The sequence below is a fragment of the Streptomyces sp. NPDC101118 genome (genome assembly GCF_044759445.1).
Lineage (GTDB): Bacteria > Actinomycetota > Actinomycetes > Streptomycetales > Streptomycetaceae > Streptomyces.
In genome coordinates this window covers 1-56,861 of the sequence record NZ_JBIVZG010000017.1, presented here as the reverse complement: position 1 = coordinate 56,861, position 56,861 = coordinate 1, and the positions used below count along the sequence as shown (strand labels likewise).

Genomic DNA, 56,861 nt, shown 5'->3' with positions numbered 1-56,861 from the left:
GAGCTGGCGGGTCGACTCCCAGCTCCAGCCGTTGAGCTTCGCGGGGCGGCAGAGGGTGAGGACCGCGAGGTGGTCCGCCACGTCCAGGCGGATGCGCTCCTCACCCTCGGCGATCTCCGTGCCGATCGTGTCGATCACGCCGTTTCCCCTTTGACGACATCAAGTTGATGGTCCGTCAGATTAGGAGGAAGTGTGGCGTGCGTGAAGGGCCGGCCGGTCCCCGGCGGTCAGCGGGCGAAGACCTCGAAGGGGACGGCCGGCCGGCCGCCGAAACGCTCCGCCGCGCGCTGGGCGTTCTCCGTGAGGAACGTGCGGCAGTAGGTCTCGGGGTCCTCGTCCGTGAGCACCTCGATGTAGGCGCGGTGCTCCAGCAGGGACTTGACGGACCGTTCGAGGCCGGGCGTCGCGTCGGCCGCGTGCGTGGGGGACGAGGAGCCGGCGATGGCGACCCAGCGAACGCCGTTCCAGGGTTCCAGGCCCTGCTCGGTGAGTTCGGGGAAGATCCAGCGGTTGCCGGCGTCGGCGGCCGCGTCGAGGGTGGCGCGGCCCACGGCCCGGTGGTCGGGGGTGTTCCAGGCGACGCCGCCCCAGGTGTCGCGGTGGTTGAGGGTGATGACGAGTTCGGGACGGTGGCGGCGGATCGCGGCGGCGATGTCGCGGCGCAGGCCGAGTCCGTACTCGATGACGCCGTCGCGGTGGTCGAGGAACTCGACGGTGGACACGCCCACGACGGCGGCGCTGGCGCGCTGCTCCGCCTCGCGCAGGGGGGCGCAGGTGGCGGGGTCCAGGGTGTCGATGCCGGCTTCGCCGCGGGTGGCGAGGACGTACGCGACCTCACGGCCGCCGTCGGTCCAGTCGGCGATGGCGGCGGCGCACCCGTACTCGAGGTCGTCGGGGTGCGCGACCACGGCGAGGGCGCGCTGCCAGTCGGTGGGCATGGGCTTCAGCTGCTCGGTCATGATCCGCACAATAGGACAGTCGTTCGTCTGATTCCCGTACCCAGGAGACGAGTTGGAGATTTCCCTGCCGGGCGGACCCGTGGTGGTCCCGCTGTCCGACGCCTCGGGCCTGTTCGAATCGTCCACCCTCGTCCGTACGCTCTTCCCGGGGGCGACGGAGGACGACTGGGAGCGGGCCGCGGCGGCCGATCCCGACGCCTTCGGGCCGGACGGGACCTGGCGGCTCGAGTTCCGCTGCTTCGCGGTCCGGCGCCCCGACGGCGGGGTGACGATGGTCGACGCCGGCGTCGGGCCCGCGGACGCGCCGGCCGCCGACTGGGCACCGGTGCCGGGCCGGCTGCCGGAACTCATGGCGCGGGCGGGCATCGCCCGGACGGACGTGGACACGGTGGTGCTGACCCACCTGCACGGGGACCACGTGGGGTGGGCGGTGGGGCCGGACGGCGAGCCGTACTTCACCGAGGCCGCGTACCTGGTCCAGCAGGACGAGACCGCACCCCTCGCGCCCGATGCGCCCGCGCTGACACGGGTGGTGGCGCCGCTGCGGCGGGCGGGCGTGCTGCGGGAGGTGGCGGGACGTCACCGTATAGGTTCACATGTGACATTGCTCCCCACCCCCGGGCACACCCCCGGCCACCAGTCCGTGCTGGTCGAGGGCGCCGGCCGGGACCTGGTGCTGACGGGCGACGTGCTGGTGCACGCCGTGCAGTGGGTGAGCCCGGAGGTGCCGTACGTGTACGAGAGCGACCCGGTACCGGCCCGCGCCTCGCGCGAGGCGCTGCTGGCGCTGGCCAGGGAGCGGGGCGCCCTGCTCGGCACCCCGCACCTGACCCGCCCGTTCTTCGAGCCGTAGCGGGCGGCGCTCCCGGCGTCCTCCCGGACCCGCCGGCGCCCTCCCAGGTCCCCCGGCGCCCCGGCCCTCAGACCTCGTCGCGCACGAGCGCCAGCAGCCGGTCCAGGACCCGCGGGCCGCCAGCGCGGACGCCGTCGTGCTCGAACTCGTCCGTCACCCAGGTCCGCAGCCCCCGGATCGACCTGGCGGTGTCCAGCGAGTGCGCGGTGTCGACGTACATGTCGTCGTGGTAGACGGCCGCGGCGACCGGCACCCGGTTCGCGGCCAGCCGCGCCCGGTCGTACAGCGGCCCCCAGCCGGTGCGCGCCGCGAGCAGGCCGGCCGTCTCGCGCAGCGGGGCGAGCGCGGGGTCGGTCTCGAAGAGCCAGGGGTGCACGGTCTCGCCGGTGAACAGCAGCGGTTCGTCGCCGGCGAGGGTCTTCTCCGCGTCGAAGCGCGGGAATTCGGCGCGGACCCGCTCGGCGGCCCAGTCGGTGGCCCGGCCCGGTTCCTGCGCGTAGATCGCCTCGTGGAGCAGGGCGTACAGCGGGTGTCCGGCGTACGAGAGCGCCGCCTGCACGCCCTCCAGGAAGGCGTCCGACAGCTCGTGCCCGGACGGCGTACGGACGAAGGCGCCCTCCAGCAGGTAGTGGAGCTGGTGGCTGCCGTCGGCGGCGCCGAGCATCAGGCCGAGGGACTGGAAGGCCTCGGGCGTGAGCCGGAATCCGCCGGGCAGCACCGGACGGCGCTCGGCGAGGTGCGCGGCGATGCGGCGGGCCCGCTCGACGTCCATCGGGTAGCGCTCGTAGTGGGCGAGGTTCTTGCGGGTGATGCGGGGGTACGCGGCGCGGTACACCTCGTCGGCGGTGGCGTCGAGGGAGGGCAGGCCGCCGGTGACGAGGGCGGTGTGGATGCCCTCGGGCGCTGTGGACAGGTAGTGGGTGGTGCAGAAGCCGCCGAAGCTCTGGCCGAGTACGGTCCAGGGCGCGCCGCCGGTGAGTCCGGGGCGGATGGCCTCGCAGTCGCGGACGATCGAGTCGGCGCGGAAGTGGGCCAGGTAGTCGGCCTGTTGGGCCGGGGTGCCGCGGAGGGGCAGGGTCTGCCGGTTGGCGGGGGTGGAGCGTCCGGTGCCGCGCTGGTCGAGGAGGAGGACGCGGTACTCCTGCGTCGCACGGCCGAGCCAGGCCTGCCGGCCGGTGAACCGCCGGGCGCCGAAACCGGGGCCGCCCTCCAGGTAGAGCAGCCAGGGCAGGCCGGCCGGGTCCTTCCCGGCCGCCGTCACCTCGCGGGCGAAGAGCTCGATGCTCTCGCCGCGCGGGTCGTCGTGGTCGAGGGGGACGGTGAACTGGTGGTCGGTCAGGACCACGCCCGGCTGTCGGTAGCGGTGCATGAGGGGTTCCTTGGGTGGGCGGGTTGCGGTGGGTGTGGGGGTGGGGCGGACGGTGGGGTGAGGTGTGACATTGCGCGAGGGGCTGTGCGGGCCCCTGGGCGGGAGGGAGGCTGCGGGCGGCGGCGGGCCGGCGGGACAGGGGGCCGGCGGGACCGGGGCGCACCCCGCCGCCCCGCCGGCCGCCACCGCGTCAGAACTGCACGACGGAGCGGAGGACTTCGCCGCGCTCCATGCGCGCGAAGGCCTCCTCGACCTCGTCGAGGGCGATGGTCTCCGAGACGAACGCGTCGAGGTCGAGCCGCCCCTGGAGGTAGAGGTCGATGAGGACGGGGAAGTCGCGTTCCGGCAGGCAGTCGCCGTACCAGGAGGACTTGAGCGCGCCGCCGCGCCCGAAGACGTCGAGCAGCGGCAGTTCGAGCTTCATCTCCGGGGTGGGTACGCCGACCAGCACCACGGTGCCGGCGAGGTCCCGGGCGTAGAACGCCTGCCGGTAGGTTTCCGGCCGGCCGACCGCGTCGATGACCACGTCGGCGCCGTTGCCGTCGGTGAGGGCCTGGACGGCCTTGACGACGTCGTCGGTGCGGCCGTTGATCGTGTGGGTGGCGCCGAGCGTGCGCGCGAGGTCGAGCTTGCGGTCGTCCAGGTCCACGGCGATGATCTTCGCCGCGCCGGCCAGGCGCGCGCCGGCGATGGCGGCGTTGCCCACTCCCCCGCACCCGATGACGGCGACGGAGTCGCCGCGGCCGACGTTCCCGGTGTTGAGCGCGGCGCCGAGACCGGCCATCACGCCACAGCCGAGGAGGCCGGCGGCGGCCGGGGAGGCGGCCGGGTCGACCTTGGTGCACTGGCCGGCCGCGACGAGGGTCTTCTCCGCGAAGGCGCCGATGCCGAGCGCCGGCGAGAGCGGGGTGCCGTCCTCGAGGGTCATGGGCTGGGAGGCGTTGTGCGTGGCGAAGCAGTACCAGGGGCGGCCGCGCCGGCAGGCCCGGCAGCTTCCGCACACCGCACGCCAGTTGAGGATCACGAAGTCGCCGGGCGCGACGTCGGTGACGCCGGGTCCGACGGCCTCCACGACCCCGGCCGCCTCGTGGCCGAGCAGGAAGGGGAACTCGTCGTTGATGCCGCCCTCACGGTAGTGGAGGTCGGTGTGGCACACGCCGCAGGCCTTGACCTGTACGAGCGCCTCGCCGGGCCCGGGGTCGGGGACCAGGATCGTGGCCGTCTCCACCGGTGCGCCCTTGCCGCGCGCGATGACACCTCGTACGTGATGCGTCACAGTACAACCACCTTTGTCAGCTTCGACCAGGACTTTCGAACGTATCAGCCGCCCCGGGCCCGGAGGATCCCCCTACCCGCCCCGGTCCGGATTCCACCGGTCCCGTCCGGGCGTGTTGGATGACGGGATGGCACGCCGCAAGAAGACCCCCCGCCCGCCGTTCCCGCTGCCGCGCGGCATCGTCCTCCTGTCGACCCCGCACGGATGGCGGCACAGCGTCTCGACCGTCGACGGCGGCATGGCCTGTGGCCGCCTCGCGGACGTTCCGGCGGACGCGCCTGCCGCCACCGCTCGCGACGCGGCGGCCGACCTGGTCACGTCCCTGGCGCGTGACTTCCACGGCACGGAGGTCACGGTGGTCTGGCACCCGCCGACCGCTCCCGACTCGTGGACCGCCGACGTCGTCCCGGTGGGGTGACCCGGCGGTGCCGGGGCGGCGGGGTCAGGGGGCTTCGGTGGGGCGCTGGTGGCCGCAGTGGACTTCGGTGCCCGACGCGTCGTGGACGCCTGCCAGGTGGCCGACGTTGGAGAAGACGCTGACTCCCTGGGCGTGGACCGTGACCTCGAAGGGGGCGACGGTGGCCGGGTCGGCCAGTTCGGTGTCCGAGCTGACGGTGAAGCGCTCGCCGGGGTTCAGCCAGTAGTCCTCGCCGAGCGGTTCGACCCACAGGGTGAGCGGGGCGCCCGTGTCGTTGTTCACCGTGATCTTCTGCATGCCCGCAGCGTACGGCGGCCCCTGGGGCCCCGTCAGAGGAGGCCCTGGTCGCGGGCGTAGAGGGCGGCCTGGGTGCGGTCGCGGAGCGAGAGGCGGGTGAGGATGCGGGAGACGTGGTTCTTCACCGTGCCCTCGCTGAGGCGGAGGCGCGAGGCGATCTCGCGGTTGGTCGCGCCGGCGGCGACCAGGCGCAGGACGTCGGCCTCGCGGGCGGTGAGCGGTCCGGTGGCCGGAGCCTCGGCCGCCGGGCGGTCGAGGGCGGCGGCGAGGCGGGCGGTGGCCGCCGGGTCGAGCGGGGTGAGCCCGGCGTGGGCCAGCCGCACCGCGTCGGCGAGTTCCGCCGGGGGGAGGTCCTTGAGGAGGTACCCGCTCGCCCCGGCGCGCAGGGCCCGTACCACGTACTCCTCGTCGTCGAAGGTGGTCAGCATGACCACCCGGCAGTCCGGCGCGCGGCGGCGCAGTTCGGCGAGGGTCTCGACGCCGTCCGGGCCGGGCATGCGGACGTCCATGAGGACCACGTCCGGGGTGAGGGTGACGGCCTGGGCCAGGGCCTCCCGGCCGTCGGCGGCCGTGCCGACGACCTCCATGCCGGGCTGGATGCCGAGCAGGGAGGCGATGCCGTCGCGGATGAGCCGCTGGTCGTCGACGACGAGCACCCGGACCGGCCCGGCCGTCACGGCGCGGCCTGCCGCGGAAGGGCGCCGTCCGGCCGGCGCAGGGGCCCGTCCGGCCGGGGCAGGGTCCCGTCCGGCCGGGGCAGCGTGACGGTGAGCCGGGTGCCGGTGCCCGCCGCGCCGGCGATGTCCACGCTGCCGCCCGCGAGTTCGACCCGCTCGCGCATGGCCCGCAGTCCGAAGCCCTCGGGCGCGCCGCCGATCCCCCGCCCGTCGTCGGTGACGGTCAGCCGGGCGGGTGCGGCGTCGAGGTCGACGGTGACCTCGATGCGGCGGGCGGAGGCGTGGCGGCGGGCGTTCGTGATGCCCTCCTGGGCGGCCCGGTAGAAAGCGGTGAGGGCGGCGGTGCCGTACGCCGTCTCCTCGCCCGCCATGTGAAGTGTCACATCGTCATGGTGCCCGACCAGCGCGTCCAGGGCGGCCCGCAGGCGGAACGGTTCGGCACGGAGGGCGCGCACGGAGGTCCGTACGTCGGCCAGCGCCTGCCGGGCCGAGCGGTGGGCGTCCTCCACGGCCCGCCGCGAGGCCTCCGCGTCCCGCTCGCTGAAGGCGCGGGCCTTCTCCAGCTGCACGACAACGGCTGTGAGGTGGTGGCCGAGGCCGTCGTGGACGTCGCGCGCGACGCGGGTGCGCTCGGCGGCTGCGGAGAGTTCGGCCACCTGACGGTACGACTCCTCCAGGCGGGCCCGCAGCCGCCGTTCGGCCACGGCCCCCGACGCCATGGCCAGGGTCAGGACGAGCCCGAGGCCCAGCATCAGCAGGTCGGACACGGCCTCCGGGTCGGCGTACCAGCGCGGGGTGGTGAACGGGACCAGGGCCAGGCACGCGGCGGCGAGGCCGGTGGCCCAGGCCCGGCCGAGTGCGAAGTACGCGGTGAACGGCACCAGGACGAACAGGACCCGGGACAGCCCGGAGCCGTCGGCCGCGGCCACCAGGGCGATGAGGGCCGCGCGCAGCGCCAGGAGGGCCACGGTGGCCGGGACGGGGGTCCGCCCCGGCCTGAGGCGGGCCTCGCCGAGGTCGAGGGCGAGGAGCGCGGCGAGGCCGGCGGTGAAGAGGAGGGGGCGGGTGGCCCCGCGACCGGTGTCGCCGAGGCCGGCGGCCGCCGCGTACCAGCCGGCGGCCAGCACGGCGGCGTACAGCAGGGGCGGGATCCAGGGAGCGGGCCGGGAAGGGTGCACCCGCCTCACGGTAGTGGGCATGTCAGGCGGACGGGCGGGGCTCCGGCCAGACGGCGACGGAGAGTCGGACGAGCGAGGCGGCGGCGAGGACGTGCAGCAGGCCCGTCCAGGGCGTGTCGGGCAGTGAGGAGGCGAGGGCGAGCAGGGTGAGGCACACGGTGTAGCCCCAGGCGGCCGACCGCGGGAACACCCCGCTGCGGGCCATGGAGACCCCGAACAGCACGGTGCCGGCGATGAACACGGCGGCCCCGGCGAGCACCGCGGCGCGGGTCGGGGCGGGCAGCTCGGCCGGGTGCAGGAAGTACACGACGAGGTTCAGGGCGAAGGCGACGCCGGTGAACAGGCCGAGACCGACGAGGTTCACGGCGTGCGCGAGGGCGCCGAAGCGGCCGGAGGCCGCGCTCTGGTGGGCGTGGAACGCGGTCACGGCGGGCACGCCGAAGGCCGCCCCGAGCCCGAGGACGATGCTGGTGGCGGCGGTCTCCCCGGTGAACGCCTCGACGGCCCCGGGCACACCGAGGCCGAGCGCGAGCAACACCCCGCTCACGGCGCCGAACCGCTGGAGTGCGGGGGCGGGTACGGGACGCGCCGCGGGCACGACGCCTGCGCCGGTGGCTTCCGACGCGCGGCCCGGCCTGGGCATGGCGGGTGGCATGGGCACGGCGGGTGGCATGGGCACGGCGGGCGAGTGAGGCACGGCGGACGGGTCGGGCGCGGGGGTGCTGGGAGTGTTCATGGGACGGCGCTCCAAGGCGTCGGGGGCCTGCTGTTGCGGACACGCCCGACCGTAGGAAGCGGCCGCCCGCCGCCCACAGTGCCGGTCGGCCGGATCCCGAGCCGAAGGTCACGGGTCGCACGGCCAAGCGTCATGTGCCGGTCGGACGCGGTGGCGCGCACCGGCTCCGATCGGCCGGACCGGATGCCGTGCCTCCGGAGCCGGCCCGCGCCCCCGCGGACCCGCCTCGCCCGCCGGGGCCGAACGGCCTTGCCGTGTGGCCCCGCTCCACGACCGGCCGGACGGTGAGGGGAACACCCCGACGCCCGCCCGCAGACCAGGCAGGTCGCCCATGCCGTCGTACGAGGCGGAGACCAGCTGCCTCTTCTGCGAGTCGCCGCGCTCGAACCACAGCGAGCCCGGCCGGCCGGAGCTGAAGTGGTTCACCCCGCGGCGGAACGGCGCGGAGGTCGCGCGCCGGGAGACGGACGTGGGGCAGACCCGGAGCCCGGACGTCACGCGGCTGCTCCTGGGGCAGGCGACGGCCGAGGTCGTGGCCGGCGGAACGACGGCGGTCCGGAGGACGTCGTCGGCACGCTGCGGCCGGACGACACGCACGTGGGCGGCCTCAAGTTCGTCCGCTTCGACGACGCGGGGGGCTCGCCACGGGCTGAGCCACCGGGTCCGGCGCCACGGCAACCCTGACGCCCTGCTCCGGTCGGCGGCGCGGCCGGGCCTGGCCGTGTCCGGCCTGGAAGCGACGCCCGCAGCGAGGAGCGGTCCCGAGGCCGGAGGGCACGGGGTGGCCCCCGTCCCTCCCCGGCGCGCTGGGCCGTTCGGCCCTCCCCGCGTCACCCGTCCCGGGTGTCCCAGGGGTCCCATGGGACGACACGGGACGTCCCACACGGCGATCTGGCTTGTCCGGAACCCGTCTTGATCTCTAGCGTGCTGACGCGTTGGTGGGCTGTCCGGACACGGGGGTGTCGGACATCCCGCTCAAGCCACGGCGGATCACCCGTACGCCTCGCACCGGGTGAGCCGCCGTCCGCTCTTCCACGGAACGGAATCGCACATGCTGCCGACGCTGCGACCCCTGCTGCGCCGCCGGACGGTGCTCACGGGAGCCCTCTCGCTGGGGGCGCTGGCCGCCCTCGGGACGCCGGGAAGGGCCTGGGCGGCGGACGCCCCGGAGATCACGGACTGTGACTCCTGGGGCGCCCGGCAACCGACCAGCCCCGTCCGGGTACTGCCCACCTCGCCCGAGAAGATCGTCGTCCACCACACCGCGACCCCCAACGTCGCCGACTACTCGCAGAAACGCTCCCTCGTCCTGGCCCGGGCCATCCAGAACTACCAGATGGACACCAACGGCTGGATCGACACCGGCCAGCACTTCACCGTCAGCCGCGGCGGCTTCGTCACCGAGGGCCGGCACGAGAGCCTGAACTCCCTCCTCGGCGGGTCCGAGACCGTCGAGGCCGCCCACTGCACCGGCCAGAACCGGGTCGCCATCGGCATCGAGAACGAGGGCACCTACAGCACCGTCGAGCCCCGCACCGAGCAGTACGAGAGCCTGGTCGCCCTCTGCACGTACATCTGCCGCCAGTACGGCGTCGACGCCTACCAGATCTACGGCCACCGGGACTTCAACGCCACCGCCTGCCCCGGCGACCGTCTCTACGCCCTGCTGCCCAAGCTCCGCTCCGACGTGGCCGCACGGGTCGGCGGCGACCCGGTGGGCCCCATGTGGACGGTGCTCCGCCCGGGCGACACGGGCGAACGCGTCCGCATCCTCCAGCACCTGCTCCTCCAGCACGGCGCCCAGGTCCCCGTCGACGGCAGCTTCGGCCCGGCCACGGAATCCGCGCTGCGGGCCTTCCAGACGCGCAGCGAAACGGTCCTGGACGGCGTCGCCGGCGCCCAGACGTGGAACCAGCTCAGCACCCCGGTCTCGCAGGGTGCCGCCGGCCAGGCCGTACGGGCCATGCAGGGCAGACTCCACTCGCTCGGCTACGACACCCCCGTCGACGGCCTCTTCGGCCCCGGCACCAGGTCCCGCGTCGCCGCCTTCCAGAAGGCCCGCAGACTGCCCGCCGACGGCTCCGTCGACGCCCGCACCTGGAGCCGCCTCCTGGCCTGAGCCCGCCCCTGCTCCCTACGCCGCTCCGTCCACCGCCCCACCGACGACCGACCCGCCGACGACCGGTCCTGCCGGCCCACCGGCCACCGACCCGCCGACGACCGCCGTGGAGTTCCCGCCCCCGCCCTCGAACTGGGTGCGGTGGAGTTCCGCGTACCGGCCGCCGGCGGCCAGGAGGTCCTCGTGGCGGCCGCGTTCCACGATGCGGCCGTCCTCGACGACGAGGATCTGGTCGGCGGCGCGGACGGTGGACAGGCGGTGGGCGATGACCACGGCCGTGCGGCCTTCCAGCGCCTCGGCGAGGGCCTCCTGCACGGCCGCCTCCGAGGTGGAGTCCAGGTGTGCGGTGGCCTCGTCGAGGATGACCACGCGCTGCCGGGCCAGGAGGAGGCGGGCGATGGTGAGGCGCTGGCGTTCGCCGCCGGAGAGCCGGTAGCCGCGCTCGCCGACCACGGTGTCGAGGCCGTCGGGCATCCCGGCGATGAGGCCGTCGAGGCGGGCCCGCCGCAGCACCTCCCACAGCTCCTCCTCGGTGGCGCCGGGGCGGGCGAGGAGGAGGTTGGCGCGGACGGTGTCGTGGAAGAGGTGCCCGTCCTGGGTGACCATGCCGAGGGCGCCGCGCAGGGAGTCCGCGTCCAGGTCGCGTACGTCGACCCCGGCGATCCGTACGGCGCCCTCGTCGGCGTCGTAGAGCCGGGGCAGCAGCTGGGCGATGGTGGACTTGCCGGCGCCCGAGGAGCCGACCAGGGCCACCATCCGGCCGGGTTCGGCGCGGAAGGAGATGCCGCGCAGCACCTCGGTGCCGCCGCGGGTGTCGAGGACCGCGGTCTCCTCCAGGGAGGCGAGGGACACCTTGTCGGCGGAGGGGTAGCCGAAGCGGACGCCGTCGAACTCCACGGCGAGCGGGCCGTCGGGGACGGGCCGGGCGTCCGGCTTCTGGGCGATGAGGGGTTCGAGGTCGAGGACCTCGAAGACGCGCTCGAAGCTGACGAGGGCGCTCATCACCTCGACGCGGGCCCCGGCGAGTGCGGTCAGGGGCGCGTACAGGCGCGTGAGCAGCAGTGCGAGGGCGACGACGGCGCCGGCCTCCAGCCGGCCGTCGAGGGCGAGGACGCCGCCGAGCCCGTAGACCAGTGCGAGCGCGAGGGCGGAGACGAGGGTGAGGGCGGTGATGAAGGCGGACTGCGCCATGGCGGTGCGGACGCCGATGTCCCTGACCCGGGCGGCGCGTGCGGCGAACTCCGCGGACTCCTCGGCGGGCCGGCCGAAGAGCTTCACGAGCGTGGCGCCGGGGGCGGAGAAGCGTTCCGTCATACGGGTGCCCATGGCGGCGTTGAGGTCGGCGGCCTCGCGCTGGAGGCCGGCCATGCGGCGGCCCATCCGCCGGGCGGGCATCACGAACACGGGGAGGAGCACCAGCGCGAGGAGGGTGATCTGCCAGGAGATGCCCAGCATCACGGTGAGGGTCAGCAGCAGGGTGACGAGGTTGCCGACCACGCCGGAGAGGGTGTTGCTGAAGGCCCGCTGGGCGCCGATGACGTCGTTGTTGAGGCGGCTGACGAGGGCGCCGGTGCGGGTGCGCGTGAAGAACGCCACCGGCATCCGCTGGACGTGGTCGAAGACGGCGGTGCGCAGGTCGAGGATGAGGCCCTCGCCGAGGTTCGCGGAGAGCCAGCGGCCGACCAGTCCGAGGGCCGCCTCGGCGAGCGCGATGCCGGCGATGAGCACGGCCAGGCGGACCACGGTGCCGGAGTCGCCGCCGCCGACGATGGCGTCGACCACGCGGCCCGCGAGCAGCGGGGTGGCGACCGCGAGCAGGGCGGTCGCCACGCTGACCAGCAGGTACAGGCCGATGCGGCGGGAGTGGGGGCGGGCGAAGGTTCCGATGCGGCGCAGGGTGGCCCGGTCGAAGGGCCGCCGGTGGGTCTGGGCGTTCATCGTGCTGTGCAGCGACTGCCAGGCCGTGATCTCCATGTCCATGCCCTCGACGCTAGGACCTCGAGTCGGGTTGAGGTCAAGGATTTCGCGAACGGGGAGGAGGGGGCGGCGGGGCGGAGTGCGGCCGGGCACGCCGGCGGGGACCGGCTAGGGCTTGACCCCGCCGAGCGGGGAGCACTCCTCTTCCTTCTGGTTCGGTATGGAGCCGCAGACGGTGATCGTCTCCCAGGGCTCCTGGGGGGTCACGGCGAGCATCCGGGTGTACGTGTCGTGCTCCATCCGGATGGCGGCCTGGTCGGACAGGCCCCGCTTGTCGCGGATGCTGACGGTGTCCCCGATGTTCCCGGCCTCGATGCGGCCCCAGACCGACTGGCAGGCCGGGCTGTAGCGCAGCTGGATGCTCATGCCGCGCAGCCAGGTCTTGCGTACGGTCGTGGCGTCCCATTGGCAGTCCATGGCCTGGGGTTCGCGGAGCAGGCAGGTGTCGCTCTTGCAGCCGGTCCTGACCGGGCCGGTGGGGCGGGGCGCCGGGGCCTCGGTGCCGGTCCCGCCGTCGGCGGGTGCGGTGGTGGCGGACCTCCCGTGGGAGCCGAACGCCGCGTCGGCGCCGCCGGAGGTGGCGGCCACACCGCTGAGGCCGATGACGGTGAGCACGCTGCCGAGCACCGCTCCGGCCAGGGCGCAGGCCGCCATCGCCAGGACGGCGCGCCGGCGGGCCCGCGGACTGCGGTGGTCGTGGTCGGCGGCGGGTGCGGGCACGGGTGCGGCCGGCGCGGGCACGGGTGCGGCCGGTACGGGCACGGGTGCGGCCGGTACGGGCCCGGCTGCGGCCGGTACGGGCCCGGCTTCGGCGGCGTCGGGGTCGGAGGCCGGCACGGGCGAGGACGGAGCCGCGGGTGCCGGAGGGGCCGGCGGCTCGGGGGCCGTGCCCGAGGGAGCCGGACCCTGAGGGACCACACCGGCGGGGGCCGCGGGATCCGAGAACGCGCCGGGCGCGGACCCCGGCGCCACCTCCACCTCCGCCTCCGCCTCCGCCTTCGCCGGTTCGGCGGCTGCGGCGGACCGGCCGGCGGCGGGAGCCGCGGCCGGGGCGGCGGGGTTCCGGTCGAGCCGGCCGAGGAGGGCTAGCAACGGCAGCGGGTCCGCTCCGGCGGCGGTCGCGAACTCCTCGACGGCGACCCTGGTGGGCACCTGCTTGCCGTTGAGGAAGCGTTCCCAGGAGGAGCGGCTGTAGTGCGTCTTGTCCGCGAGCCGGTTGTAGCTCAGCCGTGCGGCCTCCTTGATCCGGCGCATCTCCGCGAACAGTTCGGCCTCCGGTCTTCCCCGCCCGGTGGTCTTGTCCGCTCCCTGTGCCATCTGGCGCGTCCCCTTTGAGTTGTGCCTGCTCGCCTGGCCCACCCCGCGAGCAGGCACAATTATGGGCCACCTGCCGGCGTGCCGATGCCCGTGGCCGGGCCTTCGGATCCCCTGGTCAGAAGGTTGCCGAAGGCTCCGGAAGAAGCTGCGGACGTTCTCCGTCAGCAGCCGCTGACGTCCTCGACGAGGAAGCCCTGGGCGGTGCGCAGGGTGCGGTCGTGGCAGCCGTCGGGGGTGCGGAGGCGGTAGCGGTCGGTGGTGGTGCCGATCGCGTGGCGCTGGTCGCGCGGGACGCCGTACGTGTAGGTGGCGTCGCCGGTGTAGGTGTGGTCCAGGCTGGTCCGGGACGCGGGGCGGCCGGGGCGGGTCACGGTGGTGTCGGCGCGGTCGCCGAGGCCGAGGACGGTCCGCAGGCGGCTGTCGGCGCCCAGGGTGGTCTCGCCGTCCATCGTGTAGGTCCGGGCGGTGCGGGTGGTGACGGCGCCGGTGGTGACGGTCTCGTCGTCGCGCCACTCGGCGGCCAGCGCGTCGCGGTCCTCGCCGTCGGTCCAGCGGTGCGCGGAGGTGTGGGCGAGGGTGCGGGTCACGGTGGTGGTGACGCGGCCGTGGGAGGTGTCGAGGTAGCCGGAGACGGTGAGCGAGTGGCCGCCGGTGGTGTCCAGGCGGTGGGGTGAACCTGCCGTGTAGCGGGGGATGTTGACGGGCTCGGTCTGCTGGTGGCGGGTGAGGGCGCCGGTGACGGTGCGGCGGCCGTGGTCCTGCCAGAGCAGCAGGTTGGCCGGGACGCTCCAGCCGCTCTGCCCGGCCGGGACGCCGGCGACGGAGACCTCCACGGTGTGCGGGCGGCCGTCGTTGAAGAGCGCGGCGAAGGGGGTGAGGTCGTAGGTGACGGGCTGGACGTCGAAGGCGCGGGGGCCCGGGGTGACGTACCAGAGGAAGGGGTTGGACCAGCCGCCGGTCCAGACGGTGGGGAAGGGGGCGGCGATGCCGGCGAGCCGGCCGTCGACGGAGATCCGGACCTCGCGGTACGGGCCTTCGGCGGCCTTGCAGGAGTAGGGGGCCTCGTCGGGCACGGTGAGGTACCAGTACTCCTCGCAGCCGCCGCCGGAGCCGGTGGCGTACACCTCGGCGAGGAGGCGCTCGGTGTTGCGCGGGGTGGTGACGGGGGCGGCGGTGACGGGCAGGACGCGGTCGGGGACGGAGCGGCCGGTTCCGCGGCCGGGGGTGGCCGCCGGACGTCCGGTGTGGAAGGTGAGGGTGACGCGGACGTCGAGGACGCCGGTGTAGGTGTCGTCGACGACGTTGCCGATGAGCATCTCGACGGCGCCCGGGCGGCGCAGGGTGTCGGTGTACCGGGTGACGTCCTTCTCGACGGACCAGGTGATGCCGTCGGGCGAGGGCTGCGGGGTGGAGGTGCGCAGGATCTCGACGCCGTCGACGGTGAGGTTGCCGAGGCGGTCGTACTGGCGGCCCTTGACCTTCCCGTCGAGGCGCAGCACCACCTTCGACCAGGGGCCCGGGCAGGCCGCGGGGGGCGCGTAGCTCCCCCGGTACGGCGTGAAGTCCCGGAACTGCGCTGCGGCCAGGGTGACTTCGCAGGAGCGGCCGGCGGGCCGGGTGACGGGCGGGTCGGCGGTGATCGGGTCGTGCCAGTCGGTGCCGAACTCGGCGGGCGGGGTGTCCGCACGGGCGAGGGAGGCACCCGCGAACAGCGAGCCCGCCACGAGGGCGAGCCCGCTGATCATGCTCATGATCCGCTGTCGTCTCATGGGCCCCGAGTGAAGCGCGGACGCGGGTGCGGCGCCAGAGGGCGGGGCCTGGGTGGCGGATTCGTTCCCCCGGCCCGCGGACCCGCCCCCGGACCCTCCGCCTTCGTCCCCGCCCCGCCCCGGGCCCGTCCCGTCAGGGCCCGTCCCGTCAGGCGGGCGTCACGCCGCCGTGTCGAAGGTGTAGTGGCGGGTGTGGTCGAGCATGTCGGACGGCGTGACGTTGTTCCACGGCCGCATGGTGTCCTTCAGGTCCACCACGTTCGCGGTGCCGGCCACGGGCAGGTAGGTCGAACCGGGGTGCAGGCGCTGCCAGTCGGCCCACAGCTTGTCGATGTAGGCGTGGTGGAGCCAGAACACCGGGTCGTTGGGCGAGGCGCCGGTGGCCATCTGGCCGCCGACCCAGACGTGCACGCGGTTGTGGAGGTTGACGCCGCGCCAGCCCTCCAGGTGGTTGCGGAAGCCGTTGGAGGCGCTGTTCCAGGGCGCCTCGTCGTACGTGGCCATGGCCAGCACGCTGTCGACCTCGGCCTTCGTCGGCAGCTGGGCCACCGAGGAGGCGAGGGCGCGGCGCAGGTAGGGGCGGCCGTCCACGCGGACGTTGAGCTCCCACTTGCCGCCCGAGTAGGCGAACGGGCCGTCCATCACCTGGCCGTCGCGGGAGCGGCCGTTGCCGCCCATGAAGTCCGGGGCCCAGAGGGAGGCGCGGGTGGTGCGGTCGGTGCTCCAGTCCCAGTAGGGCAGGGCGACGGTCGGGTCGACGGCCTGGAGCGCCTGCTCGAACTCCAGCAGGAAGCGCCGGTGCCAGGGCAGGAAGGAGGGCGAGCGGTGGCCGACGCGGTCGCCCGAGTCGGTGTCGCTCATGATGAAGGAGTTGTGGGTGCTGACGAAGGTGTCGTAGGTCCCGGCTCGCTTGAGCTCCAGCACCGCGTTGACGAATCGCTTCTTCTCGTCGGCGGTCAGCGTGGCCTGGTTCTTGCGTATGGTCACTGGTACGTCCCCGTGTCTTTCTGGGGTGGTGCGGTGGTCGGTCGGTGGTGTGCGGGGATCACGTGGTCAGGGTGTCCCCGCATCGGTCGGTCCGCGGTCGGGCGGTCCGTGGTCAGCCGGTGGCGAGCGGCACGAGCTTGGCGCCCTGGAGCTCCACGACGGCGGCCCGGGCGAGCGAGCGCAGGTCGCGGTAGGTCTCGTAGTGGTTGACCACACTGATCCAGGTGCCGTCGGCGTTGCGCATGATGTGCAGCTCCTGGCCGTCGATGCGGACGGAGTGGCCGCCGCCGTGGTCGCCGTGGTGGCCGCCGTGGGCGGTCGGACCGCCCTGGATGCGGCGGCCCTTGTAGACCTCGTCGAAGGAGCCGGGCGCGGTGTGGCCGGTGTGGTCCGTGTGGTCCGCGGTGCCGGCGGCCGCGGCACCGGTGGCTCCGGCCACGGCGAGCGCGGCGGCCGCGGAGGCGGTGACGCCGAGGGCTCGGCGTCGGGTCATGACGGACATGGGTGTCCCCCCTGGTGGTACGTGGTGGTACGGGTTTCCGGCGCCGCGGTGTGCTTGTCGTACGCGGCGCAAGGCGATGAGTACCAGCGGGTGACGCCGGCCCGGAAACGGCGGCCGGCAGGTTGGCCGCGATCCGGACATCACCCCATAAGTTGTCCATGCAACCATTTCGGGGATCTTGCGGAGGATGCGATTCCCGGGCGCAGCAACTGAAGATCTTTCATTCTTCCCGCGTAGATCTGAAAGATTTTCTGCAAAGCGGTGCCTTTATGGTCGGCCTCACATCGCGAAGCTGGCCGGAAAGCGAAGGAGGTACGTCATGTCCGACGGGGCCGGGGAGCACTGGTTCGCGGGGATCGACGTCGGGGGTACGGGGATCCGGATCGCCCTCGCGCGGGGCGGCTGGCCGGCCGCCCTGACGGCAGTCCGGACGGCCGAACTCGACGCCCCGGCCCGGATCACGGCGGCCGGGCACGACGCGGAGGCGCTGCTGGCGGCCGTACTGCCGGCGCTGCGCGGGCTGTTGGACGCCGCGGGCGCACCCGGGGCGACGGCCGTCGCGGTGGGCGCGACGGGCATGGCCCTGCTGGGCCGCGACCTCGCCGCGCGGCTGCCGGGGCCGCTGGCGCGGGAGACCGGGGCCCGGTCCCTCGCCCTGGCCAGTGACGCGGTCACGGCCCACATCGGCGCGCTGGGGACCCGGCACGGGGTGGTGGTGGCGGGCGGCACCGGGCTGGTGGCCGTCGGGTCCCACCCGGAGGACGGGTGGCGCAGGGCCGACGGGTGGGGGCAGTTGCTGGGCGACTGCGGCGGGGGCGCGTGGATCGGGCGGGCCGGTCTGGAGGCGGCGCTGCGGCAGCACGACGGCCGGGCGGGCGGCTCGGCGCTCCTGCTGGCCCTGGCCACGGAGGAGTTCGGGCCGGTGGCAGGGCTGCCCGCGGCGCTGCAGCCGCGGGCCGACCGGGCCGCGCTGCTGGCCGGGTTCGCGCCCGCGGTCGGCCGGGCCGCGGCGGAGGGCGACCCGGTGGCGGTCCTGCTGCTCGACCGGGCCGCGGAGGAGATCGCGGCGAGCGGGACGGCAGCCGCAGCCGGGCTGCCGTCCCCCCACCTGTGCCTGACGGGCGGGCTGTTCCGGCTGCCCGGGCTCGCCGACGCGGTACGCCGTCACGTGGCCGCGTACCTGCCGGACGCCCGCTGGACGGCCCCCGACGGCCCGCCCCTGCTCGGCGCCCTGCGCCTGGCCGCCACCCTCCCGTCCCCGCCCTGGCCACCGTCCCCGCCCCTGCTGGACGTACTCGCCGTGGGCGGCTGAGGGCGAGGTCCCGAGCCGCTGATCACGACGGCGGGGGCGTGTCGCATACTCGCCCGATGGACAGCACCTCCCTCCGGGACTCCTACGACGCGGTCGCGGACGCGTACGCGCAGGGCTTCACCGCGGATCTGGCCTCCAAGCCCCTGGACCGCGCCATGCTGGCGGCCTTCGCCGAACAGGTGCCGAAGGAGGGCCCCGTGGCCGACGTGGGGTGCGGGCCCGCCCAGGTGGCGTGTTTCCTGGCCGACCTCGGGGTTCCGGTCCTGGGCCTCGACCTGTCGCCCGGCATGGTGGAGGTGGCCCGGGCGCGCAGGCCCGGCCTGGACGTGCGCGTCGGATCGATGCTCGGCCTCCCGCTCGGCGACGGAGAACTGGCGGGTGTGGTGGCGTTCTACTCGCTGATCCACCTCAGGGCCGAGGAGCGGCCCACGGCCTACGCGGAGTTCGCCCGGGCCGTGCGGCCGGGCGGCCTCGTCCTCGCCGCCTTCCACGCGGGCGAGGAGGTCCGGCACCTGGACTCCTGGCTCGACCGCCCGGTGTCGCTCGACTTCTTCGCCCTGCGCCCCGAGGAGGTCGCCGCCGGCCTGACGGCTGCCGGGTTCACGGTGGAGGCGACGCTGGTGCGGGGGCCGTATCCGGGTGAGGCGGACACCGAGCGCGCGTACCTGCTGGCGCGGAGACTCGGGTGACCGTGACCCGGCTCGTCCACGAGGCCGACGGGTTCCTCAACTTCCGGCACTACGCGTTCCGCGACGGGGCGCACGGCCACCGGTGGGTCGACCTCAGGCACCTGCGGCTGCCCGCCGGGCCCGTCGGGGACCGGGAGCTGCTCGCGGCGCTGATCGGCCACGAGCAGTTCCGCGACGACTACATGGGCGGCGGGGTGCTGCCGGACGGGCCGCGGCACGGGCCGTTCTGGCTGCGGCTGGTCACGCCCGAGGCGTACGGGGCCGTGGACGCGGAAGCCGCGGCGCGGGTCCTGCGGGAGTGGGCGGACCGGTTCGGTCCCGTGCCGGCGGAGCTGGAGGAGGACCTGCGGCGGGAGGTGTTCGACCGGCTGGGCGCGGCCGACGGCGTCCACGTCCTCAGCGGCCTCGGCCGGGACGCGCACCACGACTGGGGGCCCGTGCACGGGGAGTTCCACGAGTTCGTGGTCGTGGACCGCGCGGCGGGCCGGGTCACGCTGCTCGTCGCGGCCGACGACTGAGTTCGGCCGGGCGGCTCACCACCAGTACGCCGGGTAGCGGGTGGCGCCCGGGCGGATGCGGGAGGCCAGGCAGCCGGTGAGGACCAGCAGGACGGTGGCGCCGAGGAGGAGCGGCACGAACGTCTCCGCGTCGGGGGTCTGGAGCACCACGATCACGGAGCTGGCGCAGCCCGGGGAGTGCGGGGTGCGCGCGGCCATCGTGAGGGCGAGGGTGAGGCCGCCCGCGACGGCGGCCGCCCAGGGACTGCTGCCCAGCCCGGCGAGCACGCCGTAGCCGACCAGCGCGCCGATCATGTGGCCCGCGATGACGCTGCGGGGCTGGGCCAGGGGCAGCGCGGGGGCACTGTGGACCAGGGCCGCGCTGGCGGCCAGGGAGGGTATGAGCACCGGCTCGTGGATCATCGCGCCGATGCCGACCAGGGCCAGCAGGACGGCGGTCGCGGCGCTGATGCTGTGCGCGGCGGCCACGGGGGTGGGCCGGGCGGGGGCCCGGACGGGCACGACGACGGGGGACTCGGGGGCGTGCGGCAGGCGCGCCGCGGGGTGCGTGGGCATGACAGGGCGATCTCGGGCGGCTCGGCGGACGGGGGCAGGAGGAACGGCCTACGCGCGGCGCTGCGCTGCCTGCCGTGATCCACGGCGGCCCGGCCATGCGCCCGTCTCGGTGGAAACCGGCACAGTCCGCCCAGAAGACTAACCTCCTGGCCTCGGCGATCGGGCACCCCACCCCCACAAGTGCACTGAATGCCCATCTTCGCCCCTTTCGCTCCCCCGTTGGCGCCTCACCTCAAGATTTCCCCAAAGAATTTTTGCAAAAACTCTTTTGCAGACTGCTCGTCAGCTCCTACGCTCGTCGGCATGGTCAGCGAAGAGCAGAGACGGGTCCTCGACCCCACCCGGGACGCGGCGGCACTCAAGGCACTCACCCACCCCCTGCGCATCCGGCTGCTCGGGCTGCTGCGGCAGCACGGTCCGTCGACCGCGAGCGAACTCGCGGTCCTGACCGGGGAGTCCTCCGCGTCCACCAGCTACCACCTGCGGGTGCTGGCGAAGTACGCGTTCGTCGCCGAGGCCCGGAACCGCGACGGCCGGGAGCGCCGCTGGCAGGCCGTGCACGCGGTCACCTCCTGGGACAACCGGGCCATGGAGGCGAGCGCGGGAAGCCGCGCCTTCGTCGGCCTCGCACGACGGCGCCAGGTCGAGCACCTGCAGGACTCCCTCGTGCGGCACGAGACGGACGTCGCCGAGGGACGGCTGGGCGAGGAGTGGCTGGAGCCGTCGGGCATCACCGACCTGCTGCCCGTGCTGACGCCCGAGTCGCTGACCGAGCTGTGGGCGGTGATCGACCGGACCCTCGACGAGCTCGCCGCCAGGGACGCCGGAGACCCGCGCGCCGCCCAGGTGGTGTTCCTCGCCGCCGGCTTTCCCCTGGCAGCGCACCAGCCGGCCCGGCCGGCCGGCGCCGAGACTCCAACCGACGCAGGGGCGGCGGCCGAAGCGGAAGCCGCGGCCGGCCCCGAGGCCGCGGCCGATGCCTCCGCGCACGCCGGAGGTGCCGCGTGACCGCCCTCCTCGACGCCCGCGCCGCGCGCCGCCGTTACGCCACGGCCTGCGCCCTCTTCTGGCTCCCCATGGGCCTGACGATCGCCCCGCTCGTCCTGCTGCTCACCGAGCGCGGCATGACCGTGGCCGCCGTCGCCGGTCTCCTCGCGGCGCACTCCCTCACCGCCGCCGTCCTGGAGCTGCCCACCGGCGGGCTCTCCGACGTCCTGGGGCGCCGCGCCGTGCTCGCCGCCGCCGGACTGCTGAACCTGACCGCGCTCCTCCTGCTGGCCCTCGGCACCACCGCCTGGGTGCTCGCCGCCGGCACGGTGCTGATGGGCGCGGCCCGCGCCCTCTCCAGCGGGCCCGCCGAAGCCTGGTACGTCGACACCGTCCAGGCCGCCGATCCCGACGCCGGCCTGCGCACCGGCCTGGCCCGCGGCAGTGCCGCCACCTCCGCCGCGCTCGCCGCGGGCACCCTGCTCGGCGGCGCCCTGCCCTGGCTGCTCGGCCACGCCGCCCTGCCCGGACCGGTCCTGCCGCTGTCCGTACCGCCGCTGCTGGGTGCGGCCGGGCAGCTGGTGTTCGTGCTGTACGTGCTGACCGCGCTCCGCGAGCCGCCCCGGGCGCCCGCCACGGCCGGCGGCGTGCTGCGCGGGATACCCGGCACCGTGGCGGCGGGACTGCGGCTGGGCGGGCGCGACCGGCTGGTCCGGCGGGTGCTGCTCGCCGCGGCCGCCGCGGGCAGCGGCCTGGCCGCGCTCGAACTGCTCACCCCGGGCCGGGCCGCGGCCCTTACCGGCGCTCCGGAATCGGGCGCCGCGCTCTTCGCGGGCCTCGCCTGCGCGGGCTTCCTCTGTTCGGCGGCCGGCAGCCACCTGGCACCGCCGGCCGCGCGGCTGACCGGCAGCGGAGAGCGCGCCGTCCTCGCGGGCTTCGCCGCCGGCGCGGGCGGGCTGGCCCTGCTCGGCGTGACCGCGACCGCCGGCGGAGCGGCCCCCGCGGCCCTCGCCGTCACCGGGTACGGGCTGGTGTACCTCGGCTTCGGCATCGCCGGGCCGAACGAGAACGAGCTGCTGCACGGCCGGGTGCCGAGCGCCGGCCGCGCCACCGCGCTGTCCGTGCAGTCCCTGGCCCTCCAGCTGACCGGCGCCCTCACCGGCCTGGTGGTCAGTGCGCTGCCGGCCGGGCCCGGGCCCTGGCTGCTCGCCGCCGCGGTCCTGCTGGCGGGCGCCCTGCTGTGGGTGCGCCCCGCCGCCCGGCCCACGCCGGACACCGGCGTCGTAGCGGGGCCGGGCACCACCGAGACCGGAACCGCTGGCGCCGGTCCCGACACGGCCGTCCCCGGCACCGGCATCCCCGGCCCGGAGGCGGCGGGGGCGGTCAGCCGGAGCGGCCGTTGACGTAGCCGGCGGTGCGCTCGTCGCACGGGATCGTCGAACACGGCCCGGGCCGGGGCGTGTTCGACGATCCCGCCGGGGACGCCCTGCACCGCCGGGAAGACCGCGCACCCCGGCGGCTTCCGGCGGTTCACGGCCCGGCCACCGGACGGTCACGGCGGGGGCGGACCGTACGCAGGGCCGGCGGCCGGCCTGGCCGGCCCTCGCTCTCGCTCTGGCTCTCGCTCTGGCACCCGGGCCCAAGGGCCGTCAGGTGGTACGACCGGGGGTGACAGGCCGTCAGCCGTGCGGGCGGACCGTGCGCGGGCCGACGCACGACGCGCCGTGCCGGCGGACCCGCTCGCGCAGTTCCCGGTCGGCGGTGGCCACCACGCAGGTGCGGCCCTGCTCCGCGGCGGCGGCCGCGAGTTCGACGATCCGGTCGTCCCCGCTGCCCGGCGCCTCGTCCACGCGGACCCCCGGTACGGAGGCCACCCCGCGGGCCGCGCCCTCGACGACCAGCACGATCTCCTCGCCCTCCGCGCGGGTGGCGAGGTGGTCCCGCAGGCGCTCGGCGGCACCGCGCCGGTCGCGCCACCAGCCGTCCGGCACGGAGCCGACGACGTTGGCACCGTCCACGACGAGCAGGGTCACAGCCATCCGTTCCGCCGGAAGCCGCGGTGGATGACGAAGCAGGCCACCGCCATCACGCCCAGGACCAGCGGGTAGCCGTAGGTCCAGCGCAGCTCCGGCATGTGGTCGAAGTTCATGCCGTACACACCGCACACCATGGTCGGCACGGCGACGATCGCCGCCCAGGCGGTGATCTTGCGCATGTCCTCGTTCTGGGCCACCGTCACCTGCGCCAGGTGGGCCTGGAGGATCGAGTCGATCAGCGCGTCGAACGAGGCGATCTGCTCGGTGACCCGGGCCAGGTGGTCGCCGACGTCGCGGAAGTAGGTCCGTATCTCCGCGTCGATGCCGGCCATCGGCTGCCCGGCGAGCTGCTGCACGGGCCGGGCGAGCGGGACCACGGCCCGCTTGAGCTCCAGCAGCTCCCGCTTGAGCTGGTAGATGCGGCCCGGGTCGGCGCCGCGCGCGCCGTCCGCGGCGAAGACCTCCGCCTCGACCTGGTCGATGTCGTTCTGGACGGCGTCGGCGACGGCCAGGTACTCGTCCACGACGTGGTCGGCGATGGCGTGCAGCACGGCGGCCGGCCCCTTGGCGAGCTGGCCCGGGTCGGCCTCCAGGGCCTCGCGCAGCGGACCGAGGGAGCCGTGGTGGCCGTGCCGGACGGTGACCACGAAGTCGGGACCGGCGAAGACCATGATCTCGCCGGTGCCGACCACCTCGCTGGTCGCGGTGAGCCGCTCGTGCTCGACGTAGCAGACGGACTTGAAGACGGCGAAGAGCACGTCGCCGTAGCTCTCGACCTTGGGCCGCTGGTGGGCGTGGACCGCGTCCTCGACGGCCAGCGGGTGCAGCCCGAGCAGCTCCGCCACCCCGGCGAACTCCTCCTCGCCGGGCTCGTGCAGCCCGAGCCACAGGAAGCCCTCGCCGTCCTTGCGCACCCGGGCCAGCGCCTCCGACACCGAGCGGAACCCGCCGTGGCGCTGCCCGTCGCGGTAGGTGATGCAGTTGACCACCGTGGAACCGAGCGGGGAGCGCGCGGGATGGCTGAGGTCCACGGGGCGCAGGCGGCGGGCCATGCGGGCCACCTTGCGCAGATTGCCGACGACGGACATGCGGACGTCTCCTTCATTTGGTGCGGGCCCAGTCTGCCAGGGCCCGGAGACGTGCTTCGACGGCCCCTGGCGGGCCTGCGGCTGCGGGGCGCGGTCACGGTGTATGCAGGAACGATGGATCACTGGACCCGTGGGGGCCCCGGCCGCAGAAGGGCCGGGGAGGGACCGCGCCACGCGCTGCTGGCGGTGCCGTTCGCGCTGATCGCGCTGGTGACGGTGGTGGACGTGCTGGCGCCGCCGGAGGTGCACCTGGGGCCGTTCCTGGTGGCCGCCCCGGCGCTGACGGCGTCGTTCGCCGGTCCCCGGGCCACGGCGCTGGTCGGGCTGGTGGCGGTCCTGGCGCAGGTGGTGGTCTCGTTGACCCGTACCACCCTCACCGACCTGAACCACACCTTCCAGATCACGGCACTGATCCTGATCTCGGTGTTCGTCACGTTCTTCGCGTACCTGCGGGAGCAGCACGAGCGCCAGGTGGTCCAGTTGCGCACGGTCGCCGAGGCCGCGCAGCAGGTGGTGCTGCGGCCGCTGCGCGAGCGGCTCGGGCCGCTGCGGGTGGCCTCGGTGTACCTGGCGGCGGAGGCGGAGGCCCGGATCGGCGGTGACCTGTACGCGGCGGCGCGGACCGCCCGGGGCACCCGGTTCATCGTGGGCGACGTGCGCGGCAAGGGGCTGGCGGCGGTCGGGGACGCGGCGCTGGTGCTGGGCGCGTTCCGCGCCGCCGCGCACCAGGAGGCCGACCTGCCGGCCCTGGTCGCGTACCTGGAGGGCACGGTGGCGCCGGAACCGGAACCCGAAGCCGGGGGCCCGGACGGCCGTACGGGGCCCGGCCCGGCCGGTGTCACTGCGGGCACGGGAGGGGCGCCGAACGCGGACGGCGCGGACGGTGCGGAGGGCGCGGAGGGTGCCGCGGACGACCGGGGCGAGGCGTTCATCACCGCGGCCGTGCTCGACGTACCGGACGGCGAGCACGTACTGCACCTGGTCAACTGCGGCCACCCGCCGCCGCTGCTGCTCCGCGGGGGCACCGTGACGAGCGTCGACGTGGCGGAGCCGGCGCCGCCGCTGGGCCTGGCGGAGTTCGCGCCCGGGGGCTACGGGGTGCAGGCCTTCGCCTTCGAGCCGGGGGACCTGCTGCTGCTCTACACGGACGGGGTGATCGAGGCCCGTGACGGGGCCGGGGAGTTCTACCCGCTGGCCGAACGCCTGGCGGCCCGGTCCGGCAGCGGCCCCCGCGCGCTCCTGGAGGCCCTCCGCACGGACCTCCTGGCCCACGTCCCGGGCGGTCACCTGGGCGACGACGCGGCCCTGGTGGCGGTGGCGCGGGTCCCCTGACGCCCGGCCGCCGGCGGGCACGGAGCAGCACGCCGGGCGGTCGCGGCCGGAGACGACCCGTGTCGAACGTGACACAGCGTGAGCAGATCCGTACTTTGGTCACGCCCCGTCATCTTGCCGCCGACCGCTAGGAGATGCCGGTGATCGACAAGCTCTGGCTCCAGCCCCCGCTCGCCTTCGCCCGGCTGGGCCCCTCCCGCACTCCCTGCGACAACTACCGCTGGGGGCCGAGCGACCTCACCCCGCGCGGGTCCGGCAAGACCACGGTCGTCCCGGAGCCCACCCTCGACCTGGCCGCCGACGGCACGCTGACCGAGCGGATGCCGCAGCAGGTCCGGTTCAAGGACGCGGAGGGCTGGCGGCCGGTCTGCCCGTACTTCGAGGTGCACGGCAGCTGGACCGCCGACGGCGAACGCCGGACCGGGCCGGTGACCGAGGAGGTGCTGGCCGGGTTCGGGCTGGGCCTGGACGACGTGCGCTGGGAGGTGACCGTCGCCAACCTCAAGGCCCACCACATCACCCAGGCGGACGGCGACCGCGTCACGGCGCGGGTCCAGGTGCGCGGGGACGACCACCAGCGCCACCGGCTGGACGGCGTCTCTCCGCAGACCGAGCCCGAACCCCTGGTCCCGGCCGGCCGGAGCGTGCCGCTCGGCGCGGTCCAGGTCCCGGTGCCCAACGCCGCACTTCCGGAGCTGCGGCTGCGGTTCACGCCGGGGGCGGGCGTGGTGTACGGGCCGGTGGGCCTGCCCCAGCCGCCCGCCCCGCAGGGTGCTCCACCGCGCTACCGGGTGCCCCAGGAGCGGCTGTTCCTCAACCCGGACGCGGCGTGGCCGCGGTTCGCGCTCAGCGATGACCCCGGCACCGACCCGAGGACCGTGCCGGGAGGGCTCTTCGCCGGCGCGGAGAACAGCGGGCAGTCCGCGGGACTCGTCGACGACGTCTGCGACGGCCTGGTCACGGTCACCCTCCCCGGCGGGCTGACCGCCACGGCGCGCGTGGTGGCCTGCCCGCCCGTGTTCTCCCCGGACCGCAGGCCCTTCGTCTCGATCGCCGACGGCCTCGCGGACCGGATCGGGCGCGGCGACGTGCGCCGGCCCGAGTACGTCGCCGACCCGCAGACCGCGCTGGAGATCCGCGACCTGTTCGAACGGATCCTGGAAACGGCGGGCAACGTCAACCTCGACGCGATGAACGACATCTTCGGGTCCCTGCCGACCGTCGAGCAGCTGAACGGGGTCCTGCTCGGACTCACCGACAGCGGCAAGCGCCGGCACCGCCGCCTCGTCGCACTCGAGACGCTGGAGGACCTCCTGCGCGAACGGCCGGCCCTCGTCACGGAGCGGATCCGTGAGCCCGTCGGCGAACCCGCGTACTCCGACGACTGGCGCGCCACGTTCACCGAGCAGATGCCGCCGGACATGCGCGCCGCGGACGGCGCCGCGCTGCACCTCACCCACCGCCAGTACGACCTGCTGGTGGCCTGGGCCCGCTCGCTGCGCGCGAACACGGAGCCCGGCACGTGACCGTACTCCTGCAGATCGGCCGCCGCCCGCCCGAGGAGCCGCGCCGCCCCGGTACGACGCCCCCGGTGCCGGCCCCGACCGCCGTCCCGCCCGGCGCCTCCGCCGAGGTGAAGGTCTTCCGCAGTGCGCACGGGGCGCACCTCTTCGTCGCCGACGGCAGCCGGGTGTACGACGTGCCCGAGGCGCTGGCGGCGCGGCTGGAGCGGTGGACGGCGGCGCCGGACGGCTCGCTGGAGTCCCTGGCCGCAGAACTGGACCTCCCGCTGTGGGGCGGTGCCCCCCGCATCGACGGCACTCCCGTCGAGCCCCCGCCACTGGCCTCGATCTCCCTCAACGTGATGCAGGCCTGCAACCTCAGCTGCGGTCACTGCTACGCCGACGAGGGCCGGTTCGGCGGCAGCGCCCGCGCCATGCCCCGGGCCACCGCCTTCGCCACCGTCGACCGGCTGCTGGCCGAGGCCGCGCCCGGCGCGGACGTGGTGGTCGGCTTCATGGGCGGCGAACCGCTGCTGGCCAGGGACCTGATCCACGAGGTGGTCGCGTACGCGACCGGGGCCGGCGCGGCCTCGGGGAACCCGGTCCGCTTCGCCCTCACCACCAACCTGACGACGGTCCGCCCCGAGGACGCCCGGCTGTTCGCCGAGCACCCCTTCACGGTGACCGTCAGCCTCGACGGCGACCGCACCGGCCACGACGCGCTGCGCAGGGCCCCGGGCGGGGCCAGCGCGTACGACCGGCTGCGCGCCGGGCTGGACGTACTGGCCCGGCACGGCCGGCCCCGGCACCTGGGCGCGCGGGTCAGCGTGACCCCGTACACCGGGCGGCTGCTCGACGTACTGGAGCACGGCATCGGGCTGGGCTTCGACGAGGTCGGCTTCGCCGCCGTGGTGAGCGCGCCCGACCCGGCGTACGAGATCACCTCCGAGACGTTCCGGGGTTTCCTGGAGCGGATGGTGGAGTGCGGCGAGACCGCCCTGCGCGAGGTGTCGGCCGGACGGCACTACCCCTTCGGGAACTTCCAGACCGCGCTGCGCGAGATCCACCGGGGCACCCATCGCCCGTACCCCTGCGGGGCGGGGGCCGGGTACCTCAGTGCTTCGGCCGAGGGCGGGCTCTACGCCTGCCACCGGCTCGTCGACGACCCGGCCTTCGCCATGGGGACCGTCGCGGGAGGCAGCGACACGGCCCTGCGGCAACGCCACCTGACCGACCGTCATGTGGACCGCGCCGAGCCCTGCCGGTCGTGCTGGGCCCGCTACCTGTGCGGCGGCGGCTGCCACCACGAGGTGAGCCGCCGGGGCCGGCCCGGCTGTGACTACATCCGCGGCTGGCTGGCCTTCTGCCTGCGGGCGTACGTCGAACTCGCCCAGTCCTCGCCCGACTTCTTCGCGCAGCCCGCCCCGAACCCCGCCGTCAGCACCGTCAGCACCGCCTGAAGGAGCCCCGCCATGCCCGACCTGCCGACTCCCGACGGCAAGATCTTCCCGCGCAACCTCACCGCCCGCGCCGACCACGTCGTCCGCGGCAACCCGTCCGGCACCCGCACGGAGAGCGGGGTCGACAACTGCTTCCCCGGGCTGGAGTTCGACCAGCGCAACCTGGACAAGCGGTTCTTCCCCGGTCTCGTCGTCGACTTCCACCGGGAGCAGCCGGGCACCCAGGGGGTCGGGCTCAACGGCGGCTCACGGGTACTGGCCGTCACCGGCGGTGTCGCCGCCGCCCAGGGCCTCACCAACGCCGACCTGGCCGTGCCCGACCGGCCCCTGCGCGTGCTCGCCGTCTGTGGCCGGACCGCGGTGGACCAGACGGAGGCCCAGGCCCCCGTGCGGGACTGCCGCAGCACCAGCGGGACGGGCGTCTGGCGCGCCGTGCACGACCTGCTGCCCGGGCGGATCGCCGTACTGCTGGGCGCGGGTCCCGTGGGCGCCACCACCGTGGGCAACCTCAACCAGCAGCGGATCGCCGGCCAGAGCTTCGTCCAGCGCGGAGCCGGGGGCCAGGTCCAGACCGCGGTCCTGGTCGCCGACCGGGCCCGCTACCTCACCGACGACGGGGTGATCGACCCGGAGGCCTACGAACCGGGCGAGCTGACCCGGAGCATGTGCGCGCCCTGGCAGTACGACTTCCGCGACTGCGCCTGCTACTACTGGGCCTCCTCCAAGCCGGACGTGAGCGGCAGCCCGGACGGGTCCGTCCCGCAGATGAACTTCCTCCGCAGGAACCGCGCCCACACGCCCGACCGGCCCGGCATCCGCGACCGCGCCGCGGAGTTCACGCATGCCGAGGTCGTCTCGGAGTGGAACGTCCTCCCCGTCGTCCTCAACGACCGCGAGGACGACGCCATCGGACTGGTGACGCCCGCGCCCGTGCCCGAACTCACCAAGGCGAAGGTGATCGCGGAGCTGAAGCGGCTGGCCACGGTCGAACACGCGCTGTGCGTGGAGTACCTGTACGCGCACTACTCGCTGGCCGCCCCCTGGGACCTGCCGGCGAGCCCGCCGCCCGGCGCGCGCACCCGGGCCGTCCACCGGGCCGCCCGGGAGGTCTTCGAGGTCGCGGTCGACGAGATGCGGCACCTGCGCTGGGTCAACGAGGCCCTGGGCACGCTGGGGCAGTCGCCCGTCGTCGGGCGGGCAGCCGAGATCGACCGCGACGGGCCGCACCCCTTCGCGCTGCGCCCGCTCACCGCCGAGCAGCTCCAGTGGTTCATCGACGTCGAGGCGCCGAGCCAGAACGTCGGCACCGGCGTCGACGGCATGTACGTCCGCCTGCACCAGACCCTGGTGAAGCGGCCGGAGCTGTTCCCCGAAGCCGACCGGCTCGCCCACCTGATCAAGCTGATCATCGACGAGGGCGGCGACCACTTCCGGCGGTTCACCGCCGTCAGGACACACCTGGCGCCCTTCACACCCGCGCAGTACCTGCGGCCCCTCGGCGCCGGCGACGGCAGCCCGCTGCAGACCCAGCTGCTGACCCTCAGCGACCAGTACTACGCACTGCTCCTGGGCCTCCTGAACAGCACGTTCAGCCTCAAGGACCGGGCCGGCGGCGCGCTGATGGCCCAGTCCGTCACCACCATGCGGTACCTGCACGAGATCAACCACATGCTGGCGGCGCGCGGCGTGGCCCCCCGCTTCACGCTGCCCACCGCCTTCGCCGCGGGCGCGCCCGCCCTGGTGGACGGGCAGGTCGCTCGGGCCGCCGCGGTCGCCGCGATCGAGGCGCAGCGGGAGATCCGCGCACTCGGCGACCAGCCGACCCGCGCGATCATCAACAGGCAGCTGGCCGACACCGAGGCGCTGCTCGCCCTCCTCGACGCATGACCGGTGCGGGGGTCCCCGGTGCCGTCGTGATCGCCGGTTCGGGACTCGCCGAACTCACCTGCGCCCGGCTGCTGGCCGGGCGCGGCCACCGGGTGCGGGTCGCCTGCCCGGCGCCGGCGGCGGGGCCGCGGCCGCTGCTGCTGAACGGGCCGGCGCTGGACCTCCTCGACTCCCTCTGGGGAGGCGGACTGCTGGACGAGGCCTGGGAGTTGCGCGAGCGGGAGGTGGCGTGGGGCGGTGCGGCCCCGGCCCGGTTCGCGCAGCCGGCGCGGGTGGTGGACGGCGGACTGCTGGCCGCCCGGATGCGGGAGCGGCTGGGCTCGCTCGGTCTTGGGCCGGGGTGCGGGTGCGGGTGGGGGTGCGGGTGGGGGCCGGGGGCTTCCGGGTGCGGGTCCGGGCCGGGGTGCGGGCGCGGCGGCGGGTCCGGGCACGGCGGCGGGTGCGGGCGCGGCTGCGGGGATTCCGGGTGGCGCGTGACGGCCCGGGGGGCCGGGGCCGCCCACCAGCAGCACGGGCGCCGGGTGTTGCTGGCCGGAACCGCACCGCTGGCCGCCGGAGCCGACGAGCGGACGGCCCGGCTGGCCACCGCCGGGCTCGGGTGGGTGCACCTGACGCCGCTCGGAGCCGGCCGGTGCCTGGCGCAGGCCATGGTGCCGGGGCCGGCCGCCGGCCCGGCGGAGCTGCTGGCCCGGCTGCTCCGGGAGAGCGGGCTGGACTCCGTACTCGCCCACCCGCCCCGTACCGCCGTCGCCGTCCCCGCGGCGCCGCGCCTGCACCGCTCCCCCGCCGCGCCGCCCGGGGAGCGGGCCGGCGGGGTGCTGACCGTCGGGGCCGGCGCGCTGCGCTGCGATCCGCTCAGCGGCACCGGCACCGCCCAGGCCCTGCGTACCGGGATCCTGGCCGCCGCCGTGATCGACGCGGCGGCCGGGGGCGCGCCGGCCGACGCCCTGTGCGCGCACTACACCGCCCGGCTGCGGCGCGCCTTCCGGGAACACCTGGGCACCTGCGCCCGGCTGTACGCGGCGGCGTTCCCGGGGGCGGAGTGGCGGGACGAGTTCGCCGCACCGGCCATGCCCCCGGCCCCCGCTCCCGCCTGAGCGCGGGGCGGGGGCGACAGCCGTTCAGGGGGTGGCGAAGTCGGGGCCGTACTGGCTGCGGGCCGCCGCCTTGATCCTGGTGATCAGCGTGCCGAAGTCGGCCCGGGTCAAGCCCGTCGCGTGGGTGTAGTCGTAGGTCGCGGTCAGCGAGAAGGGCCTGACCACGAACGCGGGCGTGGCCGCGTCGCTCTTGTGCCCGGCCTTCCACGGCACGGAGGTGAAGTTGCGCCGCCTGAGGAAGCACGCGTTGGAGTAGTGCATCGAGGCGTCGACCCACCGTCCGGAGACCAGCGCGAAGGCCGCCAGCGTCTCGCTGTCCGACTGAGCGTCCAGAGAGGCGAGCAGCGCGGCCGCCTGCTTCTCGGCCTCGGTGACGAAGGTGCCGCCCGCGGCGAGGGCGCGCTCGGCGACCAGGGTGCCGAGGTAGTTGGAGCACAGGTCCTCCGGTGAGAACGAGGAGTTGTGCCGCCCGACGTACCAGGGCTGCCCGCACTTGCCCGCTCCGGCCCCGTACGTGGCGATCTCGTGCGCCAGTCCGTCGTCGTAGGCGATGGACCGGGCCAGCTCCATCCACTCCGAGCGGGGAGCGCCGGAGGTCAGCACCGCCTCGCCGCCGTCCACCGTCGGGATCCTGGTGCCGGAAGCCCCGCCCGCCTTGTGGATCTCCTGGTAGGCGAAGGCCGTGCCGTCGCACTGGTCCCACAGGTGCCCCAGGTCGACGAAGCCCGCCTTGCCCGTGTAGACGGTCTTGGGATTGTGGTCGGCGTGCCTGCCGAAGGTGGTCAGGCCCGCCAGCGAACCCTTCTCGAGCATGCAGCACGGTCTGCTCACCGGCCTGGGGGCTGACATCGCGGGGCTGGGCGGAGCGGGCACGGCTGCCGGAACCGGCACCGGGACGGGGACGGGCACCGGAACGGGGACGGGCGAGGGGGCAGGGGCGAGTCCGGCGTCCAGGGCGGCCCAGGTCTTCGCACCGATCTTGCCGTCGTGCTCCTCCTTCCGTCCGGGGAAGGCCATCCTCTGGAAGGCCAGCACGACGTCGTACGTCCTCGGCCCGAAAATGCAGTCGTCGGCCAGCGGCGCGCCGGGAATGCCGGGCCGCCCCGCGTCCAGTTCGTCGGCGTGGATGCGGTTGAGGCGGCGCTGGGCTGCGCGTACGGCCGGGTGCACGGAGCCGCGCAGCAGTACCCGTGGACGGGCCGAGGGCGGCACCCGCACATCGGGGCAGGGGCCGAGCGCCTCGCCGGGCCCGTGCTCCCAGCCGTACGGGGACACCCCGTACAGCTCCGCTCCGTACCGGTCCCCTTCGTACAGGTCCTGGCGGCTTGCCGGGGGCTCCGCCGGCCGCTCGTGGCCCGTGGGCTCTGCCCCGGTCAGGAAATCGCTCAGCCCGCCCGGCCCGATCATCGCCGCCTCGCTCTCCGCTGCTTCCGTGCCGATGAACCCGGCCAGTTCGGCCACCGCCTCCGGCGTCGTCCCGGGGCGTCCGCAGGAGGAGCGCCACGCCGCACCCACCCGGAAGGCGGCGAGCACGCCGGACTGCAGCGCGCCTTCCATGTATCCGAAGAAGCCCGGCGAGGCCTGCTCCCCCGCGAAGAACAGCCGTCCGTCGAAGGGCCCGCTCAGGTTCTTCGCCACCGTGGTGACCTGGTTGACGGCGGGCACCGAGTAGCCGGTGCGGATGAAGGGCTCCTTGGGCCAGTCGGCCATCAGGGTCTTCTTGAGCCCGGCCGTGTAGCGCGGGTACAGCGTGGGCATCCGCGCCTTGTACTTCGTCGGGTCCAGGACGTACGTGCCACCGGAGTACACCGAAAGGCAACGGCCCTTGGAGGGCTTGTGCTGGTTGTCGGTGCCCTCCCACACGCTGCCGAGCTCGTCCCAGAGCGCGCTCGGTGCGAGCCCGAGAGGTTTGGTCCAGATGTCGTCGGCGAAGATGCTGAGGAACTTCACGCACGGGCCGTGCTGCATGGTGAAGTCCGCCGGAACGAAGGGCTTGGTGCCGGAGATGGCCGGCCACACGGTGGGCGGAGCGGTCAGGACGGCGTAGTCGAAGACCTCGGTACCGATCACTCCGCCGGAGCGGGAGGTCACGCGTACCTCCTTGGCCTTCACTTCGATCGCGGTGACCTCGGACTTGAGGCGGACGGAAGGCAGACCCTTCGCGAGCTCGGTCGCGAGTCTGTCGTTGCCGCCCTTGCAGCGGTGGGTCTCCGTGCGGCTCCAGTAGGCGGTCATGTCGCCGCGGTACGAGTGGGCCTTCACGGCGGCGAGGAAGCCGAGGTAACTCTGGTGCTTCACCTCGACGCACTGGTCGTTCTCGGTGATGAACTCGAAGAGGTGCCGGGCATCGGAGGGGGGCACCACCGGGCCGAACATGTCCGGGTCGTTGAGCCGGTCCTCCAGCGACACGGCGTCCAGCTTGGCCGCGCCCGGGGTGGTCCAGGGGCGCAGGGAGTCGACCTTGCGGGCATCCTCCCCGATCTTGCGGAGCACCTTGTCCAGTGCGGCCCCGATCTTCTTCTGCTCGGGTTCCGGGATGTCCCTGCCGTCGAAGCGGAGCTGGACCCGCAGCCCCATCTTCCGGTAGTCGTCCTTGTCGGTGACCTTCTCGAGGGTGAGGCCGAAGACGCGTTTCAGGGCCCACCAGGTGGGATGGTTCTCTCCGATCAGCTCCGCGCCCGCTTCCAGGACCTTGCCGGGAATGAGCTTGCGATCGGTGCGCACCCGGCCACCGAGCTCCTCGGCGGCCTCGAACAGGGTGACCTGGACGCCGCCCTTGGCCAGTGACCAGGCTGCCATCAGCCCCGCGAAGCCGCCGCCGATCACCGCGACCCTCATCTTGGACAGGGCACACGGATCGTCCCGGGGCGGGGGCGGCGGGGTGAGCCGGGCTTCGAGCGCGCCCCAGGTCTTCGGGCCGATCCGGCCGTCGTGCTCCCGGGGCGACTGGGGGAAGGCCCGCCGCTGGAAGCCCACCACGGCCGCGTACGTCCGCTCGCCGAAGACGCAGTCCACCACGAGGGGGGCGTACGGCAGCCCCGGTCGCCCGGCGCGGAGTTCCTCGGCATGGACGTGGTTGAGGCGCAGCTGGGCGTCGCCCACCGCGACGTGCCGGGAACCGGTGCCGAGGACGGCCGGGCGGGCGTCGGCCGGTACGGGCTGCCCGCAGCCGGGCACGGTGGCGCGGGCCGTTTCGGGGGGCGCAGCCGCCGCGGCCTCGGCTGCGGGGGCGGGGGCGGGCCACGGTGGGAGGGCGGCCGCGGGTTCGGGGTCGGGTACGGGCTGGAGGTCGGGTACGGGCTGGAGGTCGGGTGCGGCCTGGGGCTCGGGTTCCGGCACGGTCGGGGACTCCGGGGTCGGGGGCGGTGCGGGGGCGGTGGTCGCGGGCGGCACGGGCGCGGTGGCCGCGCCGGGGGCGGGCCGTGCCGGGTGGGGGACGGATCCGGGAGCATGGGCCCGTACGGCGGCGACCGCGCGGTCGGTGCGGAGGTAGCCGCTGCCCAGCCGGCGCGGGTCGAGGCCGGGCGGGGGCGGGTCGCAACCGGCCAGCAGGGCGCGGCGGATCTCGTCGACGGCCAGCGGGCGGCCCGCCGCCTGGAACATCAGCGCCACGGTGCCGGTCACCGCGGGGGCCGCCATGCTGGTACCCGACATCCGGGTGTACGCAGGGCCGGGCCGGCCGTCGCGCGGCGCGGACCGTGCGCCCAGGACCATCACCCCCGGCGCCACGAAGTCCGGCTTCTGGCGTCCGTCGCGCGTCGGGCCGGAGGAGGAGAAGCGGCCGGCCGGCCGGTGGCCGGCGTGGGCGTCGTACGCGCCGACCGCCAGGGTCCGGAAGCCGTTGGCGATGGTGCCGAGCGTGGTGGCCTTGTCGACGTCGGCGTCGGTGAACCGGGCCTGGCAGCCGCGGCAGCCGGTGTCGCGTTCGATCCACGCGTGGACGCGGCCGTCGACCACGTCGTCGGCGTGCAGGGTGACGTCCCAGCCGGTCACGGCGGGATCGGTGTCCAGGAACAGGGAGATCTGGTGGTCGCCGTTGTTCGGGTCGCAGGCCCGGTGGTGGATCCTGCCGGTCTCCCACCCGTCGATGTGCACCGCACCGCGTTCGCCGAGCGGCACGACCGCCCGGTGCGTGCCGTCCGCGGTGGCGACCGTGACGGTCAGCCGGTCTCGGCCGGGGTACCAGATGTCCACCTGGTTCGTGGTCGTGTCGGCCGGGTCCACCTCGACGCGGAAGGTCCGGGCCTCGCCCGGGGCCAGCCGCCAGGAGGCGTGCGCCCGGCGCTGGAAGTAGTTGCCGCAGCTCATCACGATGGCACGGCCGTGGGCCGATCCGACGAGGTGGTCCAGGGCCTGTTCCAGCAGCAGGCGTCCGGTGTGTTCGCCGGCGTGGCGGCCGAGGCTGAGGTTGATGACGCAGGGGCGGCCTGCCGCCGTCTCGAAGATCATCGCGCAGGCGTCGAGGAGGTCCCCGGAACTGCCCAGCGGAACGGCTCCCGGCCCGGGTTGTCTCGGCAGGCTGACGGCGACCAGGCGGGCCTCCGGCGCGACGCCGGGCGGCCCGCCGGCCAGGCCGCCGCCCGCGGCGATGCTCAGGGTGTGGGTGCCGTGTGCGCCGAGCCCCGCGTCGAAGTCGGCCGGGTGGTAGCCGAGCGCGTCGTACGGGTCGGGCTCGCGCAGGGCCGCGTCGAGGTGGGCCGAGGTGAACAGCCGTCCGGTGCCGGTGGGTCCTGGCGGCACCCGGGGATCCCGGGGGTGGTCCGGGCGCTGGTCCCACAGCGCCTCGATCCGTGAACTCCCGTCCGGGTGACGGAAGTCGGGGTGGGCGAAGTCGATGCCCCAGTCGACGATCCCGACGACCACGCCCTTGCCGGTCTCGGGGAGGTCGGGGCGGTGGCGCTCCGGTGTCGCCGGCGGACCGGGGTCGGGGACTTCGGTGTCCGGGAGTGCGGCGTCCGGAAGTTCGGCGTCCGGAAGTTCGACGTCCGCGGTGTAGAGGTGCTGGGCCTTGACGCTCAGGGTTGCGGGGTCGGCCCACAGGGCCGGAACGTCGCCGCGGCGCACCCGGACGGTGGCGATGTCGCCGAAGGTGTTGACGACCCGCACCGCCGCCGGGGGGCGGTGCGGGTCACGCAGCCGGAGGATGACGCCGACCTCGTCGTCGGGGTGGCCGTGGCGGGCCAGCTCGTACAGGGCCGGATCCATCCTCGGCCGCTCCGATCTTCAGGAGTCCCCGCTATTGGGAGGGCGTTTCCAGCGCCTTCTTGGAACCGGCGGACGGGCGGGTGGGCCCGCCGCCGAGCGCACTGATCCTCTTGACCAGGTCCTCGTAGCGCGCCTTCGCGGCGGTCTCGGTCTCCAGTGCCTTGACCGCCTTGGTCAGCTCTTCCAGGCGCCGGTCGAGGTCGAGTGGGGTCGGGGCGGTCGAGATCACCAGGACGGTCACCGTCGAGCCCGCCGCGACCTCCGACCCAGCGGGGGGTTCCAGACCGAAGACGGTGTCCTTCGTGCCCTCGGTGACGATCTCACGGACGCGGGTCACCAGCCCGAGGCCTTTGAGCCGCTGCTCGGCATCCGCGCTGGGGCGGCCCTTGAGGTCGGGGATGCCCACCCCTCCGCCGGTCGTTCCGGTGCCCGATCCAAAGGTCAACGTACCCATCTGCGCCTCACTTCCTGGTCAGGACCGACAGCAGGAGCAGGGTCGTCAGCATGTCTCCGCCACCCAGACCGCCGCCCTTGCCGGACTCTCCGCCGCTCATGCCCGGCATGAGGAGCATCAGGGGCAGGAGCGAGGCGAACTGGCCCTGCGACTGGGTGACCACCTTGACCTGCTTCCCGTTCGCGTCGGCGTCCACGGTCTCCTGGGTCAGCATGGGGAGCAGCAGGGAGAGCATCTTGGTCTGCTGGAGGTCGGCCCGGATCGCGTCCGATCCCTTCTTCCTCTCCTCGGCCTCCTTGCGGACCGTCGTGGCCAGCTTGCTCTGGCCGGCGGACAGCGCGTTGGTCCGGGTCTCCAGCGACTTGACCGCGTTCCCCAGGGTCTCGATCTTGCTGTCCAGGTTGCGGACGCTGGTCTGCACCTGGCTCTGACTCGCTGCGGCCTGGGTGTGTCTCGGGATGAAACTGCTGCGCCGGGTCGGTGTGCGGACCGTCTGGCGCCGGGGTGCGGAGCTCTCGTCGAACTCGTCGAACTCGAAGCCGTCCAGCAGCGATTCGATGTCGTCGTACCCGCTCATGGATGCGTCCTTTCACGCGGGACCGATGGGCCGGTGGGGTGGGTGGGAGGGGGGACCCGCCGGTGGAGGCGGGCGTGCGCCACGACCGCCGGGCGCACCAGGCGGTCGAAGGGCTCGGGCTCGGGGGCGGTGAAGCCGGGCTTGCCGCGGCCGCGGCACCAGCGGCAGGCGGGATCACCGCCGAAGCAGCCGGGGCAGGCGCCGAGCGCCGCGGCGAGGTCGTCCAGAGTCGCGTACGCCGCTTCGAGCTGGTCGTTGAGCTCGGCCATCCGGTGGCGGACGGCGTCGGTACGCCGCTCCCGCTCGGCGCGGCGGCGCTCCTCCTCGGCCACCTGCTGCTCGGCCTCCTCCGCGGCTTCCAGCTCGCGCTGCAACTGGGCCTGGCGTTCGGCGAGCAGCCGGGCGATGTCCGGTACGGAGGGCACCGCGCCCGGTGCTTCCTCCGGCGAGGGGCTCGGCGCTCCGTCCGGGGCCGGACCCGGCGGGTCGCCGTTGAGGTGGTTCCGGAGCAGTGCGAGCATCTGCGGCGAGAGGGTCACCGGGCGTGCACCAGGTCGTGGAAGCGGTCGGCGAACTCTTCGCTGTCGGCCATGAGTTCGCCGAGGTCGGCGCCGTCCTGATCGTACGCGTACTCGTCGTACTCGTCGTGCTCGTCGTATCCGGCGTGCTCGTCGTACTCGGCGTACTCCCCCGGGTCGCCGAAGCCGGGGCCCTCGTCGAACTCCTCGTACTCGCCCGTCCCGCCGTACGGCCGGGACTCGCTCCGGGCCCCCGGCGCCGGGGCTGAATGCGAGCCGCAGCCGCAGCCGGACGCGGGGTCCGCCCCGGCGGTGTCCTCCGCCTCCACCAGGAGGGCGAGCAGGCGGCCCAGGTCCTCGTCGTGGCCGGCCTCCTCGTACCCGGCGGCCCCGTCTTCGCCCAGGGACTCCGCCCACTCGGCCTCGGCCTCGCGGGCCAGCGCACCGAGCAGGCCGGCGAAGGCGCCGGCAGGCACCGGAACTCCGCGGCTGCCCACGGGAATCGACGCCGGGCGCCCGAAGGACAGCGCGGTCAGCGCCCGGGCCAGTTCCGGACGGCCGAGCAGGCCCATCAGGGCGGAGGTGGCCGGGCCACCCCGGCCGCCGCCCTGGCCGAGGAGTCCCGATGCCAGGCCGCCCAGTCCCGAGACCAGCGGGCCACGTCCGGTGAGGGCGCCCGCGGCGTTCAGCCCCCCGCCGAGCAGGCCCCCGACGCCACGTGCCTGTCGGCCGCCGTACCGCTGGAGCGCGGCCCCGGTCCCGCCGAGCACCGCTCCCCCCAGCGCGCCGAAGGGGCCGAGGGCGCTGCCGGTCATGGCGCCCTGGAGCACGCCCGGCCCGACGGCCGAGGCGACCCTGCCGACCTGTTTGGCCGCCTTCTCCAGGGTCCTGCCGAAACCCCCGAAGAACTCTTCGTACTCCGCGAGGGTGAGCCCTTCGCCGAACGCCTCGGCGAACGCCTCTTCCAGCTCGCCGTCGGTCAGCCCCGCGTACCGGGGATCGAGTACCTCGCGCAGATGCGGGTAGTGGGTGCCCGCGTAGGACTCCGTCATCCGGACCTCCGTTCGCACCGGCCTGCGCGGCAGGCGTGCCCTCCCAGGTGAGCACGGTGCCGGTGTCATATACCGCTGACACGCCGGTCGTTCCCCCGTACCCCGGCGCGCCCCGGCCGCGCCCTGGGCTGTCCGGGCTACGAGGTCCGGCGGCCGGACGCGGCGGCGCGGGACGCCGGTGCGGGGGCGGGGCAGGAGGCGGGGCGGGGCGCGGGGCGCGGCGCGGCCGGTCAGGCGGTGCGGGTCGCGCCCCGGGAGGGGGTGGCCGTCAGGAGGTGCGGGGGGTGGTGGCCGGCGGTGCGGAAGGCGTTGGTGACGGCCTCGCCGACCGTGCGGGTCAGGGCCGTCGGGGTGAGGGCGATGACGCAGCCGCCGAAGCCGGCGCCCGTCATCCGGGCGCCGAGGGCTCCGGCGCCGAGCGCCGCGGTGACCGCCAGGTCGGTCTCCGCGCACGAGACGCCGTAGTCCACGCGGAGGGAGGCGTGCCCCTCCGTCAGCAGCGGGCCGAGGGCCGGGACGTCGCCCGCGTCGAGGCGGGCGACCGCCGCCTCGACCCGGGCGTTCTCGGTGACCACGTGGCGCACCAGCGGTGCCAGGTCCGCGGGGAGCACGGTGAGGGCCGCGGCGAGGGCGTCCGGGGCGAGGTCGCGCAGCGCCGGCAGGCCGAGGAGCCGGGCGGCGCGTTCGCAGCCGGCGCGCAGGGCGGCGTACGCGCCGTCGGCCAGGTCGTGGCTCACCCGGGTGTCGACCACCAGCAGTTCCAGGCCGTGGGCGGCGAGGCCGAGGGGGACCTGCCGGTGTTCCAGGGTGCGGCTGTCGAGGTGCAGGGCGGCGCCCTCGGTGGCGCACACGGAGGCCATCTGGTCCATGATCCCGCACGGCACGCCGGCGAAGACGTGCTCGGCGCGCTGGGCGGCACGGGCCAGTTCGGGGCGGCTGAGGCCGAGCCCGTACAGGTCGTCGTAGGCGGCGGCCACCGCGCACTCCAGGGCGGCGGAGGAGGACAGTCCGGCGCCGGTGGGCACGGTGCTGTCGATGTGCAGGTCCGCGCCGCCGACCGGGTGTCCGGCCTCGGCGAGCGCCCAGACGACGCCCGCGGGGTAACGGGCCCAGCCCGGGACGGCGCCCGGGGCGAGGGCGTCGAGGCGGACCTCGGTGACGACGCCCTCGGAGCGGGCGCTGTGCAGGCGCAGGAGTGTGTCGGTGCGGCGCCGGGCGGCGGCCCGGGTGGTCTGCGGCAGCGCCATGGGGAGGGCGAAGCCGTCGTTGTAGTCGGTGTGTTCGCCGATGAGGTTGACGCGGCCGGGCGCGGCCCAGACCCCGTCGGGCGCGGCGCCGAACCGTTCCTCGAAGGCGCCCTCGATCGGCCGGACGGGGGCCGCTCCGGCGGCCGGTGCCTCTCCCCGGGTCACAGGGCGTCCCTGAGTCGCCGGGCCGCGGTCTCCGGGGCCACGTCGTTCATGAAGGCTTCCATGCCGGACTCGGTGCCGGCCGGGTGCTTGAGCTTGTCCGCCGCGCGCCGGACGGTGAACAGCTCCAGGTGCAGGGCGAGTTCGCCGCCCTCGCGGAGCGGCGCCTGGTGCCAGGCGGAGACGTACGGGGTGGGGGCGGCGGTGCCGAAGAGCCGGTCGAAGCGGCGCAGCAGGTCGAGGTAGATGCCGGGGAACTCGGCCCGCTCGGCCTCGGTGAGCCCGGTCAGGTCGGCCACCCGGCGGTGCGGGTAGAGGTGCACCTCGTACGGCCAGCGGGCGGCGTACGGCACGAACGCCGTCCAGTGCTCCCCGGCGGTGACCACCCGCCCGGCGGCCCCGCGTGCGCGGGCGAGCAGGTCCTCGAAGAGGTTGCGGCCGGTGGCGGCGCGGTGCCGGGCCGCGGCGGCGGTCATCTTGGCGGTGCGCGGGGTGGTGAACGGCAGGGCGTAGATCTGGCCGTGCGGGTGGGAGAGCGTCACGCCGATCTCCGCGCCGCGGTTCTCGAAGACGTACACCTGCTCGGTGCCGGGGAGTGCGGAGAGCTGCGCGGTGCGGTCGGTCCAGGCGTCGAGGACGAGGCGGGCACGTTCCGGGGTGAGGCCGGCGAAGCCGGTGTCGTGCTGCGGAGTGAAGCAGACCACCTCGCAGCGGCCGGCCTCGCCGGAGAGGGAGGGGAAGCGGTTCTCGAAGACGGCGACCTCGTAGTCGGCTGCCGGGATCTCGGTCTGCCGGCCGTCCCCGGAGGGGCAGAGGGGGCATTCGTCGGCGGGCGGGCGGTGGGTGCGGCCCTGCCGGTGGGAGGCGATGGTGACGTGGTCGCCGGTCGCCTCGTCCAGGCGGATCTCCGGGGCGCTCTCGACGCGGTCCAGGGGGCGCGGGTCGGGCACGTCCTCGCGTACGGCGCTGTCGTCGGCGTCGTAGTAGATCAGCTCGCGGCCGTCGGCGAGCTTCGCGATGCTCTTCTTCACACCCCAAGACTAAACACAATCACACAGGATCCAACAGATGGCGGCGTGCGGGCGTGTTATTTTGGCCCGGTGCAACTGGCCCAGCAGAGACGAGCGTTGATCCTCGACGCGGTGCGCCGCGACGGCGCGGTACGCGTCGCCGACCTGGTGGAACGCCTGGGCGTGTCCGACATGACGGTCCGCCGGGACCTCGACGCGCTCGCCGCGCGCGGTGCGGTGGAGAAGGTGTACGGCGGGGCCGTCGCCGTCTCGGGCACCCGCGCCGAGGAGCCCGGCTTCGACACCAAGTCCGGCCTCCAGGGCGCCGCCAAGGCAGCCATCGCCGAGGCCGCGGCCGGCCTGGTGGAACCGGGCGCCGTGGTCGCCGTGTCGGCCGGGACCACGGCCTGCGCGGTCGCCGCCCGGCTGCTGGAGGTGGAGCGGCTGACCCTGGTCACCAACTCCCTGCCGGTGGCCGAGCTGGTGCGGACGGCCGCCCGCGAACGCGGCGCCGACCGGGTGCCGGAACTCCTGCTCACCGGAGGCTCCCCCACTCCGTCGGCGGCCCTGGTCGGGCCGCTGGCCGACCTGGTCATCGGCTCTCTGCACGTGGACCTGCTGGTCCTGGGCGCGCACGGAGTGTCGGAGCGGGCCGGACTGACCACGCCGAACCTGGCCGAGGCGCAGACCAACCGCGCGCTGGTCGCCGCGGCCCGCCGCGTGGTGGTGGTCGCGGACCACACCAAGTGGGGGATCGTCGGCCTCAGCGGCTTCGCCGCCCTGGACCGGATCGACCGCTTCGTCACGGACGCCGGCATGCCGGAGGAGGCCCGCACGGTCCTCGCGGAGTCGGTGGGCGAACTGGTGGTGGCGGAGAGCGGGGAGTGAGGGAGCAGAGGTTCGCCCCGGAGTGGGCCGGACGCCCACCGGTGGTCCGGGCCACCCGCTGACGGCCCCGGCCGAGCGCCGGCAGCCCGCACGGGGCGAACGCATGCCACGCCCGGGGGCCCGGCCGGCTTCGCGTCCTCCGGGCGGGGGGCCTTCCGGCGTTCGCGGCATGGCGGGGCCCCGCCCGGAACAGGATGACCACGGCGGCGTTCCCGCGCCGCGCCCGCCACCCCACCCCCCACAGGCGCGCCGAGGTGATCCCCGATGGTGACGGACCGGTACGGCAACCCCCTCCACGAGTGCACCCCGGAGACGGCCGGGCACCTGGACCGCGCCGTCGAGGCGCTGCTCCACTTCAGCCCGGAGGTCGAGGGGGCCGTCGGTGACGCCCTCGACAGCGGACCGGCCTCTCCGGTCGCGCAGTCCTTCGCCGCGTACCTGGGAGTGCTGGGGACCGAGCCGCGCGACGCCGCCGCGGCGCGGCAGCGGTTCGACGGGTACGTCGCCGGCACGGACCTCCCGGCCCTGCCGCTGCGGGAGCGCCTGCACGTCGCGGCGGCCGGGGCGTGGCTGGCCGGGGACCTGCGGCGGGCCTCCGGGCTGCTGGAGGAGCTGTCCGCCGCGTACCCGACGGACGCGCTGGCCCTGGCCGTGGGACACCAGCTGGACTTCTTCACCGGCGACGCCGTGCGCCTGCGCGACCGGATCGGCGGTGCCCTGTCCGCCTGGGACACCGCGGATCCGCACCGGGGCCTGGTGCTCGGCATGTACGCCTTCGGACTGGAGGAGTCCGGCCACTACCGCCAGGCCGAGGAGGCGGGGCTCGCCGCGGTCGAGCAGGACCCCCGCGACGTCTGGGCGATCCACGCCGTCGTCCACACGTACGAGATGCAGGGACGCGTCTCCGAGGGCATCGGCTACCTCGACGCCCGGCGCTCCCACTGGACGCGCGACAACTACCTCGACGTCCACAACTGGTGGCACTACGCCCTGTACGCCCTGGAGGCCGGGGACACCGACACCGCGCTGGCCGTCTACGACGCGACCCTGCACCACGAGGGTTCGGCCGGGCTGGCGATGGAACTGCTGGACGCGGCAGCCCTGTTGTGGCGGATCCGGCTCGCGGGAGCGCGGCCGACGGCCCGCTGGGAGGCGCTGGCCGACGCGTGGGCCGCTCGGGCCGACCCGCCGTTCTACGCGTTCAACGACGTCCACGCGGTCATGTCCTACGTCGGCGCCGGGCGGTTCGGGGCCGCGGAACGGCTCATCGCCGACCGGCGGCGGTGGCTGGCCGCGGGGAGCACCGACACCGTCACCAACCGCCGGATGACGGCCGACATCGGCCTGCCCGCGTGTGAGGCGCTGCTCGCGCACGGCCGGGGCGACCACGCCGGGGTCGTGGAGCTCCTGTGGCCGCTGCGCCGCAGGCTGCACGAGTTCGGGGGCAGCCATGCGCAGCGCGACGCCCTCCAGAGGACGCTCGTGGACTCCGCACTCGGCTGCGGACGGCACGACCTGGCCCGCGTGCTCATCAGCGAGCGGACCGGGCTGCGGCCCGACAGCTCGTACAACTGGTCCGCCCGGGCCCGCCTCGCCGACGCCCTGGGCGACACCGCCCGGGCCGCCACCGCCCGCGACCACGCCCGAACCTCCGCGGCGGCCGCCGCCGGAGCGCTCCAGCCCCCGTCGAGTGGGCGGTAGTCGGACGGAGCGGACCTCGGACGGACGGGGCCAGACCCGGCCGGCCCGGCTGCGGGGCGTGGTCACCCTCCCGCTGCTAGGGGGTGACCCTGACGTCGGGGTCAGGGGACGGGTGCGACCCGCGCATGATTCCGGGGTGCCCGGCGCGTGCCTATCGTGGCGGTGGGCGAGGGTGCTGCGGTGCCTCGCGTGGGGACGGCGGCGCGTCGGGCGCCCGGCCCCGCCGGAAGGACGGGATGCGGATGAAGGCGATCGTGCAGGACCGCTACGGCTCCGCGGACGGGCTGCGGCTCGCCGAGGTTCCCGTGCCGGTGCCCGGCCCGCGGGAGGTGCTGGTCCGGGTCCGGGCGGCCGGGGCCCACATCGGAGACTGGCACATCATGACCGGGCTGCCCACCGTGGCGCGCCTCGGGCTCGGCCTGACGCGGCCCCGTCAGCGTGTCAGGGGCACGGAACTCGCCGGCACGGTCGAGGCGGTCGGCTCCAGGGTCACCGGGTTCCGTCCCGGCGACGAGGTGCTCGGCACGGGCACGGGCACGTTCGCCGAGTACGCGCTGGCCCGGGAGGACCGGCTCGCCGCCAAACCGGCCGGCCTCGGTTTCATCGAGGCCGCCGCACTGCCCGTGTCCGGCGGCACCGCCCTGCAGGCGCTGCGGGCAGGCGGTCCGCCGGCGGCCGGGGCGCGGGTGCTGGTGATCGGGGCGGGCGGTGCGGTGGGCTCGTACGCCGTCCAGCTCGCCCGGGCCGGGGGCGGCCGGGTCACCGGCGTGTGCTCGGGCGGGAAGGCGGCACTGGTCCTCTCCCTGGGGGCGGAGCGGGTGGTCGACTACACGCGCGAGCCGTTCGACGCCGTGGGCACGGGGTACGACCTCGTCCTCGACACCGCCGGGAACCGGCCGCTGGCGGAGCTGCGCCGGGTGCTCGGTCCGGCGGGCACGCTGGTGATCGTCGGCGCGGAGGGCGGCGGTCGCCTCTTCGGCACGCTGGGCCGTACCCTCCGCGCCTCGCTGCCCTCGCCGTTCGCCCGCCAGAGCCTGAAGGCCCTGGTCGCGGTGAGCCGCGCCGAGGACAGCCGGGTCCTGGCCGACCTCGCCGCCGCGGACACCGTCCACCCGGTGATCACCCGCACCTTCGCACTGCCGGACGCGCCGGAGGCGCTGCGGGAGATGGGGCGGGGACACGGGCGCGGGAAGCTGGTGGTGACGGTGGCGGAGGAAGGGGCGGAGGAGGCGGGGGGCTGGTCCGGACGGGTCGGGGTGGGTTAATCGGTCGCCAGGGGTGGTGTCCGGTTCCTACAGTGGCGCCCCATGCGCACGCACTATCCCCGGACCCCCCATCTGCCCTGGTCGCCGGGAGCCTCCGGCGACGACGTACGGGTCGGGGGCCTCGGCGGGCTCGACGGGCGCGAGGTGGTCGTCACCGAGAAGCTCGACGGCGAGAACACCACCCTCTACACGGACGGACTGCACGCCCGCTCCCTCGACTCCGCTCACCACCCCTCCCGCGCCTGGGTGAAGGCCCTCCAGGGCCGGGTCGGGGCGGGGATCCCGGCCGGGTGGCGGGTGTGCGGCGAGAACCTGTACGCGCGGCACTCCCTCGCGTACGACGAACTGGACGGCTACTTCTACGGGTTCTCGGTGTGGGACGCGGCCGACCGCTGCCTGGACTGGGACGACACCGTCCGCTTCCTGCGCCGCCTCGGCGTGCCCGCGCCGCGTGTGCTGTGGCGCGGCACCTTCGACGAACGCGCCCTGCGCCGGCTGCGCGTGGACACCTCCCGCGAGGAGGGCTACGTCGTGCGCACCGTACGGGGCTTCCCCCGCGCGGAGTTCGGGGAACGGGTCGCGAAGTGGGTGCGGCCCCGGCACGTCACCACCGGTACGCACTGGATGCACGCGGCAGTGGTCGAGAACGGGCTCGGGCCGGCCGCACCCCTGTGGGCCGCCCGCTCCGGCGCCACCCCTGACGCGGGTGCGCTGCTCGCCGCCGCAGGGGTGGGTGCGGGGGCGGGTGCGGATCGGGATTTGGGTGCGGGGACGGGGGCCGGCGCGGGGACCGGGACAGAGACCGGAACCGGGACCGGGGCCGGCGCGGGGACCGGGACCGGGACGGGGACCTGGCCGGGGACCGGCGTACCCCGTGACGACGTGGTCCGTGCGGCCGCCGAGCGGGTCGACGTGCTCGGCCGCACCGGGGACGGGCGGCTCGCCGGGCTGCTCGCCGCGGCCGCGTACGACCGGCCGCGGGCGGCGCTCATGGCCCGGCTCGCCGGCCCGCTCGGCATGCCCCTGGCCCGCCGGGTCGCCGACCTGGCCGGGCTGCACCCGCTGCTGCACGCCCCCTTCCCCGACGAGGAGCGCCGGTCCGGCCTGCTCCGGATGGCGGCCGCCGCCGACCTGGGGGTGCTGCACGCCGTCGCCGCCGCCGTCCCGGCCGGGCGTACGGACCCGTCCCGCGAGCAGGTGGAGTGGTCCGCGCTGGTCGCCGACGAGGCCGGCCTGCTGGGCGAGGACCCCCTCGGTCCCCTCCGCGACGGGCTCCGGGAGGCGCTCGACGGGGCGGGGGTCGCCGGTGACGCGGCCGACCGCTGCTGGGCCGAGGCCCGCGAGGCGTACGCGGCGGGCCGGATCTCCACCGTCCCCGAGGCGGTGGCGCTGACCTGGCGCTGGCGGGACGGAAGCTTCCCGCGGCTGGTCCAGCTCGTCGGCCCGGCGGGCAGCGGCAAGAGCACCGTGGCCGGCCGGGTACCGGGGGCGGTCCGCGTCTCCTTGGACGACCTGCGGGCCGGCCGCGGCGACCGGGCGGACCAGTCCGCGAACGCGGCGGTGCTGCGGGAGGGCCTGGCCCGGCTGGACGCGGCGCTGGGCGCCGGGGGCACGGTGGTGTGGGACGCCACCTCGCTCACCGAGCGCCAGCGGACGCCCGTACTGGACACGGCCCGGCGGCGGAACGCGCTGGTCACGCAGGTGGTGACGGTGGTGGGCGAGGATGAACTGGTACGGCGCAACGCCGTCCGGCCGCACCCGGTGCCCGCCACCGTGCTGGAGCGGCAGCTGCGCCGGTACGGCCCGCCGTACCCCGGGCGGGCGCACCGGACCTGGTACGCCGGTCCGGACGGCGGGATCGGGGACCGGGCCGGCGGCCTGGTGGAGCGGGAGCCGTGGGACTCCCGTGAAGAGAGCGATGTGTGGGGTGTGGGTGACTGATGCGTACCAGTGAGGAGATCTACCACCAGGTGCGCTGGGATCCGCGGTTCGATCCGGCGCGGTTCGTGCTGGGCCTGCTCCAGCGCGGGGCGCCGCCGAAGCGGATCCCGCTGCCCGCGTTCGTCCCCGGGGGCGAGATCCCGTGGCACCGGGTGCTGTTCGTGGAGGCGGACGGGGAGCTGGTGTGGGACCGGGCGAGCGGCCTGGACCGGGTCGGGGTGTCGGAGGCCGGCCGGGTGCGCGAGCCCCGGCGGCTGCGCGCCCCGTTCTTCGCCGCCCGTACGCCCTGCGCGTGGGCCGGCGACGCCTGGCGGCCGGTGGACGGCGGTACGGGACCGGCGGCCGCTCCCGTGCGGACCGGCGTACGGGTGCTGACCTGGAACACCCTGTGGGACCGGTACGACGCGGAGCTGATCGGCACGGAGCTGCGGCGGCCCCGGCTGCTGGCGGCGCTGGCGGAGGCCGACGCGGACGTGATCGCGCTCCAGGAGGTGGAGCCCGCCCTGCTGGTCCGGCTGCTCGCCGCCGACTGGGTGCGGGCCGGGTACACGCTGTCCGCCGACCCGGCGGGCCGGGACGTGGCGGAGTACGGGCTGGTGGTGCTGAGCCGGCTGCCGGTGCGGGAGGCGGGCGTCCAGGTGCTCGGCCCGCACAAGGCCGTCTCCGCCGCCGTGCTGGACACGGGCGCGGGGTCGCTGACGGTGGCCGCCACCCATCTGACCAGCGATCATTCCGAGCGCGGGCCCGAGCGGCGCGAGGAGGAACTGGCACGGCTGGCCGAGGCGTTGGCCTCGGTGCCGGACGACGTGGTGCTGCTCGGCGACTTCAACGACGGCCGGGCGGGCGACGCGGGGCCGGCGGCCGCCCTGGGGCTGCGGGACGTGTGGGAGGAGACGTACGGGCCGGGCGACACCACCCCGACCTTCGACCCGGGCGCCAATCCGCTGGCCGCCGTGTCCTCCCTCTCGGGCCGGGCCTCGCGGCTGGACCGGATCCTGCTGCGCGGTGCCGCGCGGGTGACGGGCGCGGGGCTGCTGGGCGACGCGCCGGGCCCGGACGGCCTGTTCGTCTCCGACCACTACGGGGTGCGGGCCGAACTGTCATTCGGGGCCGGGGAATCGGCCGGCGCGGCTGCCGTACCGGACGTGCTGGACACGCCGCCGGCCGTGCGCACCGCGCTGGCCTGGCTGCCGCCGCGCGAACTGTGGCCCGTCGTGCAGGGGTTGCGGCTGGCGCACGACCCGGCAGTGCGGCGGTGGCCGCCGCACGTGAACCTGCTGTTCGGCTTCGTGCCGGAGCACGAGTTCGAGCGGGCCGCCGGTCTGGTGGCCGAAGTGGTCGCGGACACACCCTCGTTCCCGGTGCGACTGGCCGGGGTGGACACGTTCGGGCACCGCGAGGACGCGACGGTGTGGCTCGACCCGGCCGCGGACGGCGACGCCCCGTGGCAGGAGCTGCGCGCCGCGCTGGTGGCCCGCTTCCCTCGCTGCCGGGGCCGCGCCGGCGGCTTCACCCCGCACCTGACCCTGGGCCGCACCGGGGACCCGCAGCGGGTGGCGGCCGCCTGCGCCGAGGCCCTGGCGGACGCCCCGTCGACGGCCCGCGTCGGCGAACTGGCCCTGCTGTCGCGCCGCGGCGACGAACCGATGCGGGTCCGCGCGACGGTGGCCCTGGGGACGGGTGAGGTCCGGTGGCTTCCGGAGTCCGGGGAGGAGGTGCCGGGGGGCGCGGGTGGCGATGCCGGGGAAGCGGGGACGGTGACCGCACCGACGGTGGCTTCAGGTGTGGTGGCTGCAGAGGCGGTGGTTTCGGAGGCGGTGCAGGTCGATGCCGGTGCCGATGCCTCGGATGCCCGGGCACCCGGTGCCGGGTCGGCCGGTGCCGGGTCGGCCGGTGCCGGGTCGGCCGGTGCCGGGTCGGCCGGTGCCGGGTCGGCCGTCCTGCCGGCGGAGGCTCCGTCGGCGGATGCCCCGGCGCCCGGTTCCGGAGAGGCTGCGGCCCTGTCCGTGGCCCGGGTGCTGGACGACGCGGTCGTCCGGGTCGTCGGGTCGCGCCGGATGGGGTGCGCCCTGCCCGGTGCGGACCTGGACCTCGTGGCCGTGCTGCCGGGGGCGGCGGACGCCGCAGCCGTGGCGGCCCGGCTCGCCGCCGCGCTGCCGGGCGTCACCCGGCTGCGCGAGGTACGGGGCGCCCGCGTCCCCGGGCTCCGGTTCGCGCTCGGCGGTCTGGACGTGGACCTGGTCGTGGTCGGTGCCGGCCCGCTCCCGCCGGCCGCAGCCGTGGACCGGCGGGCGGAGCTGGGCGAGGCGGCCGCCGTGGCGCTCAGCGCGGTGTCCGACGCGGACGCGGTACGGGCGGCCGTCGGCACCCGCGCGCCCGCGTTCGAGGTGCTGGCGCGGCGGGTCAAGGCCTGGGCCCGCGCCCGTGGCCTGGACTCCGCACCGCACGGCGGCCTGCCGGGCCTGGCCTGGACGGTGCTCGCCGCGCGGACGGTGCTGGACGCGGCCGAGGGAGCCGAAGGGGACGCGCTGCTGCGGGAGTTCTTCGCCACCTGGGCCGCCTGGGACTGGCACGCCCCGGTGTCCCTGACGGCCCCACACGACGCCTCCGCCCCCCAGCCGCCCGAGGCACCGGACGCGGTCACCGTACTGACGCCCTCCGCGCCCGTACGCAGCTGCACGACGCAGGTCTCCCCCGGGTTCCGGGACCTGCTGGTCCAGGAGCTGTACCAGGCCTGGGAGGCACTGGAGGCCGGCGACGCGGCCGCGTGGACGGGCCCGCCGCCGCTGCACCGCCGGCACGCCGCCTGGGCGGTGGTGACCGTACGGGCGCACGGCGACGCGGAGTTCGAGGAACTGCTGGGCCGGGTACGGGGCCGGACGCGCGCCCTGCTGACCGCCCTGGAAGAGGCCGGGGCGCCGGACGCGCACGCCTGGCCCCGCCCGTACCGCACCGGCTCCCGCACCGCCCGCTTCGCCATCGGCCTGGGCCACACCCCACCGGACGCGACCACCCTCACGGCCGTGGCCCGCGCCTGGTCGCACGACCTGCGCGGGGTGGAACTCACCCACGTGGAGGGCGGGGCGCTGCCGACGCTGACCTGAGCGGGGCCGTCACGGGGCCGGGCGCGCCACGCCGGGCGCGCCACGCCGGACCGCGGCGCCGGACCGGGCCTCGGACCGCGGCGCCGGACCGGGCGTTGGTCCGGGCGTTGGTCCGGGCCTCGGACAGGGCGCCTCCGGCAGGGTCACTGCCAGGGCGGTGACGGGGTGCCGTCCGGTTCGAGCCCGTCGGGCCACAGACGGTGCGTGTCCGCGTTCACGACTCCGGCGTCGGCCGCCTGCCGGTACAGGGCTTCCGCCCCGCTCCGGTCCCCGCACTCCTGCCGGAGGGCGCCCCACCAGGTGAGGGCCGCGAGCTCACCTGCGTCGAGGGCCTCCTGGTACAGCGCCTCGGCCTCGTTCCAGGCGCCGGCGTTGTGGCGGCGCCTGGCGATCCGCAGGACGGCCGTGGCACTTCCGGCAGCGACGGCCTCGCGGAGGACGGCCTCCACATCCCCACCGTCCCGGCCCTGCGTGTCGAGGATCATCTCCTGCATCCAGATCGAGCCCACGGCGGCCGCGACCTGGTAGAGGGCGTCCAGGGCGCCCGGGTCGTGCTCGCGCGCGTCGAGGACGTGCAACGGGGCCGCGTCGAACGGGCTCCCGGAGGCGACCGCCCGCTGGAACAGCGCGTCCGCACGCTGGGTTTCACCGTGGCGCCGCAGGCCCAGCGCCAGAGAGAGCAGGGCGCCGGTGTTGCCCGCCTCGGCGGCTTCCCGGTACAGGTCTTGGGCTCGCCGCCAGTCGCCGACACCGTCGTACAGCCGCGCAAGGTCCGCCAGCGCGTCGGTGTCACCCGCCCCGGCGGCCCGGATGTAGAACGCGCGGGCTCCCTCGAGGTCGCCCTCGTGGAACCGCTGCCGTCCCAGGGTGCCGAGGGACTGGGCACAGCCCGCCTCGGCTGCCTGCAGGTACAGCGGCAGCGCCGCGGCAGGTCCGTGCGTGGTCTCGCGCATCACGGCCAGCGTGGAGAGCGCGCTTGCGTCACCGAGGCCGGCGGCCCGCAAGAGCAGTGACTCGGCTCCCTCCTCGTCCCCCTCGTAGGACCGGTCCCAGGCCAGGTCGATCAGGGCGCTGGTGCTCCCCGCGCCCGCGGCCCGTTCGCGCAGGTGCGCGGCCCATTCGAGGCGGTGCCGCTGGTACGCGGCGGACGCCAGGCGGTCGAGGTCGTCCGCGTCGCTCAGGTACCCGGCCGCCGCGTGCCAGAAGGAGGCCGGCGGGCAGCGCCGGAGGCGGGTGGCCCGGCCGTGCTCCTCCAGGTAGTCGGCCGGCCTCAACGCGCCGCCGGCCCGCGCGGGACCACCGCCCGGCCCCTGGCGGCGACGGGCGGGTACGGGACCCAGCGGTGCCAGGTCGCCGTGGACCGGCCGGGCCAGCTCCGCGAAGGCCGCGTCCGTCCGCCCCGTGGTGAGCCGGGCGAGGTCGGCGTCCCCCAGGTAGTCCCCGATCGCGTCCGCGAGGAACGCGCGGGGCAGGTGCGGACCCACCCCCAGCCGGCGCGCGTCCATCGCCGCCTCCAGCAGCGCCCGCGCCTCGGGAACGCCCTGCTCGTAGCGGCGCAGCAGTTCGGGCGCTCCGGCGAGGTCCTGCGCGAGCCGCCCGTCGGAGCGGGCGCCGCGCCCGAGGGCACCGGCCAGGAAGCCGTCGCCCCCTCCGGCGAGCTCCTCCGCGTACCGCAGGGCGCGGGCGTCGAAGGCGTCCGGCACGGTCAGGACGCGGCGCGCGAGCAGCTCCCTGACGCGGCTGTGGCGATCGGGCGTGCCCGGTTCCGGCAGGGACGTGAACCGCAGGACGTACTCCGGCCAGAGCGTGCCGAGCACGAGCACGGGACCGCGTTCCGGCCGGGTGAGCAGGGCGTGCAGGGCGGCGGCGATCCGCTCGCCGTGCCGCGGGTCCCCGAGGTAGTGCTGGGCCTCGTTCAGCCATACGACCGTGCGCGGCCGTACGCGCTCCAGGTCCGCCAGCGCGGCTTCCGCACGGGTGGGGTCGAAGGGGTGCCACAGCCACCAGCCCCGCTCCGCGAGCGGCCGGACCGCCTCCCAGCAGGCCCGGGTCTTGCCGGTGGACGAGGTGCCTGCCAGCACCCACATGCGGCTGTGACCGCCCGCCGCCTCGCGCACGGCCTCGGCGAGCACCCGGTCGTGGTCGCGCGGGACGTAGCCGGGCAGCTGCGGCCCGCGGCCGGAGGCGGGCGCCGGCCCCGCCGGGTGCACTTCCAGGTCGTGGGGGTCCCACTCTCCGACCGGCCTGCCCGGCCTGCCCGGCTTGCCCGGCCCGTCCGCAGGCGGGCCGGCGGACGCGACAGCGGACCCGGCGGCCGACGTGACCGACGTCGCGGACACGGCGGCATGCCTCGCGGTCGACGTGGTGGACGGGGCAGAGGGGGCAGAGGGGCCGGCACGCCCCGCGGTCGACGTGGTGGACGGGGCAGAGGGGGCAGAGGGGCCGGCGTGCCCCGCGGTCGACGTGACGGTCGCAGCCCGGAGAAGGGCCAGCAACTCGCGCTCCGGCAGCCGCAGGGCGCGCGCGAGGGCCACAACGGTCGCCGCGGACGGGGCCGGCGCGCCCCTGCGGAGCGCGCCGTACACCGTCGTACGGCTCAGGCCGGCCCGCACGTGCAGCTGCCCCTTGGCCAGCCGCGACACGGCGAGGCCGTCCACCAGCCGCGCCCGCAGCACGTCGAGCGCCGCGCCCGGCTCCGGCGATTCCCCCTGCACCCCGACCACCCCTCCTGCCCGCGGCCCCCATTGTCCGCCACGGTCCCCTCCGCCAAGGTCCCTTCCGCCACGCTCCGCGCCGTCGCCGCCGTACACCCCGGCTCCTCCCGGCGCCGCGTTTGCGCGCCCCGCCGGGAAGGAGGAGGGTCGAAGAGGCGGCCGAGTCCCAGGTGGAGGCGACCATGTCCATGGCCACGGTGAATCCCGCGACGGGTGAGACGGAGCGTACCTTCCCCACCCTGGGTCCCGAGGAGGTCGAGCGCGTCCTCGCCGACGCCGCGGCGGCGTTCGCCTCGTGGCGCACGACCGGCTTCGCCGAACGCGCGGCGCTCCTCGAACGGGCCGCGTCGCTGCTGGAGGAGGAGAACGAGGCCATCGCCCGGGTGATGACCACCGAGATGGGCAAGCCGCTGGGCGCGGCCCGCGCGGAGGCGGCCAAGTGCGTCAAGGCGATGCGCTGGTACGCCGCCAACGCCGAGTCCCTGCTCGCCGACGAGCGGCCCGCCGAGGCCGACGTACGGGACAGCGGCGCGTCATCCGTGCGCACGCACTACCGGCCGCTCGGGGTCGTCCTGGCCGTCATGCCGTGGAACTTCCCGCTCTGGCAGGTGGTGCGGTTCGCCGCGCCCGCGCTGATGGCCGGCAACACCGGTCTGCTGAAGCACGCGTCGAACGTCCCGCAGACCGCCCTGTACCTGGGCGAGCTGTTCGAGCGGGCGGGCTATCCGCACGGCTGCTTCCAGACGCTGCTCATCGGCTCGGCCCAGGTCGAGGCGGTGGTGCGCGACCCGCGGGTGGCCGCCGCGACCCTGACGGGCAGCGAGCCGGCCGGGCGCGCCGTCGCCGCGGCCGCCGGGGACGAGGTGAAGAAGACCGTCCTCGAACTGGGCGGCAGCGACCCCTTCGTGGTGATGGCCTCGGCGGACGTCGAACGGGCCGCGCGCACCGCCGTCACCGCCCGGGTGCAGAACAACGGCCAGTCCTGCATCGCCGCGAAGCGGTTCATCGTCCACACCGACGTGTACGAGGAGTTCGCGCGCCGGTTCACGGAGGGCATGGCCGCGCTCCGGGTCGGCGACCCGATGCGCGACGACACCGACGTGGGCCCGCTCGCCACCGAACGCGGCCGGGCGGACGTGGAGGAGCTGGTGGACGACGCCGTCGAGCAGGGTGCGGAGGTGCTGTGCGGCGGCCGGCGGCCGCCGCAGGAGGAGCACGGCTGGTACTACGAACCGACCGTCCTGGCCGGCATCACGCCCGGGATGCGGATCGACCAGGAGGAGGCGTTCGGGCCGGTCGCGACGCTGTACCGGGTCGGGAGCCTCGACGAGGCGGTCGAGCGGGCCAACCACACGCCGTTCGGGCTGAGTTCCAACGTGTGGACCCGCGACGACGGCGAGGTGGCCCGCTTCGTGCGCGACCTGGAGGCGGGCGGCGTCTTCTTCAACGGCATGACCGCCTCCCATCCGGCGTTCCCCTTCGGCGGCGTGAAGCGGTCCGGCTACGGGCGCGAGCTGTCGGGGCACGGCATCCGCGAGTTCTGCAACGTGACGACGGTCTGGCACGCGGCCGACTGACGCGAACCCCGAACGTCGACGGCGGGGCGGCCCGGACGGCCGCCCCGCGGCCACGAGCCCCGCACGGCGTACGCGGCCCCGAGCAGCCCCGGACGCCGTACAGCGCCCAGCCGCGCGGGTCCACGGGGGTCACCGCCCCCACCGCGGGTCCACGGGGGTCACCGCCCCCACGGCGGGTCCACGGAGGTCACCGCCCCCACCGCGGGTCCACGGGCGTCAGCACCCCCACCCGGTCCTCGACGGCCTGGGCGGCGGCCAGGCACAGGTCCTCGCGGAAGGCGCGGCCCACGATCTGCACCCCGCAGGGCAGCCCGTCCGCCAGGCCCGTGGGCACCGCCACCGCCGGGACGCCCACGAAGCTGGTGGCCGTGCACAGCCGCATGCCCGAGGCGACCCGGTCCCGGCCGGCCCGGTCCCGCGACTCCAGGCCCGGCTCGACCGGCGGCTCGGTGAAGGACGGGCCGAGCAGCAGCGGGTACGCGTCGAGGAACTCGGCCCAGGAGCGGCGGATGTTCAGCCAGGTCCCCATCAGCCGGACCAGCTCGGCGGACGTGGCGGGCGGGGTCCGGTCCATCGCCATCGCGATGTACCGGTCGCCGCCCCCGCCGAGCAGCGTGCGCACCGCCGGCCAGGACGGCGCGAACTCCGTGAGGGTGATCCGGTCGTACGCCTCCAACGCCTCGTCGAGCCGCGGCACGTCCGGCACCTCGCACACCTCGTGGCCGGCGTCCCGGAGCGCGTCGGCCGCCGCCGCGACGGCGGCGCGGACGGACGGGTGGACGCCGTGGCCCCCGGGGTCCGCGACGACCGCCACGCGCGCGGGTCCGGCGAGCGGGGGCCCGTACGCCGGTACGGGAAGGGCCCGCGGGTCGCGCGGGTCCGGACCGGCCAGCGCCTCGTACGCCAGCCTCAGATCGGCGACGCTCCGGGCCAGCGGCCCGTCGGTGACCAGCAGTTGGGAGGCCGGGCCGGGATCGTCGGGGCCGAGGACGCGGTGGTCCGCGGCGAACCGCCCGGTCGAGGGCTTGAGCCCGGCCACCCCGCAGAACTGGGCGGGGATCCGCACCGAGCCTCCCGAGTCGTTGCCCAGCCCCAGGGCCGCCATGCCGGTGGCCACCGCCACCGCGTCCCCGCCGCTGGTGCCGCCGGGGGTGACCGCACGGTCCCACGGGTTGTACGTGTCCCCGTACAGCTCGCTGCGCGTGTGCATGCCGGCCAGCACCAGGGTGGGCAGGTTGGAGTGCCCGACCGGGATCGCCCCCGCCGCACGCAGCCGGGCCACCGGGGGCGCGTCGGCCGCGGCGACCAGGCCGCGGAAACGGGGTACGCCGAAGGTGGTCGCCGCCCCCTCGACGGGGGTGGTCTCCTTCACGGTGAACGGCACCCCCGCGAGCGGCCCCACGTCCTCCCCCGCGGCACGCCGCCGGTCCAGCCGGACCGCGTCCTCGCGGGCGCGCCCGGCCATGACCTGGGTGACCGCGTTGACCTGCGGGTTCACCTCTGCGATCCGCGCCAGGTGGTCGTCGACCAGCTCGACGGCCGACACCTCGCCGGCGCGCACAGCGGCCGCCTGCGCCCCGGCCGTCATCCTCCACAGCCCGTCACCCAAGACCGCCACCCCCGCCGTTCCGCACTCGTGGTCGCACCGCTTTCCGATGCGCTTGCATCGGAACCCTAGCCAGGAACCGATGCAAGCGCATCGAATAAACTCCGACGACACACACAGGGAGGCGCACCGACCATGCCGAAACAGGTGGACCAGGAGGGCCGGCGACGCCTGATCGCGGAGGCGGTCTGCGCACTGGCCGAAGAGCACGGCCTCGAAGGCGTGACCCTCAGGGACGTCGCGGGCCGCGCAGGCGTGTCGATGGGCGCCGTCCAGCGCTGCTTCGGGACCAAGGAGGAGATGCTGCTCTTCGCCCTCCACGACATCGGAGAGCGGGTCACCGAACGGGTGCGCGCCCGCCTCCTGGAAAGCCCGGCCCAGTCACCGGCCACCGTCCTGGGCCACGCCGCCACGGAGGTCTCCCTCCTCAGGGAGGAGCACCGCGCGGAGGCGCGGGTGTGGCTCGCGTTCGTGGCGCAGGCGGCGGTCAGCGAGTCCCTGGCGGGAACCCTCAGAACGAGCTACGCCGCCCTCCAGGACTCGTTCGCCCGCCTCATCGCGGAGGCCGCGGCCCCCAAGGGCCCCGACCCGGCCCCGGACCCGGAACGAGAGGCCCGCGCCCTCCTCGCCCTCGCCGACGGCCTCACGGCCCACGTACTCATCGGCCACCTGACCCCACCCCAGGCCCAGGACGTCCTCCACACCCACCTGTCGTCGCTCTGGTCCCGCTGAAACCGCCCCGCCGGCCGCCGGCTCCGGCCGGAGTTGCGCTTAATCGACACTGGGGCGGGGTCAGGGCGAGGGGCTTTCGGCCGGAGGTGCGTGGAGCCGCAATCCGGCGCGGTTTTCAGCCCCAGCGGGCCGTGGGTCGCGTGGCGGTCGAAGCGCGTAGCGATCTGTGGCGGCTTATGAACGGGCACGGACGGCCCGGAGGCCGCTATGC

45 protein-coding genes (1 of these 45 running past the window's edge) are annotated in these 56,861 nt (G+C 75.4%); 20 read left to right on the top strand and 25 right to left on the bottom strand.

The features are described 5' to 3' along the window. Nucleotides 1-138 carry the beginning of an enoyl-CoA hydratase/isomerase family protein gene (locus ACIQUQ_RS25065; protein ID WP_403979781.1) on the bottom strand. Its footprint begins 696 nt before the window's first position, so the window shows 138 of its 834 coding nt (coding positions 1-138); the start codon lies at nucleotides 136-138; its stop codon lies off the left edge, out of view. Between the two features lie 89 nt (nucleotides 139-227). After that, entirely contained in the window at nucleotides 228-959 is a 732-nt protein-coding gene (locus ACIQUQ_RS25060; protein ID WP_403979778.1) for a PIG-L deacetylase family protein, read from the bottom strand. Nucleotides 960-1,011: 52 nt separating this feature from the next. Here ACIQUQ_RS25060 and ACIQUQ_RS25055 point away from each other — a divergent pair, with 52 nt between their 5' ends. Beyond that, nucleotides 1,012-1,812 carry an MBL fold metallo-hydrolase gene (locus tag ACIQUQ_RS25055; protein ID WP_403979775.1) on the top strand — a complete coding sequence of 267 codons (801 nt, stop codon included), beginning with the start codon at nucleotides 1,012-1,014 and terminating at the stop codon, nucleotides 1,810-1,812. A 67-nt stretch (nucleotides 1,813-1,879) separates the two neighbouring features. Here the strand turns inward: ACIQUQ_RS25055 and ACIQUQ_RS25050 are convergent, their stop codons facing one another. Then, complete coding sequence (locus tag ACIQUQ_RS25050) at nucleotides 1,880-3,181, bottom strand: alpha/beta fold hydrolase (RefSeq protein WP_403979772.1); 1,302 nt, start codon at nucleotides 3,179-3,181, stop codon at nucleotides 1,880-1,882. 190 nt (nucleotides 3,182-3,371) lie between these two features. Next, entirely contained in the window at nucleotides 3,372-4,457 is a 1,086-nt protein-coding gene (locus tag ACIQUQ_RS25045; protein WP_403979769.1) for an S-(hydroxymethyl)mycothiol dehydrogenase, read from the bottom strand. A gap of 127 nt (nucleotides 4,458-4,584) precedes the next feature. Here ACIQUQ_RS25045 and ACIQUQ_RS25040 point away from each other — a divergent pair, with 127 nt between their 5' ends. Further along, nucleotides 4,585-4,875 carry a hypothetical protein gene (locus ACIQUQ_RS25040; RefSeq protein ID WP_403979767.1) on the top strand — a complete coding sequence of 97 codons (291 nt, stop codon included), beginning with the start codon at nucleotides 4,585-4,587 and terminating at the stop codon, nucleotides 4,873-4,875. Nucleotides 4,876-4,899: 24 nt separating this feature from the next. On the opposite strand, the gene ACIQUQ_RS25035 is transcribed toward ACIQUQ_RS25040, so the two are convergent. From ACIQUQ_RS25035 to ACIQUQ_RS25020, 4 genes are read right to left on the bottom strand one after another with little or no spacing between them, the layout of a single operon-like run. Continuing rightward, a complete protein-coding gene (locus ACIQUQ_RS25035; RefSeq protein ID WP_403979764.1) occupies nucleotides 4,900-5,172 on the bottom strand; it encodes a hypothetical protein in 273 nt (90 codons plus the stop codon). A gap of 32 nt (nucleotides 5,173-5,204) precedes the next feature. After that, on the bottom strand, nucleotides 5,205-5,849 hold the full coding sequence (locus ACIQUQ_RS25030) for a response regulator (protein WP_403979761.1): 645 nt from the start codon (nucleotides 5,847-5,849) through the stop codon (nucleotides 5,205-5,207). Next, on the bottom strand, nucleotides 5,846-7,027 hold the full coding sequence (locus ACIQUQ_RS25025) for a sensor histidine kinase (protein ID WP_403979758.1): 1,182 nt from the start codon (nucleotides 7,025-7,027) through the stop codon (nucleotides 5,846-5,848). The genes ACIQUQ_RS25030 and ACIQUQ_RS25025 overlap by 4 nt, the downstream gene beginning before the upstream one ends. Before the next feature lie 22 nt (nucleotides 7,028-7,049). After that, a complete protein-coding gene (locus tag ACIQUQ_RS25020) occupies nucleotides 7,050-7,763 on the bottom strand; it encodes a hypothetical protein (RefSeq protein ID WP_403979755.1) in 714 nt (237 codons plus the stop codon). Nucleotides 7,764-8,814: 1,051 nt separating this feature from the next. Here ACIQUQ_RS25020 and ACIQUQ_RS25015 point away from each other — a divergent pair. Further along, nucleotides 8,815-9,882, top strand: a complete 1,068-nt coding sequence (locus ACIQUQ_RS25015; protein ID WP_403979752.1) for an N-acetylmuramoyl-L-alanine amidase — start codon at nucleotides 8,815-8,817, stop codon at nucleotides 9,880-9,882. 15 nt (nucleotides 9,883-9,897) lie between these two features. On the opposite strand, the gene ACIQUQ_RS25010 is transcribed toward ACIQUQ_RS25015, so the two are convergent. From ACIQUQ_RS25010 to ACIQUQ_RS24990, 5 genes are all read right to left on the bottom strand, one after another. Continuing rightward, nucleotides 9,898-11,862, bottom strand: coding sequence for an ABC transporter ATP-binding protein (locus ACIQUQ_RS25010; protein WP_403979749.1), 1,965 nt, complete (start codon nucleotides 11,860-11,862; stop codon nucleotides 9,898-9,900). A gap of 105 nt (nucleotides 11,863-11,967) precedes the next feature. After that, nucleotides 11,968-13,176, bottom strand: coding sequence for a helix-turn-helix domain-containing protein (locus ACIQUQ_RS25005; RefSeq protein WP_403979747.1), 1,209 nt, complete (start codon nucleotides 13,174-13,176; stop codon nucleotides 11,968-11,970). A 161-nt stretch (nucleotides 13,177-13,337) separates the two neighbouring features. Continuing rightward, the gene (locus tag ACIQUQ_RS25000; protein WP_403979744.1) at nucleotides 13,338-14,945 is read right to left on the bottom strand and encodes a peptide-N4-asparagine amidase; all 1,608 of its coding nucleotides are present in this window, start codon (nucleotides 14,943-14,945) and stop codon (nucleotides 13,338-13,340) included. Nucleotides 14,946-15,104: 159 nt separating this feature from the next. Then, nucleotides 15,105-15,932 carry a tyrosinase family protein gene (locus ACIQUQ_RS24995; RefSeq protein ID WP_403979741.1) on the bottom strand — a complete coding sequence of 276 codons (828 nt, stop codon included), beginning with the start codon at nucleotides 15,930-15,932 and terminating at the stop codon, nucleotides 15,105-15,107. A gap of 112 nt (nucleotides 15,933-16,044) precedes the next feature. Continuing rightward, nucleotides 16,045-16,434: a tyrosinase cofactor gene (locus ACIQUQ_RS24990; RefSeq protein ID WP_403979738.1), complete on the bottom strand. Its 390-nt coding sequence runs from the start codon at nucleotides 16,432-16,434 to the stop codon at nucleotides 16,045-16,047. A 319-nt stretch (nucleotides 16,435-16,753) separates the two neighbouring features. Between ACIQUQ_RS24990 and ACIQUQ_RS24985 the strand changes: the two genes are divergently transcribed. From ACIQUQ_RS24985 to ACIQUQ_RS24975, 3 genes are read left to right on the top strand one after another with little or no spacing between them, the layout of a single operon-like run. Beyond that, nucleotides 16,754-17,746, top strand: coding sequence for an N-acetylglucosamine kinase (locus ACIQUQ_RS24985; protein ID WP_403979735.1), 993 nt, complete (start codon nucleotides 16,754-16,756; stop codon nucleotides 17,744-17,746). A gap of 56 nt (nucleotides 17,747-17,802) precedes the next feature. Beyond that, nucleotides 17,803-18,435 (top strand): class I SAM-dependent DNA methyltransferase, encoded by a 633-nt coding sequence (locus ACIQUQ_RS24980; RefSeq protein WP_403979732.1) that lies wholly within the window; start codon nucleotides 17,803-17,805, stop codon nucleotides 18,433-18,435. After that, entirely contained in the window at nucleotides 18,432-18,953 is a 522-nt protein-coding gene (locus tag ACIQUQ_RS24975; RefSeq protein WP_403979729.1) for a hypothetical protein, read from the top strand. Before ACIQUQ_RS24980 ends, ACIQUQ_RS24975 begins: the two co-directional genes overlap by 4 nt. A 15-nt stretch (nucleotides 18,954-18,968) precedes the next feature. Here the strand turns inward: ACIQUQ_RS24975 and ACIQUQ_RS24970 are convergent, their stop codons facing one another. Beyond that, nucleotides 18,969-19,508, bottom strand: coding sequence for an HPP family protein (locus ACIQUQ_RS24970; RefSeq protein WP_403979726.1), 540 nt, complete (start codon nucleotides 19,506-19,508; stop codon nucleotides 18,969-18,971). 303 nt (nucleotides 19,509-19,811) lie between these two features. Here ACIQUQ_RS24970 and ACIQUQ_RS24965 point away from each other — a divergent pair, with 303 nt between their 5' ends. Both ACIQUQ_RS24965 and ACIQUQ_RS24960 read left to right on the top strand, forming a co-directional pair. Beyond that, a complete protein-coding gene (locus ACIQUQ_RS24965; RefSeq protein WP_403979724.1) occupies nucleotides 19,812-20,516 on the top strand; it encodes a helix-turn-helix domain-containing protein in 705 nt (234 codons plus the stop codon). Nucleotides 20,517-20,584: 68 nt separating this feature from the next. Next, a complete protein-coding gene (locus ACIQUQ_RS24960; RefSeq protein WP_403980076.1) occupies nucleotides 20,585-21,898 on the top strand; it encodes an MFS transporter in 1,314 nt (437 codons plus the stop codon). Between the two features lie 276 nt (nucleotides 21,899-22,174). Here the strand turns inward: ACIQUQ_RS24960 and ACIQUQ_RS24955 are convergent, their stop codons facing one another. Further along, nucleotides 22,175-22,534, bottom strand: a complete 360-nt coding sequence (locus ACIQUQ_RS24955) for an NTP pyrophosphohydrolase (protein ID WP_403979721.1) — start codon at nucleotides 22,532-22,534, stop codon at nucleotides 22,175-22,177. After that, nucleotides 22,525-23,619 (bottom strand): magnesium and cobalt transport protein CorA, encoded by a 1,095-nt coding sequence (locus tag ACIQUQ_RS24950; protein WP_403979718.1) that lies wholly within the window; start codon nucleotides 23,617-23,619, stop codon nucleotides 22,525-22,527. Before ACIQUQ_RS24950 ends, ACIQUQ_RS24955 begins: the two co-directional genes overlap by 10 nt. 114 nt (nucleotides 23,620-23,733) lie before the next feature. Between ACIQUQ_RS24950 and ACIQUQ_RS24945 the strand changes: the two genes are divergently transcribed. The 5 genes from ACIQUQ_RS24945 to ACIQUQ_RS24925 all read left to right on the top strand — a co-directional run bounded on the left by ACIQUQ_RS24945 (nucleotide 23,734) and on the right by ACIQUQ_RS24925 (nucleotide 30,897). After that, entirely contained in the window at nucleotides 23,734-24,951 is a 1,218-nt protein-coding gene (locus ACIQUQ_RS24945; RefSeq protein ID WP_403979715.1) for a PP2C family protein-serine/threonine phosphatase, read from the top strand. A gap of 140 nt (nucleotides 24,952-25,091) precedes the next feature. Continuing rightward, nucleotides 25,092-26,477: a hypothetical protein gene (locus tag ACIQUQ_RS24940; protein ID WP_403979713.1), complete on the top strand. Its 1,386-nt coding sequence runs from the start codon at nucleotides 25,092-25,094 to the stop codon at nucleotides 26,475-26,477. Further along, complete coding sequence (locus ACIQUQ_RS24935; RefSeq protein ID WP_403979710.1) at nucleotides 26,474-27,913, top strand: radical SAM protein; 1,440 nt, start codon at nucleotides 26,474-26,476, stop codon at nucleotides 27,911-27,913. Before ACIQUQ_RS24940 ends, ACIQUQ_RS24935 begins: the two co-directional genes overlap by 4 nt. A 12-nt stretch (nucleotides 27,914-27,925) precedes the next feature. After that, nucleotides 27,926-29,800, top strand: coding sequence for a LodA/GoxA family CTQ-dependent oxidase (locus tag ACIQUQ_RS24930; RefSeq protein ID WP_403979707.1), 1,875 nt, complete (start codon nucleotides 27,926-27,928; stop codon nucleotides 29,798-29,800). Further along, entirely contained in the window at nucleotides 29,797-30,897 is a 1,101-nt protein-coding gene (locus tag ACIQUQ_RS24925; protein WP_403979704.1) for a hypothetical protein, read from the top strand. The genes ACIQUQ_RS24930 and ACIQUQ_RS24925 overlap by 4 nt, the downstream gene beginning before the upstream one ends. 24 nt (nucleotides 30,898-30,921) lie before the next feature. Here ACIQUQ_RS24925 and ACIQUQ_RS24920 read toward each other — a convergent pair whose 3' ends face one another. The 7 genes from ACIQUQ_RS24920 to galT form a co-directional block, all read right to left on the bottom strand. Continuing rightward, a complete protein-coding gene (locus tag ACIQUQ_RS24920; RefSeq protein ID WP_403979700.1) occupies nucleotides 30,922-36,102 on the bottom strand; it encodes an FAD-dependent oxidoreductase in 5,181 nt (1,726 codons plus the stop codon). A gap of 31 nt (nucleotides 36,103-36,133) precedes the next feature. Further along, the gene (locus ACIQUQ_RS24915) at nucleotides 36,134-36,556 is read right to left on the bottom strand and encodes a PASTA domain-containing protein (RefSeq protein ID WP_403979697.1); all 423 of its coding nucleotides are present in this window, start codon (nucleotides 36,554-36,556) and stop codon (nucleotides 36,134-36,136) included. 7 nt (nucleotides 36,557-36,563) lie between these two features. Beyond that, complete coding sequence (locus ACIQUQ_RS24910; RefSeq protein ID WP_403979694.1) at nucleotides 36,564-37,133, bottom strand: hypothetical protein; 570 nt, start codon at nucleotides 37,131-37,133, stop codon at nucleotides 36,564-36,566. Continuing rightward, nucleotides 37,130-37,672, bottom strand: a complete 543-nt coding sequence (locus ACIQUQ_RS24905; protein WP_403979691.1) for a hypothetical protein — start codon at nucleotides 37,670-37,672, stop codon at nucleotides 37,130-37,132. The genes ACIQUQ_RS24910 and ACIQUQ_RS24905 overlap by 4 nt, the downstream gene beginning before the upstream one ends. Next, nucleotides 37,669-38,703 (bottom strand): hypothetical protein, encoded by a 1,035-nt coding sequence (locus tag ACIQUQ_RS24900; RefSeq protein WP_403979688.1) that lies wholly within the window; start codon nucleotides 38,701-38,703, stop codon nucleotides 37,669-37,671. The genes ACIQUQ_RS24905 and ACIQUQ_RS24900 overlap by 4 nt, the downstream gene beginning before the upstream one ends. A 230-nt stretch (nucleotides 38,704-38,933) precedes the next feature. Further along, a complete protein-coding gene (gene galK / locus ACIQUQ_RS24895) occupies nucleotides 38,934-40,115 on the bottom strand; it encodes a galactokinase (protein ID WP_403979685.1) in 1,182 nt (393 codons plus the stop codon). Further along, the gene (gene galT, locus ACIQUQ_RS24890; RefSeq protein WP_403979682.1) at nucleotides 40,112-41,143 is read right to left on the bottom strand and encodes a galactose-1-phosphate uridylyltransferase; all 1,032 of its coding nucleotides are present in this window, start codon (nucleotides 41,141-41,143) and stop codon (nucleotides 40,112-40,114) included. Before galT ends, galK begins: the two co-directional genes overlap by 4 nt. Nucleotides 41,144-41,212: 69 nt before the next feature. Between galT and ACIQUQ_RS24885 the strand changes: the two genes are divergently transcribed. The 5 genes from ACIQUQ_RS24885 (at nucleotide 41,213) to ACIQUQ_RS24865 (ending at nucleotide 50,021) form a co-directional block, all read left to right on the top strand. Beyond that, a complete protein-coding gene (locus ACIQUQ_RS24885; RefSeq protein ID WP_403979679.1) occupies nucleotides 41,213-42,010 on the top strand; it encodes a DeoR/GlpR family DNA-binding transcription regulator in 798 nt (265 codons plus the stop codon). Nucleotides 42,011-42,274: 264 nt separating this feature from the next. Next, a complete protein-coding gene (locus tag ACIQUQ_RS24880) occupies nucleotides 42,275-43,711 on the top strand; it encodes a tetratricopeptide repeat protein (protein ID WP_403979677.1) in 1,437 nt (478 codons plus the stop codon). Nucleotides 43,712-43,953: 242 nt separating this feature from the next. Further along, the gene (locus tag ACIQUQ_RS24875) at nucleotides 43,954-44,976 is read left to right on the top strand and encodes an NAD(P)-dependent alcohol dehydrogenase (protein ID WP_403979674.1); all 1,023 of its coding nucleotides are present in this window, start codon (nucleotides 43,954-43,956) and stop codon (nucleotides 44,974-44,976) included. A 42-nt stretch (nucleotides 44,977-45,018) separates the two neighbouring features. Beyond that, on the top strand, nucleotides 45,019-46,917 hold the full coding sequence (locus ACIQUQ_RS24870; RefSeq protein WP_403979671.1) for an RNA ligase family protein: 1,899 nt from the start codon (nucleotides 45,019-45,021) through the stop codon (nucleotides 46,915-46,917). Continuing rightward, nucleotides 46,917-50,021: a poly(A) polymerase gene (locus ACIQUQ_RS24865; RefSeq protein ID WP_403979668.1), complete on the top strand. Its 3,105-nt coding sequence runs from the start codon at nucleotides 46,917-46,919 to the stop codon at nucleotides 50,019-50,021. Before ACIQUQ_RS24870 ends, ACIQUQ_RS24865 begins: the two co-directional genes overlap by 1 nt. Before the next feature lie 143 nt (nucleotides 50,022-50,164). Here the strand turns inward: ACIQUQ_RS24865 and ACIQUQ_RS24860 are convergent, their stop codons facing one another. Beyond that, nucleotides 50,165-52,735, bottom strand: coding sequence for a hypothetical protein (locus ACIQUQ_RS24860; RefSeq protein WP_403979665.1), 2,571 nt, complete (start codon nucleotides 52,733-52,735; stop codon nucleotides 50,165-50,167). Nucleotides 52,736-52,917: 182 nt separating this feature from the next. On the opposite strand from ACIQUQ_RS24860, the gene ACIQUQ_RS24855 reads away from it, so the two are divergent. Next, nucleotides 52,918-54,312: an NADP-dependent succinic semialdehyde dehydrogenase gene (locus tag ACIQUQ_RS24855; RefSeq protein WP_403979663.1), complete on the top strand. Its 1,395-nt coding sequence runs from the start codon at nucleotides 52,918-52,920 to the stop codon at nucleotides 54,310-54,312. A 187-nt stretch (nucleotides 54,313-54,499) separates the two neighbouring features. Here ACIQUQ_RS24855 and ACIQUQ_RS24850 read toward each other — a convergent pair whose 3' ends face one another. Continuing rightward, the gene (locus ACIQUQ_RS24850) at nucleotides 54,500-55,900 is read right to left on the bottom strand and encodes an amidase (protein WP_403980073.1); all 1,401 of its coding nucleotides are present in this window, start codon (nucleotides 55,898-55,900) and stop codon (nucleotides 54,500-54,502) included. Between the two features lie 153 nt (nucleotides 55,901-56,053). On the opposite strand from ACIQUQ_RS24850, the gene ACIQUQ_RS24845 reads away from it, so the two are divergent. After that, nucleotides 56,054-56,650 carry a TetR/AcrR family transcriptional regulator gene (locus ACIQUQ_RS24845; protein WP_403979662.1) on the top strand — a complete coding sequence of 199 codons (597 nt, stop codon included), beginning with the start codon at nucleotides 56,054-56,056 and terminating at the stop codon, nucleotides 56,648-56,650. Nucleotides 56,651-56,861: the final 211 nt, after the last annotated feature.

Bases quoted from the DNA above. Each gene is read 5' to 3' on its own strand.
- ACIQUQ_RS25060 (WP_403979778.1), bottom strand. From the start codon at position 959: ATGACCGAGCAGCTGAAGCCCATGCCCACCGACTGGCAGCGCGCCCTC.
- ACIQUQ_RS25050 (WP_403979772.1), bottom strand. From the start codon at position 3,181: ATGCACCGCTACCGACAGCCGGGCGTGGTCCTGACCGACCACCAGTTC.
- ACIQUQ_RS25040 (WP_403979767.1), top strand. From the start codon at position 4,585: ATGGCACGCCGCAAGAAGACCCCCCGCCCGCCGTTCCCGCTGCCGCGC.
- ACIQUQ_RS25035 (WP_403979764.1), bottom strand. From the start codon at position 5,172: ATGCAGAAGATCACGGTGAACAACGACACGGGCGCCCCGCTCACCCTG.
- ACIQUQ_RS25020 (WP_403979755.1), bottom strand. From the start codon at position 7,763: ATGAACACTCCCAGCACCCCCGCGCCCGACCCGTCCGCCGTGCCTCAC.
- ACIQUQ_RS25015 (WP_403979752.1), top strand. From the start codon at position 8,815: ATGCTGCCGACGCTGCGACCCCTGCTGCGCCGCCGGACGGTGCTCACG.
- ACIQUQ_RS25010 (WP_403979749.1), bottom strand. From the start codon at position 11,862: ATGGACATGGAGATCACGGCCTGGCAGTCGCTGCACAGCACGATGAAC.
- ACIQUQ_RS25005 (WP_403979747.1), bottom strand. From the start codon at position 13,176: ATGGCACAGGGAGCGGACAAGACCACCGGGCGGGGAAGACCGGAGGCC.
- ACIQUQ_RS25000 (WP_403979744.1), bottom strand. From the start codon at position 14,945: ATGAGACGACAGCGGATCATGAGCATGATCAGCGGGCTCGCCCTCGTG.
- ACIQUQ_RS24990 (WP_403979738.1), bottom strand. From the start codon at position 16,434: ATGTCCGTCATGACCCGACGCCGAGCCCTCGGCGTCACCGCCTCCGCG.
- ACIQUQ_RS24985 (WP_403979735.1), top strand. From the start codon at position 16,754: ATGTCCGACGGGGCCGGGGAGCACTGGTTCGCGGGGATCGACGTCGGG.
- ACIQUQ_RS24980 (WP_403979732.1), top strand. From the start codon at position 17,803: ATGGACAGCACCTCCCTCCGGGACTCCTACGACGCGGTCGCGGACGCG.
- ACIQUQ_RS24970 (WP_403979726.1), bottom strand. From the start codon at position 19,508: ATGCCCACGCACCCCGCGGCGCGCCTGCCGCACGCCCCCGAGTCCCCC.
- ACIQUQ_RS24965 (WP_403979724.1), top strand. From the start codon at position 19,812: ATGGTCAGCGAAGAGCAGAGACGGGTCCTCGACCCCACCCGGGACGCG.
- ACIQUQ_RS24960 (WP_403980076.1), top strand. From the start codon at position 20,585: ATGGGCCTGACGATCGCCCCGCTCGTCCTGCTGCTCACCGAGCGCGGC.
- ACIQUQ_RS24955 (WP_403979721.1), bottom strand. From the start codon at position 22,534: ATGGCTGTGACCCTGCTCGTCGTGGACGGTGCCAACGTCGTCGGCTCC.
- ACIQUQ_RS24950 (WP_403979718.1), bottom strand. From the start codon at position 23,619: ATGTCCGTCGTCGGCAATCTGCGCAAGGTGGCCCGCATGGCCCGCCGC.
- ACIQUQ_RS24945 (WP_403979715.1), top strand. From the start codon at position 23,734: ATGGATCACTGGACCCGTGGGGGCCCCGGCCGCAGAAGGGCCGGGGAG.
- ACIQUQ_RS24930 (WP_403979707.1), top strand. From the start codon at position 27,926: ATGCCCGACCTGCCGACTCCCGACGGCAAGATCTTCCCGCGCAACCTC.
- ACIQUQ_RS24925 (WP_403979704.1), top strand. From the start codon at position 29,797: ATGACCGGTGCGGGGGTCCCCGGTGCCGTCGTGATCGCCGGTTCGGGA.
- ACIQUQ_RS24920 (WP_403979700.1), bottom strand. From the start codon at position 36,102: ATGGATCCGGCCCTGTACGAGCTGGCCCGCCACGGCCACCCCGACGAC.
- ACIQUQ_RS24915 (WP_403979697.1), bottom strand. From the start codon at position 36,556: ATGGGTACGTTGACCTTTGGATCGGGCACCGGAACGACCGGCGGAGGG.
- ACIQUQ_RS24910 (WP_403979694.1), bottom strand. From the start codon at position 37,133: ATGAGCGGGTACGACGACATCGAATCGCTGCTGGACGGCTTCGAGTTC.
- ACIQUQ_RS24900 (WP_403979688.1), bottom strand. From the start codon at position 38,703: ATGACGGAGTCCTACGCGGGCACCCACTACCCGCATCTGCGCGAGGTA.
- ACIQUQ_RS24880 (WP_403979677.1), top strand. From the start codon at position 42,275: ATGGTGACGGACCGGTACGGCAACCCCCTCCACGAGTGCACCCCGGAG.
- ACIQUQ_RS24875 (WP_403979674.1), top strand. From the start codon at position 43,954: ATGAAGGCGATCGTGCAGGACCGCTACGGCTCCGCGGACGGGCTGCGG.
- ACIQUQ_RS24870 (WP_403979671.1), top strand. From the start codon at position 45,019: ATGCGCACGCACTATCCCCGGACCCCCCATCTGCCCTGGTCGCCGGGA.
- ACIQUQ_RS24865 (WP_403979668.1), top strand. From the start codon at position 46,917: ATGCGTACCAGTGAGGAGATCTACCACCAGGTGCGCTGGGATCCGCGG.
- ACIQUQ_RS24855 (WP_403979663.1), top strand. From the start codon at position 52,918: ATGTCCATGGCCACGGTGAATCCCGCGACGGGTGAGACGGAGCGTACC.
- ACIQUQ_RS24850 (WP_403980073.1), bottom strand. From the start codon at position 55,900: ATGACGGCCGGGGCGCAGGCGGCCGCTGTGCGCGCCGGCGAGGTGTCG.
- ACIQUQ_RS24845 (WP_403979662.1), top strand. From the start codon at position 56,054: ATGCCGAAACAGGTGGACCAGGAGGGCCGGCGACGCCTGATCGCGGAG.